Consider the following 41,101-nt stretch of genomic DNA (forward strand, 5'->3'; position numbering starts at 1 on the left):
GCCGAACAGCAGCCGGTCACCCGCGGTCGAACCGTCCTCTGTATTCGCTGACAGCGCACCCAGCGCGGCGGTCGCGTGCGCCGCGGCATCCTTGCGATGCTCCGGGTTGAAGTAGACCTGCCTGAACGAGAGTTTTCCGGGCGTCTCGAATTGTGCAGAGTTGGCGGCATGGAACTGCCGCAGTTCCGCTTCGGCCGGCTCGGCAAGCTGGGCCGTGTCCTCGACAAGGAATTTCAGCTTTTGCGCCAGGCGGCGGCGGATTATGGTGTCGTCCTGCTCAAGGCCCATCTCCTGCGCTTCGCGCGCCATCACTTTCTCACTCAGCAGATCGTCGACAAGACCCTTGAGCTCATCGGCGGTTGGCTCACGCAGCCATTGGCTCGACCAGGTCTGCTTGAGCCAGCGCACGTCGCCTTCACCGATCCGGATCGGCTCGGCGGCTGTGGCTTCGATACGCCTGTCGTTGAGCCAGGAATAGCCGCCAAACAGGATCGCACCGATGACAGCAAAATGCAGCAGAGGCTCCCTGAGCAATATCATACGCTTTCCTGCGCCCCCTGCTGTCGCATACATGGTTCGGTCCAAGACGACAGCATCTCGCATCAGAGCCATTCGAGTGTGATACTTCGAAGACTACTTCTTTCGCTCCTGCATGGATGGTAGGCCCCCAAGATCCGGGGCGGAATGTAATTTACGTGGGCAAGCACGTAACAGGGCAACAACAAAGCCGCTGCTGAGCGTGTGAGGAGTCGTGCCAAAATTACGGTGAGCATCGATTGCGAGCCGATCACGTCGCACGACGATGCTCTCGCTCCGGCGAATTCATCAAAACATCCGGCACCAAAGGGACCGTGGAGAAGATTTCGATACGATCAGTGACACTGTGCAATTCGAGCGGTTCGTAGCACAGTTTTGCCGAGCCACTTAGGGCCGGAGACAAACCTCGAAATTACTCCGCGCAGGCCAACCGAGGGGCTACCTCTTGCAATCTTTTGTGGCGGAACCAACGCATTTCTTGCCAGCACCCGATTTCTGGCTGGCCTGGGAACCCGTCAAGGCGCCGATGTGATTGCCCAAATTTTCTCTGCTGTTTTGATCGACCGCTGCAACGGGTGCGGCAATCACCAACCCTGCCGCGCTGCCCGCCGCTGCCGCCACACCGGTCGTTGCGTGAATGATCGTGTCGCCCAGGCCTATCCTGTTGTCGGTCAACGTCTGGCCGCCGGCCATACGCGCCCCGATCAGTTGCACGACCTGCGGTGACGAGGCGAACTTACCGTGATGCAAAGGATCGCCGGATTTGACTTTCGTCAGATCGATGACGGTTATGTTGTTGCTGGCGAGATCTTCCCTGTATGGAGCTTGTTCCGGATCAATCGATCCGAGCCGGGGGATATCGCCCCAGACGCGTCGCGAAACTTTGAGCGCGCGATCGTCCTGCGAGACAAAGAGGGTGAACTGCGGGTGCTGTTTGCCCATGTCGGCAATCTGAGTGCGAAACACATCGACGTCGACGTCTGGCGCGGCCAGCATGACGTTCTTGAACTTCTTCGGAAGGCCGCCATTGCGGATGGCCATCTGGCGCAAGCCTTCCAGCGCAAGCCAGTTGCCCATCGAATGGGCGAGGATCGAAACTTCCTTTATCTGGGGATCGCGTGCAAGGTATTGGAACAGCAGTTCAAGCGCATTTCGCGTGTAGTTGGTGCTTTCACGATCGTAGCCATACGCCAGCGCACTGCCTCGGGAGGGCCAGGTGACCAGGATCGGGACGCTTTGCGTGTCCGTGTCCTTTGCGATCTGCGCAAAACGATAAACCGCGTCTTCAAAGCGATTGTTGAATCCGTGAATAAAGACGAGGACACTGTGATCCGGGCTCTTCCTGACCGAGGCGCTAAGCCACCCCTTCGCTGTCTCGAGCGTCAATTCCTGGGCCTGTACGACGGCGAAATCAGTCGCCGGGTTTGATGGCAGCTTCTTGGGCCATGCAACCTCTCCAACCTTGCGGACGGATGGCGGAGGGATCGAAACCGTAATTTCGGCGAACGAGGGGGCCAGTCCGCGCTCGCCCGTATACATTTGTGCCGGATTGGAGGAACGACTGCGTGTCGTTGCGACCAGCATTTCCACCTTGCTGGAGGACGGCGAGGTATCGGCCACGGGCAGCAGCACATTCGTCGGACGGGACGCGCACCCCCACAGCAGGCCAACCAACGCCGATGCCAACAAGACGTTGCTGATACGTCTGACTTTGGACGGGCTCACGAAACAGTTCCCCAAACTCTTCTCCCGTTCGAAGCCGTCCCAGGCTCAGATATAATCAGAACCGGAACCTGGCGCCGATGATTGGTCCCTGCATTGCTATGTCAAACACAAATCGGTCGTCGTCGTAGTCTACCGCAAGGTAGCGATAGCCCGCTTCCAGCGTGACCCAATCACTGTACCGGTATTGAAGCGTGCCCTGCACTTGCCAATCGAGGTCGGCGCCAAGGCCGAAGCCACCGACATCCGCCTCGCCATGGAGTCCGAATCCGTTGCCGAGAGCAACGTCGCCGGCCACGCCAATAATGGGGTCGACCCAGGTCTTGCTGCCGCTGGCCTCCCTTACGGCGAGAGGGCCAGTAACGGTCAGATCAGCATCGAGGTGCCAGAGCCGCCCGCCGGCCAGAACGTCCAGGGTCGCGGTGCCGATGTCGAAGACCCGATAGGAGCCGCCGAAGGTCCACACCACCGTGTCCATGTTCGCTTCGGCCGAGAAAAGAGCCAACGGGCCGGGCGATGTGCCATCGGCCTCGAGTCCCAGGTAGATGAAGTCGGTGAACAGTGCGTAGCGGCCATTGCGCGCCTCACCGGCAAGCATGACCGGCGGGGGAGACCAATCGATGTGGTCAAAGATCTGGCCGAAATCGACGTCGATATCTACCGGCGACAGGCCCCTGACGCCGACCCTGCCCTTCATGCCTGCCATCCAGAAATAGGGTTCTGCGGTGAAGGTCCAGGCCGGCACGGCTTCAGCAGGCACGGGCGCGGCTTCAGGAAGTTGCGTCGCAGCGTCAGCAGCGATCGCCGGCACCGCAAACAACGCTGCCGCTGTTCCCGCCGAAGCCAACACGAGAGCTCGGATGGTTCCCATATCGAAGTCCCCTCTAATTCCGTCTTTTACTTCATGTCCGATGCGATCGCGCCCGCAGCGACAACATATATCTATTCGCGCCGCTCAGCTAATGGATATCGGTTTCCGATCGTCTCTCATGTCGACAGCGGTTCATTTTGTTGCTGTCACGGACGAACAGTGCCGGGCCTACTTCGGGAACAGCAGTCCCGTGCGCAATCGAGCCCGTCGGGTCCGCTATCGGGGCTTACCGTGACGACAAGCAGGGCCGGGAGCACGGCTGCTATAATTTGTCGAGGTCGATTGCCAGACAGAAATTCCAAGCCAGCCTCCGCTTAATTCTGGCGTGGCGGCCAAGGAATGACGTGCGGTTTCCGGGCGGCATCCGCGCGCAGCACGGCTCCGACCTCCCCAACCAACCGATCCACCAGTTCCTGCCATTCGGCTCGTCTGGACTCGCGCAATGCCGGCGGGACCTTGTCGATCCTCAAGAGTGCCAGCTCCGCTTCTGCAAGTTCCTCGCACATATCCTGAAAGCCCTCACTTCGGCCCAACAGCCGATGGATCGCCAATTCAAATTGCGGGAACCGACGAACCGCCGCCGAGACCGCTCTTTGTCTATCAGCCGGTTCGTCGTCCATCCTCATGGCGCAAATTCGTGTTTTTCCGAAACCATCGTAGCCTATCGCAGGGAGGCGGCTGCGGAATGTAAGTTACGTGGGCGACAGGGTAATTTCTGAACATCCATAGCGGTCGGCACCAAGCCTAAAATCGCAAATTCAAATTGCGCTGCCGGCGAGGCCGCCTAACTCTTTGATCCGTTGTCATCCGCCGGTGCATTGCGCGAACCGTCGCCGTCGTCCCAGCGTTATCCGTTCAGACTACTGGGAGTATTGCAAGAACAGGCTCGCGGTTATAAATTGCGCAGCGAGGGTAACCGGCGAAAAAAGAAATATAACTGGGAGTGGTCACCCCCAGAACGTCAGGTGAGGGAACCAAGGTGATCCGGGCGGAACCAGCCATAGGGAGGGAGCATGGGCTCGCCCCAGAGGAATGTCGTGCCCAGCTTGCCCTGATCCTCAACAGCGCGGACTTCGATGCAACCGGTCGCGAGCGCCGCTTCCTCAGCCATGTCGTGGAGGAGACGCTGGCGGGTCGCGGTGATCGTATCAAGGCCTATTCGATCGCGGTCGAAGTGTTCGGCCGTGACATGTCCTTCGACCCGCAGACGGATCCGATTGTCCGGATCGAGGCTGGCCACCTCCGGCGCGGGCTCGAACGATACTACCTGACTGCCGGACACGACGATCCTATTCTCATCACGATCCCGAAAGGCGGTTACGTTCCAACGTTCTCGGTGCGATCGCCCCTCGAGACCATAGAGCCGGACTTGCCTGTCGACCGAGCAGAGAAAGTCTCGCCCCCTGCTCGATGGATGAAGGCATCATGGCTGACGGTGGCTCTTGCGGCAATCGTCGCGGCATTGGCTGTTCTGGCATTGGGATTGGCGAGGAGCGATGTTCGCCCGACTTCGCCTGAGATCCCGCGACTGCTGGTCGAGACGTTTGACGACCTTTCAGGAACGGAAGCCTCCAGGGCGATTGCGAGCGGATTGAGGCAGGAAGTCGTCAGCCAGCTTTCCAAGTTCAAGGATATCGTGGTCGTGGAGTCGGCCGCAAAGGGGGAGGATCCATCGATCTCGCCGGCAAGATTTGTCCTGGCCGGAAGCGTGAACCTGTCGACCGATGCCTTCCGGCTTCGGGTCCGGCTGCTCAACCGGGCGGACAACTCGGTTCTGTGGGCAGAAAGCTATGATGGCGGGCTGAAAGTGGCGCAGCTTGTGGAAGTCCAGACGGACATCGCGCGTAATGTGTCATCGAGCCTGGCCCAGGCATATGGCGTCATCTTCCAGGCCGACGCCAATCTCCACGTCGTCAATCCGCCCGACGATTGGGCCGCCTACTCTTGCACGCTTTCTTTCTACGCATATCGGGTCGGTGTCGATGCAGAAAGCCGGTCATCGGTGCGCGGGTGCCTTGAGAAGGCAGTGGATCGCTTTCCGACCTACGCCACCGCCTGGGGTCTTCTCTCGCTAATCTACATAGATGACTACCGATTCGAGTTTTCAGCCGACCCCGAGGAGTCCGCCGCTGCGCTCGATCGCGCCTTGGCGGCGGCACGGCGATCTGTGGGGCTTGATCCTGTCAACATCCGGGGACGCCAGGCCGAAATGGTTGCGCTCTATTTCCACAAGGAGATCGATGCCGCATTGAAAGTGGGCAAGCAGACTTTGACCATCAACCCGAACGACACCGAGTTTATGGGCGAGTATGGAGAGCGCCTGGCGGTTTCTGGAAATTGGCATGACGGATGCCAGTTGATAGCGGAGGCGCATCAGAAGAACCCGGGGTCAGGCTACTATGACGTGGATCTGGCTCTTTGCTCGTATTTCAGCGGGGATTATACGCAGGCAGCCATGTGGATCAACAAATCGCCATTTCCGTCGAATCCGATCTATCATCTGCTTGCCGCTGCTGTTTTCGGCGAGGGAGGATACAAAATCGCGGCTGATCGCGAGGTCGCTTGGCTGAACCAAAATCAACCTGATTTGGTGAACAACATGCGCCAGGTGGTTTCGGCGCGGTTGGCCCGTTCGCAAGATGTCGAGTTTTTCCTCGGCTCGCTAAGGAAAGCGGGCCTTGGCATCGCAGGCGACTAAAAAGCTCAAGGCGCCCGCCCCTCACCTGCCCGGCGGCGAAGCCGGCATCAAAAACATCGAGATCTGGATGGACGAAAGTGTTCGTTCGAATGATGCTATTGCGTTGGCTTGAGCGCAGGTTTTGCTCAGCCAGCACAGCGCCTCCTCTTAAGCACGCTGGCGGTCTTGGCCCGGCGGCCTGCTGATAGTCCCCCAATAGAGCTGTCGGGCCACTCGAACTTGCTCAATGGAAGGCGCGGACTTCCAGGATTAGAACCAACAGGCACATCAGAGGCATCATCTTTGGCGAGGTGCTGCGTCATTGAGCATTTGCCAATGAAGGATAATGGCTGAAAACGCAAAAAAACCCCGCCGCTCCATTTGCGAAGCGGCGGAGGCCCCCCACTCGCCCCCCATTGATGCCCACGCAATTGCGGTGCCAGACGTGTTGACCCATTGCGGCGCACCTTTGATGCCACGACGGCCTGTCGCAGTTGCGAGGGCTGTATCGAGCCGGTCGATGGAGTATCGACTTTTTTGCCGCAAACGGTTTCGCGCCGGAACGCTTGCTCGTCTGGATGGTTGGTTGGGATGCAGGAGATGCGAGGCGTGGCCAAGAAGCTGTCAATCGCGCAAACGTTGCGACGAACCTCTGATCAACTGAAGAGGATCCGGAAACACGTCGCCAATGGCGGTCATGTGGACCAGATGCAAGAGGTCGACGCCTTGGTAGGCCTCGCCAAAGAAGTGGCCGATCGGCAGTTGGCCGGGTATGAAGGCCCGGCAGATGAAAACGACGGCTCAGTGCAGGACAATGACGATGCAAAGGACTGAGCGTTGTCGACCGGCTCCTGACATTCCGCGATAACGGAATTACTTGATTTGCCAAGATCGATACTATCCAGCGGTGGCGGACCCCCCAATCCGCCTGGCCGGCGCCGTCAAGCGTTCTTACCCCACGCCCCCCAAGCGGCGCCGGCCGCTCGGCTGCGCACCCTCGTGTCAGGCCCGAGAGCATGCTTTTGCACAACGTGCATTGGACCAGCAGACGCGCCGGTTTGACGGGTTTTTTCTGCGACTTGCGGCGATCTGTACACGCGCCACGCAATCGGGAGATTCCCATCGCTCTCGGCGGCCTTTAATACCCGATCTGCGATATCGCAGCGGATAATGGGATCGTCTGTTAGATGATCCATTGGATTCTGTGGATTCTGTTTGAAAAACATCTCCGCCCCCGCGCTTGGCGCTGAGAATGCTCAACGGATACCGCTTTGAACAGTCGTCAAATGACGACCACAGACGAATTTATACGTCATCCCACGAAGGCCACTTTGGCGTAATCGCAAGGAGCCGAGACGCGGATCCTGCCGTTGGTCGGCGTAACAAAAGCTTGTAGCCGGGAACGACCACTCGACGACTCGCGTTTGTTGTGAAGGCCCGCTTCTTTGCACAGGCAGCGAGCCTCGAAGGTTCGCAATGCCGCACCGGCGTTTCAATCGCACCCGCCTCAGCCCTCACGATCTGGCTATTTGTGAACGCGTGTATGATCAGGTTTGTGCAGATGAACACATCGACCCTTTGAGCCGGGATGCCGAAGCCTTGGCGGTGATGATTGTCGCAATCTTCCGAAACATTACGACCAGTGAGCGCGAACTGCTGGAGGAGGTCAGGTCGCTTCGTCGTCCAAAGGGCGCAGAACAGGCGCGCTAGCTTGGCGGCTTTCCCTGACGAATCGTTCTTGTCCCGCTTTGGCACAGCCGGATTGGCATCGTAATTGCTTTTTGAGTCTCGCCAGAGTGTAGCCACAGCGCTTGCGAAGGAGATGGAAATGGGTTTGGCCGAAGACCTGTCTGATGTTGCCCTCACATTCGCTTGTCCGGATTGCTCGCATCCGGCGGTAAGGAAGGGCTCTGCGCTGAAAACGATCGCCCACTTCAGATGCGACGGGTGCAACGCCAAGGTGCGGATCACTTATCCGCAGAAACTGGCGATCTTCGAAAAGCACAAGCTATTGACTGCGCATGGGGCATGGCAATAACTCAACGCTGCTTATGCGGTTAAGAGCCAGGTTCGACTTCCCTGTGATTCCAAAGGGTTTTGGCGAATTGATGAATTGATTTGTAAGATGATAGGATCCCCGATCGCCCGGAAACAACTTGGCCGAGCATGGCTGCGCCATGAACTTATTTGACGGAGGCCGAACGCCATGGTTGAACCGCAGCTCCCATCGCCTGCAAGGGCCTCCGATCGTATTCAACTCCAGGTGGTTTGAATTTGACCACGGCAATTGAGGACATTTTTCGGCCGCTTGCATTAACCGCGCGGTTGCTTGTCCAGTGCTGGCCGCAGCTATTGCTTGTCGGCTGCCTGGGCATGATCGCTCGTGGTCTGCTGCTTCAGGGCGCCGTGACGATCGGCCTGCAATTCCCGCTGGGCGGAATGGTCATGCTGTCGCTGGTGGTCCTCGCCAAGCTGACGGTGCTGGTCATGATGTTCGTGGTGCTCCGGCCGCATATGCCGGCGGTGGCGGCACTGAGGCAAAAAGCCAAAAAGACAGTGGACGAAACGAAACGGGAGCCGGTCCTGGCGATTACCGCCGCTGCGATCCTGCCTTTCTTCGCCTATTACGCCGCCTGGGGTTTTCTTGGCGATACGGTTCGCGAATATTCGCGCATGGCGCTCGCCCAGGCCGAGTTCGGCAAGAGCGTCGACATCTTCGCCATTCTTCAGTCAAGCGGCGTGGCACTGTCGATCGTCATATGCTGGCTGGTGCGTTTTGCCGCCAAGCGACTGGATGCGCGCGCGTCTCACCCCTACTGGCGGCTGCTGATCGTGGCGACGGACGCAACCTGGGTCTTCATCGGCCTTTATGCGCTCGGCGTATGGAAGGACCAGTTCATCCGCTGGCTTGGCGCAGGCGCCGCTTTGCAACAACTCAGCCTCGATTTGCTTGCGCCGATAAGTCAGGCGGCCGCGGCCGGCCAGTTCGTTCCCGTGGAGTTCCGGCCGCTTCCCTTCGGCGAGCAGCTTCAGAATCTGTTCTTTTTCGCGTTGCTGCCGATTGTCTGGCTGGTGATGGCAGCGATCATCAACGGCTATGAGCTTTCCGCGCCGGCCGCTTCCGGTCCTGCGCCATCCCAAGCGACCTCCTGGCAGAAGTGGCTGAAGGATTTCGCGTCTCACTTCGTTGGCGGTTACCGCAGCCGCTATTCGCCGGTCTGGACCTGCGTCAAGCTGACGCTCAGTGCCGGCCTGGCCACGCTTGTCACCTTCGTCATTGCCTATCAGGCCATCTCCTGGGCCGGCGCCTGGACATGGTATGGACTGACGAGGCTGATCGGAGCGCACGATCTCGCGACCTGGCAGATCTTCGCCGATGCCATCAGCCTGTTCATCGGCAGCCCAAGCGAACTCGACGGCGGAATCCTGCTCGACGCGATCCGGGTCGCGCTGCTTGCAGCCGTGCTCGAGACCGCGGTCGCCATGGCTGGCGCAGACAATGGCGTCAGGTCCGCGGCTCGCCGACGCTGAGATAACTCGGCAGCGCCGAGTAGAGGGCGATCGACAGCCTGAGGCCGCTCGCCGCAGGTGGGATCGAAAAACTGGCAGCCATCCGTGCCGGTTTGCCGGGCTCCGTCGCCGCGAATGCCATGCCGCCGCACTGGGACCGTTGCTCGGCCTCCGGATACTGCTTCCTGACCACCGGATCGGCAAACAGGGTTGGCCGCCATTCGCGACCGCTCCCATCGGAAAGCCGCACCTCGCAAGGTACCGAGCCGAGCGCTTTCGGGTCGGCAGCGAGAGCTTCGAATTCGGCAAGCACGACGGCGCTTCCCGCGCTGCCTGCCAGTCTGGTGAAGCGTGTCACGGTCCAGCTGGCGCCGGCATAGTCGATCGGCTGTCCCAGGCTCGCAGATAGCGGCTGGCGCAGATGTTGAGAGCGCCAGTCCTTGATGCTTCCCCACGTCTGCACGGCCAACGCGGCAGGCAGTGCGACCACCAGCGCCATCATGCTCAGCCAGTAGCCTCGCCGCGTTGACCTCACCTTTGCGGGAGAACTGTCCATGGCGGCCTTTCTTCGTTGCGGCGTAAGGTGATCGCCGGCTCGATGTCCTTGCCGGAAATAGTCGTGGCGATGCGGATCTCGTCGTCGAGCGGCAGCAATTTTGTAGGTGCGATCACGACGGTCCCGCCGGCGACAGCATCCTCCGGCACTTCGAACACCAGAAGGACCCGGCGTGGCAGCCCGGGCTGGTAGACATCGCCCGGCATCATTTCGATCGTCGCCCACAAGCGGTCGGTCAGGACATAACGGATGCCGCTGCGGCTCAGCCACTCGCCCGATGTGAGACCCAGGGACTTGAATTTCGCTTCGGCCTCGCATTCGACCACAACCCATACGCCGGAGCTCGTGTAGGTCTTTGACTTGCCGAAGGTCTCGACGTTGAGAACACGCGCCACCCTGGCGCTGTCCAGCGAAAGCGCGAAGGCGCGGGCCTCCACACGCTTGTTCATGCCGCCCGAAGCGACTATCGGCGATGTAATGTCGCTGTACAGCGGACGCGTATGCTGCATGCCGTAGAGCACGGCGGCAGCCAACAGCAGCGCCAGCGCCGAACGCACCATGCGTATCATGGCGCCTTCTCCACCGGCAGATCGACCGTCGCAACAGGATCACGTTCGAACCACCCGCTTGCACCGTATACATTGTCGCGCAACTTGTAGATCTGGCCGGTGACGGTGATCGTCACCTTGTCGGGCACGGGCACACCGGCCGGCCACTCCCAGGCCATGGTCAGGCGTTCCGGCATGTTGGGATTGAAATATCCCGCCAGGTACTTGTCACGCTCGAGATAAACCGTTGGCATCGGCAGCTTTTGCGCCGGCGCGCTGAGCGTGACGACGCGATGGAGCACGTTGTTGGGAGTGGCGGAACGGTTCACCACATCCATATCCACCATCACGAGCTGCACGGGCAGCGATGGGGGAACGCCTGTCGGCGGCACGGTTCCGACACGTGCCGTTCGCAAGGTCACAAACCAGCGACCGGCATCGATTTGCTGGCCCGCCTGCACAACCGGCGTCCTTGGCGGGTGGGCAGCTTCGTAGAGCGTCATTGAAAACGAGATTGCCGATGCGGCCAGCCCGCCCAGGCCTGCAATCAGAAAAGCATGCAGCCGTTGCCGTATTGTCGTTCGTGTCGGTTCCGTCATGCGCCGTGCGGTATGCGATGGTCCTCGGGCCAGCCTTATACGATGCGAAAATGATTTGTTACAACAGCAGTGGCAGGCATCTCCAAAGGGGTTCAGCGCAGTCCACCAGCCGCGCAATCGGATCGTGGCCCGCCCGGCCAGTGTTCAATCTCCGCGGCTGACGCCAAGAGCGGCATTAAGTCCGATGGGCTCGCCTAAACCATTCGGCCCCACACCATGCGAAGAGGCGCCGGGCTCGGCTCGGCGCCCCCTCACCTCTTCACTTATCCGACCACACCGCCAGCTCGTAGCCGTCGGGATCGGAGAAGTGGAAGCGGCGGCCGCCCGGGAAGGAATAGGCGGGCTTGACGATCTTTCCGCCGGCTTCCTCGACATGGCGCTGGGTCTCGTCGAGCTTGTCAGCATAAAGGATCACCAGCGGCCCGCCTGCCGCCTTGCCCTGGCCGCCCAGAGCGAAGCCGCCGGTCAGGCGGCCGTCGTTGAACTCGCAATAGCTCGGCCCGTAGTCCTTGAAGGACCAGCCGAAGGCCTTTCCATAGAAGTCGCGCGAGCGCGCGATGTCGCCGACGGAAAACTCGACATAATCGATGCGCTTGTCGTTGCTGGATTTGGCCATGATCTTCTCCTTTCGCGGATGCTCAGCGTTCGAACATTGCCTTCATGGTGTTGAGGTCGCGCTGCACGGCCTCGGCGTCGGCAGCGAATATCTCCTGCGTCATGTCCGGCGTCCTCAACAGCACGAACATGACCTCCGCGCCGGTCCCATTAGGAACCACGCGCACCCATTGCGGGTTTCCTTGTCATCGGCAAAGACGATGTGATCGAGGACGCCGTATTCGTTCGGCCGGGAGAAGCGGATGCGGATGGGCCGGCCGTCGGGGTCCTCCGCGGTCCATTCCTCGCCCGATCTTTCGAAGCGCCTGCCGAGGCCTGCCGCCCAGCGCTGGAAATTCTCAGGGATGGAGGCGAAGTCATAGACTTCGCGCCAGTCCCGGTCGATGGACACGGTGATGATGCGGGATTTGTAGATCGTCATATCTGCCTCCTTTCAACGAAGGCAGACTAGGCGGAGTTGGCGGTGGCGTATTGAACGAAACGGCCAGCTCAGGCGCCGAGCTGCCGCAGAACCGTCGCCGGCGAGAAGCCCGACAGGCGCCGCACCTCGCGCGTCAGATGCGCCTGGTCGGAATAACCCGCCTCGAACGCAAGATCGGCCAGGCGCGGCTCGGCGGACTGCCGCGCCAGGTATAGGAACCGCTGGAAGCGGAGAATGCGGTCGAGCGTCTTCGGGCCATAGCCGAAAGCCTCCTGGCAGCGGCGGCGAAGCGTTCGCGGGCTGACGTCGAGCCGGTCGAGGATCACCGCCATGCCCGGACCGGCGGATTCGGTTTTCAGCGCGTTGAAGGCAAATCCCATGTCCGCAGGCGGCGGCTCGACATCCGGCGCAAGCCTGCACAGTGCCGCTTGCATCGCCCGCATCCCCTCTATCGTCGAGGGCGCCTCGCCAATTTTTTCGGCGATTTCGCGCGCCAGCGCTCCCCAGAAGTGGATGAGCGCCACCCGGCCGCCGACGATTTCCGACATCGGCAGGCCGAGCCACCGGCTTGCCGCACCCGGTCGGAAGCGGGCGCCGATCACCGTAGAGCCAGGTGTCAGCGCAGAGAGGGCAACCGCCACGTCGGGGCCTGCCACGACCAGATCGCCGTCGATCCAGGTGATGTCGACGCAGCCGTCGGGGACGACGGCCGACAGGCTCGCCGCGTCCGGTCGCAATGCCGCGTCCGCTCGCAATGAATTGGACCAGGCACACTGGAAATGCCCTTCGAGTGCGGCCGCAGGATCGAACTCGCGGTATTCCCCGATTGCCCCGGAAAGGATTGGTGCCCCGGAAAGGACGGGTGTGTTGTCGTCAGACATCACGAGCCTCTCCTGTGAGGAACACTTCAGGCATCGTACTCTTCGGTCCCCGAAATCTATTGCGGTGGCGGTGCGCTTCAACCCTCCTCTGTGCTTCAATCCCTCGTTTGAGGCCTGCACTGTGAGCTGGCGTCTGTGGTGCAATGCGTCCTGACGACCGGGGCGTCGTTCGATTGGCAGCTTTCACCGGCTGCTGGCGATGTCGCCCGCGATAGGCAGTTTGCCGTCTTTATCGCCATGGAGCCTTGACGCACGGGAACCATACACGTTAGGGCGTCCGGGCACGAACGATTGGCGACCAAGCAAGGAAATTCCAGCTGATGGAAATTTTTACCGCCGCCGGCCTCGCGGCCCTGCTCCAGGTCATTGCCATCGACCTTGTGCTTGCCGGCGACAATGCCATCGTCATCGGCCTTGCTGCGGCGGGCCTGCCGTCGGATCAGCGCAAGAAGGCGATTCTCGTCGGCATTGCGGCGGCCACCGTGCTTCGCATCTTCTTCGCTCTGATCACCCAGTGGCTCCTCACCATCGGCCCCATTCTCCTCATAGCCGGCGGCCTGCTGCTGCTTTGGGTGTGCTGGAAGATGTGGCGCGAGTTGCGTGTCAGCTACGAGCAGGAACATGACGCAACGGAAGCGTTGTCGAATGTCGATTACGACAAAAGCGGGACGATTGGCGGCAAGGGGCCCCGCAAGACCTTCGCTCAGGCAGCCTTGCAGATCGTCATTGCCGACGTTTCGATGTCTCTCGACAACGTCCTTGCAGTCGCCGGCGCGGCGATGGACCATCCGACGGTCCTGATCATCGGCTTGGCGCTGTCGATTGCGCTGATGGGTTTCGCCGCCTCGTTTGTCGCTCGCCTCCTGCATAAGTACCGCTGGATCGCCTATATCGGCCTGGTGATCATTTTCTACGTCGCCGTGAAGATGCTTCTGGATGGTGCTGTGCAGCAGTGGCCCGAACAGTTCGCGTTCCTGGCGCCCTGGTTCGGGCCGGGCGGTCATTGAAACCTGAGCAGTGCCGGTCTTAGCAGTGCAGGTCCGCCCGAGGCGCCAAGCCATTCGTCGGTTTGCCTGATTGAGGAACTATGCTATTGCGCCGTGCAAATTGAGCTTCTGCGAAAGTTCAAAAGATCAACACGCATCGAGACTTCCGGGCCGGGCCTAAGGGTTTCCGGCCCGCGTCCATTGGAAACCGCAAATGTCCGCCCCTCGCGTCAGTTTCGTCAGCCTTGGATGCCCCAAAGCCCTCGTGGACTCGGAGCGCATCATCACGCGCCTGCGCGCCGAGGGCTATGAGATCGCGCGCAAGCATGACGGCGCCGATCTGGTCGTCGTCAACACCTGCGGCTTTCTCGATTCGGCTCGCGATGAATCGCTCAATGCCATCGGCTCCGCCCTTTCGGAGAACGGCAGGGTCATCGTCACCGGCTGTCTCGGCGCCGAACCGGACGTCATCCGCGAAAAACATCCCAACGTTCTCGCCATCACCGGTCCGCAGGCCTACGAGAGCGTGATGGCTGCGGTGCATGAGGCCGCGCCGCCGAGCCACGATCCCTATGTCGACCTTTTGCCGCCGCAAGGCGTCAAGCTCACGCCGCGCCACTATGCCTATCTCAAGATTTCGGAGGGCTGCAACAACCGCTGCACCTTCTGCATCATCCCGGCGCTGCGCGGCGATCTCGTCTCGCGGCCGGCGGCCGACGTGCTGCGCGAGGCCGAGAAACTGGCCAAGGCCGGCGTCAAGGAAATCCTGGTCATCTCGCAGGACACCAGCGCCTACGGCATCGACATCAAATACCAGACCAGCATGTTCGGCGATCGCGAAGTGCGGGCCAAATTCCTCGATCTGTCGGAGGAACTCGGCAAGCTCGGCGTCTGGGTACGCATGCACTATGTCTACCCCTACCCGCATGTCGCCGATGTCATCCCGCTGATGGCCGAAGGAAAGATCCTTCCCTATTTGGACATCCCGTTCCAGCACGCCTCGCCGCGAGTGCTGAAGAACATGCGCCGGCCCGCCCACGGCGAAAAGACGCTCGACCGCATTCGCGGCTGGCGCGAAATCTGTCCGGATCTGGCGATCCGCTCCACCTTCATCGTCGGCTTCCCCGGCGAGACGGACGACGATTTCGAGATGCTGCTCGACTGGCTGGACGAAGCCAGGATCGACCGCGCCGGCTGCTTCAAATACGAGCCGGTCAGGGGCGCCCGCTCCAACGACCTCGGCCTCGAACAGGTTCCGCAGGAAATCAAGGAGGCGCGCTGGCACCGTTTCATGCAGCGCCAGCAGAAGATCTCGGCGACGCAACTCGCCAGGAAGGTCGGCAAGCGTCTGCCAGTGCTGATCGACGAGGCGCATGGCACCTCGGCGAAGGGCCGCACCAAATACGACGCACCCGAAATCGACGGCTCCGTGCATATCCAGTCGCGGCGTCCGTTGCGCGCCGGCGATGTCGTCACCGTCAAGATCGACCGTGCCGACGCTTACGATCTTTACGGCTCGGCGGTCTGATCGCATCTCGCACTACGGCGCCGCGTCCTTTCGGGCGGCAAAGGACGCCGCATAACACCTGATTTTGCGCATGGCCCTTCCGGAAATCGATCCCGATTTCGGGCTCTTGCTAAACGAAAGGGCGCCGCACGGCGCCCTTCCTGTCAAGATTTTGGCCCAGCTTGCGCTTACTGCGGCAGCTTGTCGTCCACGCCCTTGACGTAGAAGTTCATGCCGAGCAGCGTCGGGTCGTCGGCGACTTCGCCTTCCTTCAGCCACGGCGTGCCGTCCTGCTTGGCGATCGGCCCGGTGAACGGGTTCCATCCTTCGACGATCTTCTTCTCGGTGGCTTCCGCCATCGCCTTCACGTCGTCGGGCATGTTGGTGTAAGGGGCCATTTTAACGGCGCCGTCCTTGATGCCCAGCCAGACATTGCCGGGTTTCCATGTGCCGTCGAGCGCGGCCTTCACCCGGCCGATATAGTACGGGCCCCAATCGTCGACGATCGAGGTCAACTGGGCCTTGGGGGCGAACTTGATCATGTCCGAAGACTGGCCGAAGCCCTGCAGTCCGCGCTCTTCGGCGACTTGCAGGGCAGCGGTCGAGTCGGTGTGCTGGACGATGATGTCGGCGCCCTGGTCGAACAGAGCCTTGGCGGCATCGGCTTCCTTGCCCGGATCGAACCATGAATTGATCCAGACGATCTTCGCCTTGAAATCCGGCTTGATCGACTGGGCGCCGAGCATGAAGGAATTGATACCCATCACCACTTCGGGAATCGGGAACGAAACGATGTAGCCGGCGACGCCCGACTTCGATTGCTTGGCGGCGATCTGGCCGAGGATGTAGCGGCCTTCGTAGAAGCGTGCGTTGTAGATGCCGAGATTTTCTGATGTCTTGTAGCCGGTCGCGTGTTCGAACATCACGTCGGGGAATTTCTTGGCGACCTTCACTTCGGGGTCCATGAAGCCGAAGGACGTACCGAAAATGATCTTGCATCCTTCGCGCGCCAGGCGCTCGAAGGCACGATCGGCATCGGGACCCTCGGAGACGTTCTCCAGATAAGCGGTCTCGACCTTGTCGCCGAGCGCCTTCTCCACGTCCAGGCGGCCCTGGTCATGCTGGTACGAATAGCCGAAATCACCGATCGGGCCGGTATAGACCCAGCAGGCTTTCAGCTTTTCCTGCGCTTCGGCGGTCGCCGCCAGCGACAATGCCGCCGCCGCGGTCATCAGCGCAATAAGCAGTTTTTTCATCGTGTTACCTCTCTGAGTTAAGCCTTGGAGCTTCCCGTTTGTCTTTTTATCGTCAGCGATCCGGAACGAATGGCTGCCCCAAGGAAGCCGGTGTGTTCATCATCGTCAAACGCTTGTTGCGCGAGATTAGAACGAGAACCACGATGGTTGCCAGATAGGGCAACGAAGAAAGCAGCTGCGAGGGAACCGGAATGCCAAAAGCCTGTGCATGAAGCTGGCCGATCCAGACCGCGCCGAAGATATAGGCGCCCGCCAGCACCCGCCATGGCCGCCATGATGCGAACACGACCAGCGCCAGCGCGATCCAGCCGCGTCCGGCGGTCATGTTCTCCACCCATTGCGGCGTATAGACCAGCGACAGGTGCCCTCCGGCAAGGCCCGCACAGGCGCCGCCGAAGATCACCGCCAGGTAGCGGTAGCGGATCACCTCGATGCCAAGCGCATGGGCCGATGTGTGGCTGTCGCCGATCGAGCGCAGCGTCAGCCCGGTGCGGGTCTTGAACAGGAACCACATGACGGCGGCGGTCAATGCAATCGAGATGTAGAAGATCGGGTCCTGGCCGAACAACAACCTGCCGATGACGGGCATCGCCGTCAGGCCGGGAATGTCGAGGTTTGGCAGCCTCGCGCCGGGCTGGCCGACAAAGCTGGTGCCCATCATGCCGGAAAGCCCCAGGCCGAGCAGTGTCAGCGACAGGCCGGTCGCCACCTGGTTGGTGGCCAGCGACAACGTCATGACGGCGAACAGCAGTGAAAACACCGCACCCAGGGCGATCGCCGCCAACAACCCGATCCATGGCGATCCGGTGAGATAGCCGGCGCCGAAACCGCCGACCGCCCCCATGATCATCATGCCTTCGACGCCGAGATTGAGCACCCCGGAACGTTCGACCACCAGCTCGCCAATCGCCGCGATCAGCAAAGGCGTCGCCGCGGTTGCGATGGTCAAAAGAATGTTGACGGTGATGTCCATCAGCGGGCCTCCTCCAGCTTCGGCGCGGCTTCAAGCGTCGGCGCAGCCAGGCCGATCAGACGAATGCGGTAGTGAATGAGCGTGTCGCAGCCGAGCACGAAGAACAGGAGCATGCCCTGGAACACGCGCGCCACCTTGTCGGAGATGCCGAGCGCGCTTTGCACCGCCTCGCCGCCAAGATAGGTCAGCGCCAGCACCAGGCCCGCCGCGACAATGCCTAATGGATTGAGCCGGCCGAGGAACGCCACGATGATGGCGGCAAAGCCGTAGCCGGGCGAAATCACCGGCTGCAGCTGGCCGATGGCGCCGGAGACTTCCGAGATGCCGGCAAGTCCGGCAAGCGCCCCCGACAGCATGAAGGCGAAGAACACCATCCGCTTGATGCCGAAGCCGGCGAAGCGCCCTGCCCTGGGGCTTGCGCCGAGGACGCGGACCTCAAAGCCTTTCAGCATGCGGCTCATCAGGATCCAGACCAGCACCGCCGCGACCAGCGCGAACACGAAACCCCAATTGGCACGGCCGGAGGCCGGCATCAGTTCCGGGAGAATGGCTGAGTCGTTGAACTGTATCGTCTGCGGGAAGTTGAAACCCTTCGGATCGCGCCACGGTCCGCGCACCAGCCAGTCGAGGAACAGCTGCGCGACATAGACCAGCATCAGGCTGGTCAGGATCTCGTTGGTGTTGAAGCGCGCCTTGAGCAAGGCGGGAATGGCGGCGTAGGCGGCACCGCCGGCCATGCCGAACAGCAGCATCAGCGGCAGCACAAGCGGCCCTTCAAACTGCGGAAACAGCACCGGAATGCTCGAGCCGACGATGCCGCCCAGGATGAACTGGCCTTCCGCGCCGATGTTCCAGATGTTGGCTCTGTAGCAAACCGACAGGCCGACCCCGATCAGGATGAGCGGTGCCGCCTTGATCGCCAGCTCATGCAGCTGCCAGACCTGACTGACAGGCTCGAGGAAGTAGATCTGGAACGCCTTCAAGGGATTGACGCCAAGCAGCGCGAACAGGATGGCGCCGGCAATGATCGTCAGCACGAATGCAATGAAGGGCGACAGCGCCGAGAACAGCATCGAGCGCTGCGGCCGTTTGACGAGTTCGAGGCGCATCATGACGTCTCCAGAGCGTGTTCGGCGTGGCCCGGCTCGGCCCCGCCCATTAGCAGTCCGATCTTTTCGAACGTGGCCTCGGCGATCGGCAAAGGCTTCGACAATTCGCCATTGTGCATCACCGCGATCGCGTCGGATATCTCGAACAATTCGTCGAGATCCTGGCTGATGACCAGCACTGCCGAGCCGCTGCGCGCCAATTCGATCAGCGTCTGCCTGATATGGGCGGCCGCACCGGCGTCGACGCCCCACGTCGGCTGATTGACGACCATGACGCTTGGCCTGCGGTCGAGTTCGCGGCCGACGATGAATTTCTGCAGATTGCCGCCTGAAAGCGCTGCCGCCTCCGGGTCCGCAGCGCTCTTGCGCACATCCATCGCCTTGATGATGCGTTGGGCAGCGGCATAGATCGCATCGCTTTTGACCATTCCGCCGGCGCCGACAAACACCTTGCCGTCCGTGGCATGGCGCGACAGCAGCAGGTTTTCCGAAAGCTTCATGCGCGGTGCTGCACCGTGGCCGAGCCGCTCTTCCGGCACGAAGGCAGCGCCCATCAGCCGCCTGCCGGTGATGCTGAGGCCGCCGGCGTCCTTGCCGCGGATGCGTACCGAGGCGGCATCCTGCTGCGGCACCTCGCCGGAAACGGATTCGAAGAACTCGCCCTGGCCGTTGCCGGCGACGCCTGCAATTCCGATCACTTCGCCGGCGCGTACGGTCAGGTTGATGTTTCTGAGCGGGATCGAGAACGGCGTTGCCGGCTTGCGGCTGAGCGCGCGGATTTCAAGCAGCGGCTGCGCGGTCTCGATACCCTGGGCCGGCGCGCGCACGACGGCCTGCACGTCGTTGCCGACCATCATGCGGGCCAGCGATGCCGCGGTTTCCTTGCGCGGATTGCAATGGCCAACCACCTTGCCGTGGCGCAGCACGGTGGCGCGGTCGCAGATACGCTTGACCTCTTCCAGCCGGTGCGAAATGTAGAGGATGGACTTTCCTTCCGAGCGCAGCCGTTCGAGCGTCTCGAACAGCTTGTCGGCTTCCTGCGGCGTCAGCACCGAGGTCGGCTCGTCGAGGATGATGAGTTGCGGCGTCTGCAGCAGACAGCGGATGATCTCGATACGCTGGCGCTCACCGACCGAGAGGTCGCCGACCAGCGATTGCGGATCGAGCGGCAGGCCGTAGCTATAGGAAAGCGCCCTCGCCTTCGCGGCAATCGTGCTGATCGGCGAACCGTCGTCCAGCGACAGCGCGATGTTCTCGGCCGCAGTCAGTGCCTCGAACAGCGAAAAATGCTGGAACACCATGCCGATGCCAAGCTTCTTCGCAAAGCCGGGATTGGTGATCGTGACCGCCTGGCCGTTCCAGAAAATCTCGCCCGAATTGGGCTCCAGCGTTCCGAACAGCATTTTGACGAGCGTCGACTTGCCGGCGCCGTTCTCGCCGAGCAACGCATGGATTTCGCCTTTTGCGACGGTGAGATCGATATCGTCGCACGCTGTCAGTGTGCCGAACGTCTTGGTAAGGCCACGAACCTCAAGCAGGTTGGCGTCGTCCTGATTTGCACTCACAGTGCCTCCCATCTGGTTTGCCAGATATGTTCTGTGTTCCCGCAGGCATGGTATGCGCGGCCTGCTGTCGTCGCAAAGCGGCACCCATCTTGAAAGAGCTTCAAGAATTTCAGCGGAAACCTAACGCATCGGCCCGAAAATCGAAATCGATTTTCGGAAAGCACGATGCGTGGATTCAAAATGTCAGAGCGTGCTTTTGTGCGTCCAAGTGGACGCACATCGCTCAAAGCGATGGCAAGGCTCAGGGGACAAGAATGGTTGTCCCGGTCGTCCTGCGGCCTTCGAGGTCGGAATGCGCCCTGCCGGCATCCTGGAGCGCGTAACGCTGATTGATCTTGATCTTGACCGCGCCGCTGAGCACGATTTCGAACAGCGCGGCGGCGGACGCCTCCAGGTCTTCGCGCCTGGCGTTGTAGACGAACAGCGTCGGACGGGTTGCAAACAGCGAACCTTTCTGCGCCAGCAATGACATGCTGAACGGCGGGACCGGTCCCGACGATTGACCGAAGCTGGCGAACATGCCGAGCGGCTTCAGGCAGTCGAGCGAGGCCGGAAAGGTGTCGTTGCCGACCGAATCATAGACGACGTCGCACTTCTTGCCGCCGGTGATGGCGAGGACGCCGGCGACGAAGTCCTGCTCGCGGTAGTTGATGACGTGGTCGAAGCCATGCGCCCTGGCGAGCTCGATCTTGTCGGCGGAGCTGGCGGTGCCGATCACGGTTGCGCCAAGATGCTTGGCCCATTGGCCGAGGATCAGCCCGACACCGCCGGCCGCCGCGTGAAACAGGATCGTGTCGCCCGCCTTCACCTTGAAGGTACGGCGCAGCAGATATTCCGCCGTCATCCCTTTCAGCATCATGGCGGCCGCCTGTTCGTCGCTGATACCGTCCGGCACCTTGACGACGCGATCGGCCGCGATCACGCGCTGCTCGGCATAGGCGCCAGTCGTCACGGCGTAGGCGATGCGATCGCCCGGCTTCAGCCAGTCGATATCCGCGCCCACTTCCACGACCACCCCGGCCGCCTCGCTGCCGGGTATCAGCGGGAAACCGCCTGGCGGCGGGTAAAGGCCGGAGCGATGATAGACGTCGATGAAATTGAGGCCGATCGCCGTGTGCCTGACCAGGATTTGCCCCGAGCCGGGTTGGCCCGGATCGGCGTCCTCATAGGTCAGGACCTCCGGACCGCCATGGGCGTGGATGCGTATTGCTTTGGACATTGATGAGGCTCTCTTGGGACCAGACTCTATGGGATCAGGTTTTCTTGGCGCCGAGCGTTGGAAAGAGCTGCATGATACCGCCGATACATGCGAGGTAAAGTCCGGTGACCGTGATGCCTATCTTGGTGAAGACACTCACCTGCTCGCCCAGGACGCCGATCTGGTCGTAGAAGGCGGCAAGAGCTGCCTGCGCCAGCGCCAGCGCTCCGAAAGCGCACCATAGCAGCGTCATGCCAAGGTTGATCGGCCGTAGCCGCGCCACCCGCACCGGGTGGATGAAATTGATCGGCACAAAGGTCAGGATGCCGGCCACCACGACCACGGCGAAGGAAACCCATTGTCCCGGCTCGATGACGAACAGCGTGAACACCACCATGTTCCAGACCACGGGAAACCCCTTGAAGAAATTTTCCTTGGTCTTCATCCCGGTGTCGGCATAGTAGATCGCGCTCGACACGACGATGATCGCCGCCGACAGGAACGACAGGCCCTCACCCATGAAGCCGCGCTGGTAAAGCGCGAAGGCCGGTATCAGCACATAGGTGACGTAATCGATGATGTTGTCGAGGAGTTCGCCCGACCACGTCGGCAGGATTTCCTTGACCTCGAGCTTCCTGGCGATCGGCCCGTCGATGCCGTCGACGAACAGCGCCAGCCCCAGCCACCAGAACATCGCCGTCCAGCGCTGCTCGCTCGCCGCAACCAGCGACAGGAACGCCAGGAACGAGCCCGATGCGGTCAGCAGATGGACCGAAAATGCGCGCGCCTGCGGCCATGTGACTTTCTTCTTCGGCCTCGGAATCTTGTCGGCGATTTTCCTGGCCGTGATTTTTCCGGCCGTAATTTTTCTGGCCGTTGTTTTTTTGCTCACGGGCCCCGCCAGTCCAGCTTGCAGATTTCGGCCGAGCGACCGGCAAAATTCCAGTTGCGACCGAAGGCCCGCATCTTGCTCTTGTCGGACCTGGCGACGATGATTTCCGGTGCGATCCAGTACTCCGAATTGCTGATCACCGTATCCTTGTCGCGGTCCTTGCCGGAAATCGGCGTCACCGCTCCATCGATGATCTTCGGGATCTGGAAGATCCGCGTCCTGTCGCGCGTCTCATAGGTGATCGGCGCCTGCTCGACGCCGAGGAACTTTCCGACCAGGATGGAGAGCAGCGAGGTGGTCCCGCCAGCCTTGCCGGTGAAAATCCTGGTCAGCGCCTTTACCGCGTAGACTGAGGCGCGCTTGTCGATGAACAGTCCGGCGGTCCAGTTGCCGCGGCTCATATAGCCGGGGATTTCCATGACCAGCCCAAGATTGAGGCCGGACAGCTCGACCTCGCCGAAATGGCCGGCATCGATGCGGAACCCCGCCCAGGTCTGGCAATAGCCCTCGGTCGGCGGATGACTGCCGAGAGACAGCACGCAAGGACAAAAAACCGTGCAATTGCAGGAGAGCACCAACTCTCCTTTCATTGCCCAGCCTTGATCCGCCATAGAATTCTCTCCCTATGCCGAGACTACTAGCAGGGCGGTTGCCCAGACAAGCAGTATCGCACCGGCGATCCGGGTTGGCAGCCTGCCCGCCGTCTGTTTTTCGATCAGGGTGAAGAGGCCGATCAACGCCAACCAGAACACGTTCATCACACCGACGGCGAACATCACCAGCATCAGCGCCCAGCAGCAGCCGAGGCACCAGACACCCTGCTCGATGCCGAGCCGGAAAATGCGGCCGGGCCTCGCGCTCCAGTTCGAAAACAGGATCGAGAACGGGCTTTTGCATCTTGTCAGGCAGGCTTCCTTCAGGCCGCTGAACTGGTAGAGGCCAGCAACCAGAAGCGCAGCCGCTCCTGTCGCTCCGACCACCGGATCGAGCATCTGCACAGATGAGGCGAAGGCGTGAACGATGAGCGTCAGCGCCGCAAACACTGCCGACGCAGCCAACCAAACGCTGAGGTAACCGGCGACCAGGATCAGCGGATGGACGACCGCTTCGCCCTTGATCCGCGCGGTATCGGCAATCTCGCAATAGGTGCGGATCATCGGCCCCGCCGAAGGCAGCATGGTGGCGACCGCCATCAGGAACCACATGACGATGAGCGCTCCGGCCTGCGCGCCGACGCCCCCGTCGAGCGGCGCAGGTGCAAGACAAAGACTGAAGAAGCGCTCGAGAAGATCCGGCAGCGGCAGCCCCGGCAGGTACCTGAGCATCGTGTCGCCGGGTGCATCGATACCCGGAACCCGGCTTTCGGCGCCACGTATGGCCACGGCGCCAAGCAGCAGCCATGCCAGGACGTCGGCTGCGCCCAAAACGATGTTCACCGCCAGTCGAGGATTGCGCGAGACGCTCGCCGCGGCGCGGCCGAAACGGTCGAGATGACTGAAATCATGGTCTTCGGCGGTCATGGCAATCGAATGGGCCGAATCGCCGCGTTGATCAAGCCGCATGATCTGATCTATATGCTCATCAGGTCTGACCGACCGCCTCGCATCGCAACCGGGAAGCCGAATTGGACCGTCGGGAAAAAGCACGGATACTGGTTGCCGGCAGTGGCCCGGCAGGGCTGATTGCAGCGCTGGGTTTCGCAGACGCCGGCTTTCCCGTGACGCTCGTCGGTCCCGAGGCAAATGGCCAGGACGGCCGCACGACGGCCCTGATGAACCCGGCCCTGAAGATCCTCGAACGGTTGGGCGTCCTCGATGCGGTGAGGTCCCAGGCCGCACCGCTGAAGATGATGCGCATCGTCGATGCAACCAGCCGGCTGATCCGCAGCCCGGTGGTCATTTTCCGCGCCAGCGAAATTGGCGAGGAGCAGTTTGGGCTGAACTTACCCAACAGTGCGCTCAACCACGCACTTGCCAGTGTTGTTGCCGCCCATTCCGGCATCGAATGGCGAAAAGCGATGGTGGAGACCTGGCGCCTCGAGGGCGACCATGCGCATGCGATCCTGTCTGACGGCAGCGAGATCACGGCATCGCTGGCCGTCGCTGCCGATGGCCGTCTATCGCCGGCCCGCGAGGCTGCCGGCATCTCGACGTCGGCGCGGTCCTATCCGCAGGCGGCATTGGTTCTCAATTTCGGCCACCGCAGCGACCACGCGTTCACTTCGACCGAGTTCCACACCGAGACCGGCCCGTTCACCCAGGTTCCCCTGCCCGGCAACCGGTCGAGCCTTGTCTGGGTGGTAGAGCCGGAAACGGCGAAGGAACTCGCCGCACTGGACGACGCGGCGCTTTCGATGCGGGTCGAACAGCGGATGCAATCGATGCTGGGCCGGGTTTCCGTCGAACCCGGGCGGCAGGTCTACCAGCTTTCCGGCGTGACGCCGCGGTGCTTCGCGCGCAACCGGGTGGCACTTGTCAGCGAAGCCGCCCATGTGTTTCCGCCGATCGGCGCGCAAGGTCTCAACCTTGGTATCAGGGATATCGATGATCTGATTGGAATTACTTGCAAAAACAGGGACGACCCGGGCACCGTCAAGGCCCTCGCAGCCTATGATTTCAAGCGCCGGCCCGACATCCTGGCGCGCAGCAATGCGGTCAACCTGCTCAACAAATCGCTGCTCTCGCAGATGCTGCCGGCACAGATGGCGCGCAGTGCTGGCCTTGGCGTGCTCGGCGGATTCGCGCCGCTCCGCGCCTTTTTCATGCGCGAGGGGCTGCGGCCCGGCAGTGGTTTTGCAGCGCTCGCCGGCGGCTTAAGGAAACAGATCCGGCGCTAGCACAGGGCGGGCTGGCCCGTAGCTTGGCGGGGCGTCAAGCGTTCGGCATTGAAATCATGCGGCGTCTGCGTCAAATAGGTCAGGTATCAGCCATAAGTCGGGCTCGATTTTTTGAAGCGTAACGCGTAAATTCAAGGTCTTAGGGAGTCTTTGCGCATTCCAAGGACGCGGCACTCTAGGACTTAGTGGTGAGTACCATGATGAAAACAGCCAAATTTTCGATCGGACAGGTGGTCCGCCACCGGCTGTTTCCGTTCCGCGGCATCATTTTCGATGTCGACCCGCAATTCGCCAACACCGACGAATGGTACGAGGCGATCCCGGCGGATGTGCGGCCGCGCAAGGACCAGCCCTTCTACCACTTGCTCGCCGAGAATTCGGAAACGGAATACATCGCCTATGTGTCTGAGCAGAACCTGCTCGAGGACCGGTCTGGCGAACCGGTGCGGCATCCGGAGATCGGCGAGATGTTCGACAAGAGGCCGGATGGACGCTACGAGCCGAGACGCCAGTCAAGACATTGACCTGATAAAAATTGCGGGGACCTGACGAAAATCGCGGGGACCTGACGCGATTGCGGGCCTCGTGGGATCAAGAAATGGCCGGACGGAACAAAAAAAGCGGGGCATGACCCCGCTTTTTGTTGCCTTGAGAAATTGTCTTGTTTGCCTCAGGAATCAGTTGGCGGTCTTCGCCTTGTCCTGCTCTTCCTTGAGCTTCTTGGCGAAGTCCTGGTTGTTCTTGGCAACGAAATCCTGAAGCTTCTTCTGCCGATCCTCGATGTCCGACTGCTGCAGCGGCGGCCCGTCGAAGGCGCCGCTGAAGCCAGTCAGAGCGACCTTGATCGGGTTCGGCTGGTTCTGGAAATTGACTGAGGTCAGCGTCAGGTTCGAACCCTTCTTGAAGGAATTGATGAGCTGATCGGTCAGCGGCACTTCCGCCACGCAGCGGTCGGGGAAGCAGATCACATAGTCGAGCTTCTGCGCCTTCGCGGTGTCGATCTGGAGGCCAATGCCGGGAGGAATCAGGCGACCGCTCGGAACCGTCACCTGGAACACCTTGCGGTTTACCTTGCCCTTCAATTCGATCAGGCTGATGCCGGTGACGAGCTGGCCGTTGCCGGCGGTGGTGATGTTCTGGACATTGCAGATGTCGACGTCTTCCTGCTTGGTGCAGGCTTTGAACCAGCCCTGCGGAATCTGCTGTTGCTGCTGCGCAAGAGCAGCGGGAAGCTGTGCGCCCAAAAAGCCGACCACTCCAGCGGCCATGACCGACAGGCGGTACGCGTTGCTGTTCAGGCTCGTCATATCGTGCACTTCCTCTCAAATGATCCCGGGACCGGCTTCTTCGCGCCGTGTGGTCCAGCTAACTGTTGCCGAAATGAGGCAACAGAATGACTTCGAACGGCGTGTTACACTGCAAGCGGTGCCGAATCCAGCCTGATGTCAGCAATTCTTGAGCTCGCGATTAGCCGGGAGGCGGTCGGCTCATGTTAGGGTGCGCTCCGAATCATCAAGCCGACCCGGTAAGGAGACGGTCATGGGCCGCGTTCTTGTTTGGCTGATCGCCGCGATTATCACCCTTTCGCCCCAGCCGGCCTTGTCGGAGCCAAAACACGCGATCGCCATGCAGGGCGAGCCGGCGCTGCCGGCCGACTATGCGCATTTCAACTACGTCAATCCCGATGCGCCGAAGGGCGGCAGCATCACCTATTGCGTCGTTGGCAGCTTCGACAATCTAAACCCTTTCATCCTGAAAAGCCTGCGCACGACGGCACGCGGCATGATCGACAGGATCTTCGGCAATCTCGTCTTCGAGCCGTTGATGCAGCGCAATGACGATGAGTCCTTCAGTCTTTACGGCCTGCTTGCCGACACTGCCGACATGGATCCGGAGCGCAAGAGCATCGAATTCCACCTCGATCCGAGGGCCAAATGGTCTGATGGCCAACCGGTGACTGCGGAAGACGTGCTGTTCACCTACGAGGTCTTTACCGAGAAAGGCCGGCCACCCTACAGCGCCCGCATGAGCATGGTCGCCAAACTGGAAAAGACCGGCGACCGCAGCGTGCGCTTTACATTCAACGACCAGGCTAATCGGGAGACTCCGTTGGTTATCGCGATGACGCCGATCGTGCCGAAGCACGCTTTCGACAAGGCGACCTTCGACAGGACCACGCTGAAACCGGTGATCGGCAGCGGCCCCTACACCGTGGCGCACGTGGCGCCTGGCCAGCGCATCGTGTTCAAGCGCAACCCGAATTATTGGGGCAAGGACATCCCCGCCAAGCGCGGTTTCGACAATTACGACCAGATCACCATCGAATATTTCCTCAACGCCAACGCCAAGCTGGAAGCTTTCAAGAAAGGCATCTGCGCTATCGCTGACGACAGCGATCCGGTCAAGCGCGAGCGCGATCTCGACTTCCCGGCCTTCCACAAGGGCGACGTGATCGCCGAAAATTTCGACACCGGCATCCCGCCAGTGGTGACGGGGTTCCTGTTCAACACGCGGCTGCAGAAGTTCTCCAATCCGGTGGTTCGACGCGCACTCGGCATGCTCTACGACTTCGAATGGGCCAACAAGAACCTGTTTGGCGGCAAGTACATGCGCACCATGAGCTATTGGCAGAATTCCGAGCTGTCGGCACTCGGCCATCCGGCCGACGACAGGGAAAAGGCGCTCCTGGCACCCTACCCGGGTCGTGTGCCGGCCGATGTCATGGACGGCACCTGGCGGCCACCTGTCACCGACGGCTCGGGCCAGGACCGCAGGGTGCTGAAAGCTGCCTTCGACATATTCAAGGGCGCGGGCTATGCCCTGCACGATGGAGTGATGCTCGATCCCGAGGGGAAACCCTTCGGCTTCGAGATCCTGACCGCCTCCCAGAACGAAGAGCGCCTTGCCGCCATCTACCAGCGCACGCTTGCGAAGATCGGCATCGATGTCACCATCCGCAGCCTTGACGGCGACCAGATCCAGTCACGCAAGCAACGTTTCAATTTCGAGGTGCTGATCGGCGCCAGCGGTTTCGAGAACTCGCTGTCGCCGGGCATCGAGCAGTTCGGGCGCTGGGGATCAGCTGCCGCCAATGCCGAAGGGTCGTTCAACCTTGCCGGCGTCGCCGATCCGGCGATAGATGCAGCACTTGAGGCGATGGTCGACGCCCGCAGCCGCGAAGATTATGTTGCCGCCGTCCGGGTCCTCGACAGGTTGTTGATCTCCGGCCACTACATGGTTCCGATGCAGCACAACACGCAGCAATGGCTCGCCTACTGGAGCTATCTGGAACATCCGCGAAAGACCCCCATATCCGGTTATCGACTGCCGACATGGTGGCGCAAGCCGAAGTGACCACTTCGGAACAGGAGATCAAGATGAGCGACGAGAAGTCGATTACCGTCGATGTGGTCTCCGACGTCGTCTGCCCCTGGTGCTTCATCGGCCAGAAGCGGCTCGACAAGGCGATCGCCGCGGCAAACGAGGTCGAGGTGCATATTCGCTGGCGGCCGTTCCAGCTCGACCCAACCATCCCGCCCGAAGGCAAGGATCGCCGCGAATACATGATGGCCAAGTTCGGCAGCGACGAACGCATTCGCGAGATCCACGCCCGCATCGAGCCATTGGGGGAGGTCGAGGGCATCAACTTCGCCTTCGCCGCCATCAAGGTTGCGCCCAACACGCTGGACGCGCACCGCGTCATCCGCTGGGCTGGTGCCGCCGGCGAGGTCATGCAGAACCGGCTGGTGCGACGTCTGTTCCAGTTGAATTTCGAGGAAGGCGCCAATCTCGGCGATCATGTCGTGCTGATCAACGCCGCCCGCGAGGCCGGCATGGATGCGTCCGTCGTCGAGACGCTTTTGCCGACGGACGCCGATGTCGAGGCGGTGCGCACCGAAATCGCCACTGCTTCGCGCATGGGTATCACGGGCGTGCCGTGCTTTCTGCTTGAGGGCAAGTATGCGGTGATGGGCGCGCAAGACGTTGACACGCTCAGCGACGCCATTCGCCAGGTTGCGGCGAAGGCGCGGGGCGAGTTGGAGAAAGCGAACTGATGGACGTCATTCCCTAGGCGCGTTTGGCGACATCGCCACAGCAGCCAACGCGCTCCCGACCAACGCCCTCCGGTCACTTTCCCGGTCGATAAGGCAACAAGGATGACGGCGTATCTTTGCGTCGATTCGTCTTCCGCAGCATAAAAATCGGCCGATCGACCACGATCTTGCCTCACAAAACTGTGCAAAAAGCTTTCCCTTGGGGAAGATGCTGACGCTTGCCTACGTGAACCAGCAACTCATTGAAATTATAGTGATAGTTTGAGTCGAGAGCGGCATCGCATCGCGTTGCCGCTGTTGCTTAATGGCAACGGCCAGGGGTTCAATCCTCCACAAGCCCGAGAAAAGATAATTGAAAATGATCAATTGGTGTTACTGTCTGTAACAAAACTAAAAGAGGTTTGGGCGGGATTGTGATTCGGGTCGGTAGACCAGAGCGACATTCAATATCGGAAAAATGGCTCCGCGGTGCCGCAAGGCCGCCGCTCCTGACACCAGTTTCCTCGATGCGCAGCTTCTGGGGACTGATGCGGGCCTACTGGTTCTCGGACCGCTGGGTGGAGGCCTGGACGCTGACGCTGGTCATCGCCCTGTTTACCGCGCTCTCCAGCAAGGCTGGCGTCTGGTTCGCCGAAGCATCCGGAGAACTGGTCAACTCGATTGCCTTCTACCACGATGCCGCGAACACCACGCCGCTCGCATCGCTGCTCACCAACGCCGGCGTGCTCATCCTTCTGGTCGTGCTCAAGGACGCGGGCTTTACCGGCATCCGCACTTTTGTCTCCGCGACGCTGCATCGCAAATGGCGCGGTTGGCTGGATAGCCGTTTCAACGCAGCGCTTCTCGACACCAATCACACCCATTTCCATGCTCAGCACGGTTCCTCCGGCGCTGCTGCTCCCGACAACATCGACCAGCGCGTCCAGGAATCGATCAAGGACATGACCGGCGGAGCCATCGGCCTCGCCATGGGGGTCATGGCTGTCGCCACATCGCTTTTTTTCGTCGGCCAGAAACTGCTTGAAACCTCGGCAGAGGTGAAAGGGCTGGAGTTCCTCGGCAGCTATGGCAGCGCGGTCCTGGCTTTCCTGGCGGTCGCCATTTACGTGCCGCTGAACACCTGGATCGCGGTGAAGCTCGGCAGGTTGCTGGAACGGCTCAACATCCGGATGCAGCAATCCGAAGGCAGTTATCGCGGCGAACTGACCACGTTCCTGCGCCGCAGTTTCCACGTCGCCGCCTCCCAGGGCGAGAATGTGCAAAAGACGATGCACGACCGGCTTTATGTCGACATCGACCGTACCTGGGCAAGGCTGAACATCGTCAACACCAGCTATCGTTCTTTCGAGTTGGTCTACACTTTCATCGGCGCCCGCATTGTCGCCTATGCGCCGGGCCTGGTGCCCTACATCCACAACCGTTTCGACCTCAAGGGCTACATAACCGGCTCCGAGATGGTCAACTCGCTCATCGGTCAATGTTCGTGGTTCATCCATGTCATGCCTTCCATTGCGGCGCTGCGCGCCAACAGCCAACGCGTGACCGAACTCGCCAACGCGATCGAAAACGTCCAACACCCGCAGGAATTCTACAGTCTCACCGGCTGTTCCGATTTCCGCTACGACCGTCAGAACCCGGTTTTCGGCTTGACCATCCAGAAACTCGAGCTGACCCACCAGGGCGAGGACGCCACCCCCTTCCTGAGTGCTGCGAATTTGCGCTTCCGGCGTGGCGAGTGGACGTTCCTGAAGGGCGAATCCGGCTGCGGCAAGACATCGCTGATCAAGGCGATCAACGGCCTGTGGCCCTATGGCCGCGGCTCCATCGTCTTCCCGGAAGGGGTCGAAAGTTTCTATGCCGCCCAGGAGGTCAAGCTGCAGCAGGTCTCGCTGAAGCAACTGGTCTGCCTGCCCGGTTCAGAGCGCGATCACACCGACGCCCAGGTTGCATCGGCGATGCACAAGGCCGGCCTTGGCGATTTCATCGAACACATGGCCGATGAAAGCCGTGACGGAATGAGCTGGGACCAGGTGCTTTCGGGCGGCCAGAAACAGAAGCTGGTTGTCGCTCGTATCGTGCTGCAGCAGCCGGGGCTTCTGTTCCTTGACGAGGCGACCGGGGCGCTCGATCCGGAAGGGAAGATCGCTTTCCATCAGGCGATCAAGGACAATTGTCCAGACGTCACGGTGATCTCGATCATGCACGAGGCCGTGCCGCCAAGGTCGCTTTCGGGCGCCGAATTCTACCACAGCATCGTTGCCATCGCGGATGGCGTCGCCATCAAGAAGCCGCTGGCGCCGAGCCTGCCGGTCGAGCTCACCACCATCCTCGCGCACCCCAGGCCAGTCGCGGAACCAAGGCCGGTCGAGGAAAGATGGCTGCGCTTCCCTCGCCGCATCAGGCAGAAATAGCGGCGAACAGAATATCGTTGCACAGTGTCGCATCGGATTGGTGATCTGTGGTCGGGTGGTGCGGCGCCATTGCTTGCGAGCATCGAGTGCTCCGTTGGCGAAGGTGTGGGAAAAACGTCAGGCGCGCTCGCCGTCCCTCACCCGGTAGGTCGGCTTGTACATGGTGACGAGTTCTTCCGCCGCGGTCGGGTGCACGGCCATCGTGCGATCGAAGTCATCCTTGGTCAGCCCGGCCTTCAGCGGAATGCCGAGAAGCTGCGCCATCTCGCCGGCATCAGGCCCGAGGATATGCGCGCCGAGCACCTTTTTCGAGGCGCCGTCGACCACCAGCTTCATCAGCATCTTTTCGTCGCGGCCCGACAGCGTGTTGCGCATCGGCCGGAAGCTGGCGCGGTAGACCTCGACGTCGGAAAACCGCTTTATGGCCTCGTCTTCCGACAGGCCGACCGTGCCGATCTCGGGCTGCGAGAACACCGCGGTGGCGATCGTGTCATGGTCGGGCGCGGTCGGGTTGTCCTTGAAGGCGGTCTCGACGAAACACATCGCCTCATGGATCGCCACCGGCGTCAATTGTACGCGGTTGGTGACGTCGCCGATGGCCCAGATGTTGTCGATGCTGGTGCGCGAATATTGGTCGACATGGATAGCGCCTGTCCTGGTCATCTCGATGCCGACGCCCTCAAGCCCCATGTTTTCGGTGTTGGGGAGACGCCCGATGGCGAGCATGACCTGATCGACCGTCAGCACCTTGCCACCTGTGACGACAGCGTCGAGGCGCCCGTCCGGACGCTTCCTGACCCATTCGGATACGGCATGGCAGAGGATTTTTATCCCCTTCTTTTCCATCGTCTCGTGCAGCATGCGCCTGAGATCCATGTCGAAGCGGGAGAGGATCTCCTTGCCGCGATAGACCAGCGTGGTGTCGACGCCGAGGCCGTGAAAGATGTTGGCGAATTCGACGGCAATATAACCGCCGCCCTCGATCATGATCGCGTCAGGCAATTCCTTGAGATCGAAGGCCTCGTTGGAAAAGATACAATGCTCATGGCCGGGCAGAGCCGGGTGCGGTGCCGGGCGGCCGCCGGTGGCGATGAGAATCTGGTCGGCGGTGACGGTGCGGTCCTCGCCGAGAAGATGCACCGCATGCGGATCGACCAGCATGGCGCGTGACTGAAACGTCTCGCCGCCGGCGCCTTGGACATTTTTCCTGTAGATGGCTTCCAGCCGGCTGATCTCGCGATCCTTGTTGGCAACCAATTTCTGCCAGTCGAAGCTCGCCTGCGGCACGGTCCAGCCGTAACCGGCGGCGTCGGCAAAGTGCTCGGGAAATTGCGAGGCATAGACATAGAGCTTCTTCGGCACGCAGCCGCGGATGACGCAGGTGCCGCCATAGCGGTATTCCTCGGCAATGCCGACGCGCTTGCCGAGTGCCGCCGCCATGCGCGCCGCCCTCACCCCGCCGGAGCCGCCGCCGATGACGAAAAGATCGTAGTCATAGACGGCCATGGCGCGGCTCCTTGCCCTTCAAAAATGTCTGAGACAGGTAGGCTGCAAACCAGCAAAAGAAAAGCCCGGACGCAGCCCATCCTGTCGGACGCGCAACGGAGGCGGGCTTTCCGGTCCAGCGGCGATAACGCCGCCGGAAACTATCCTCAGTTCTTCGGTGCTTCCGGCTGCGTGCCATCAGCAGGAGCCGCGGCATTTGCCGGTGCTGTGGCCTTTGCCGCCGCGGCCAGCGTTTCGCCGACCTGCTGGGCGAGATCGCGAGCGAGGCCGTTCTGCCATATCTCGGCGGCCTTGAGCAGCTCACGCGTCACCGCCTGGCCGCTGTCGAGCAGTTTCTTGCCGGTATCGGAATTGTAGAAAGCGGCGATTTCGGTAAGCTCTTTTTCGGAAAATACCTTGGCATAGGCCAGGGCCGCTTCCTTCTCGAGATCGGCGCGGCGCGAGGCCAGCGTCAGAGCCTTTTCGCTAACCGTTCTGCCGATCAGCTCCTGCATGTCCGGGTTCTTTTGGATAAGCTGCTGCTGAAGCGCGGCGGCGGCCTGCGGCAGGATGTTGTCGAACGGGTCCGTCGCGTCGATCGCCGCGACTGCGGCGCGGGCCGCCTTCAGGTGCCCTTCGCTGACGTCCTGCGAGAACGCCGGCGATGAAAACGCAAAGACGGCCGAAGCTGCCAGAATTGCAGAAAAACGGCGAACCCGGTTATGCAACGTCATGATCGGTAGAACTCCCTGGTTTTCGGGCGGCATGGACGGTTTGGACGCCGTCGCCGGCTATGACGGCCGCTGATGCCAGCCCGATGAAAAGACCATGCTCGACCACGCCCGGAATGGCATGGAGAGCATTCGAAAGCGCTCTTGTATCCGGAATGCGGCCAAAAGATGCATCGAGGATAAAATGGCCGCCGTCTGTAACAAAAGGCTGGCTTCCCGTCATCCTCAATGTGACGGGGCCGGAAAGGCCGAGCCTTCCGGCTGCCGCGGCGACCGCGATTTCAGTGGCACGCAGGCCGAACGGGTTGACCTCGATCGGCAGTGGAAAACGGCCGAGCGTCTCGACCATCTTCGAACGGTCGGCGATGACGATCATGCGGGCGGAAGCCGCCGCCACGATCTTTTCACGCAGCAGCGCACCGCCGCCGCCCTTGATCAATGTCAGCTCCGGATCGATCTCGTCGGCGCCGTCGATGGTAAGGTCGAGCTCGGGCGTTTCTTCCAGCGTCGACAGCGGCACGCCAAGCTCGCCGCAGAGGATAGCGGTGCGCTCCGAGGTCGGCACGCCGATAATGGTAAGTCCGGTGGCGACCTTTTCGGCGAGCAGCCGCACGAACTCGTCGGCCGTCGAGCCGGTGCCGATGCCAAGCCGCATGCCATCGCTGACATGGGCAAGTGCCGCCCGCGCGGCCTCGACCTTCAATTGTCTCGCATCCATGCCGTGTGTCTAGCCCCAAAATTTGTTTCGGCGCTCCTAGCATCTTTGCCCGTCCGGTCAAAGACTTTGCCCTGTGGATTGACGCCCTGTGGATTGAGCCGGCACGGCTTGCCTGGATGGGCTGCAGCGGCTATCGCCTGCAGGCAGCGTAATCGTCACAGGACAGGCCATGACCCGACCGATCATCGTGTTCGACCTCGACGGGACGCTAATCGACACAGCGCCGGACCTGCTCGACAGCCTTAACCACAGCCTTGCCGCCAGCGAACTCGCAGCCGTCGATGAGGCCGGGTTCAAGCGCTTCGTCGGCCATGGCGGCCGGGTGATGATCGAGCGCGCGCACGCCGCGCAGCAGAGATCGCTGGTGGTGGAGGAACACGACCGATTGCTAAAACTCTTCCTCGATCATTACACCGATAACATCCCGGGCAAATCGCGCCCCTACCCCGGCGTCGTCGAGACGATCGAGCGATTCGAGGCGGCTGGCTATCTCCTGGCCGTCTGCACGAACAAATACGAAGCCAACTCGGTGGCGCTGATCGAGGCGCTCGGCCTGGCGAAGCATTTCGCGGCGATTTGCGGTCAGGACACGTTTGCGTTCCGCAAGCCCGACCCGCGCCATCTGACCGAAACCATTTTGCTCGCCGGCGGCGATCCGCACCGCGCGCTGATGGTCGGTGATTCGCAGACCGACATTGATACGGCCAAGGCGGCCGGCATTCCCGTGGTGGCGGTCGATTTCGGCTACACCGACCGCCATGTGCGCGAATTCGAACCGTCGGCGGTGATCTCGCATTTCGATGCGCTGACGCTTGGTCTGACCGAACGCCTGATTACCGCTGCCGGGCACTGAGCGCGACGGCGACCGGGCCGCTGCCGGCGGGCCTGCATTCGGTCTTCGTCGGAACGCCAGCACATCGCCTTGACTTCCCCGGCCGGCCTCCCTTATATCGCGGCGCGCTTGGCCTTCGGGCAACGAGCGGGCGATTAGCTCAGCGGGAGAGCACACCCTTCACACGGGTGGGGTCGCAGGTTCAATCCCTGCATCGCCCACCAATACCCGCTTCCCGTACAAAGTGCCGTCCGCTTCGGAGCCGCCTACGCTTCGAACTTCCGCCTCATCGCAAGGTCTGCCAAGACCCGGTTCATGCGATTCGCCAGGCAGCCGGGGACACATCACAAGGCGCTGTCTACCCTTGGAATCGCTCAAGCTGCACATTGAACGCGGCCGGGAGAAAGTTGACGCAGGACAAAATCGTCCTAGGTGAACTGCTATCTCAGTGGCCCGCGAACTGACGAGGGGAAATCGCCGTCGACCTCCTGCTCCGATTAGGTGAAACTGCGCAATTGCAAATGCGTCCGGCTTCCGCGAACATTGCTGGACCCCATCAAGGGCCCGTAGCGGCCGACCCGAAACTGAGCGCTGGCTTCCCGGCCCGCTGTCCTGGCGGCCTCGACCTTGGATCCAGCCGGCGACCTTAAAGTCGAAAGGGAGGAATAACCGATGAACCTGACAAAACACCTTGCCGGTGTGGTGATCGCGTCGACCTGTCTGTGTGCGCCCGCGCTGGCGCAGACCAGGTTGACCATGTGGTATCACGGCGCCGGCAATGAGGTGGAGTCGCGAATCCTCAACCAGATTATTTCCGACTTCAACACCAGCCAGTCCGACTGGACGGTGACCATCGAGAGCTTCCCCGAGAAGAGCTACAACGATTCCGTCGCGGCGGCGGCCCTGGCGGGCAACCTGCCCGACATCCTGGATGTGGACGGGCCCGTCATGCCCAATTGGGCCTGGGCCGGCTATCTGCAGCCGCTGCCGATCGACGAGAGCGAGTTCGCCGACTTCCTGCCCGGCGCCAAAGGCGTGTGGGATGGCAAGCTCTATTCGGTCGGTCTGTGGGAGGCGGCGGTGGCGCTTTTTGCACGCCAATCGACGCTGGATGAATTGGGCTTGCGCACCCCGACCCTCGACAAGCCTTGGTCGCGCGAGGAATTCATGGCCGCGCTCGATGCCGCCAAGGCCTCCGGCAAGTATGAATTCGCCCTTGATCTCGGCATGAACGACCAGGCCGAGTGGTATTCCTACGCCTTCTCGCCGTTCCTGCAGAGCTCCGGCGGCGACATTGTCGACCGTTCGACCTACAAGACCGCGGAAGGCGCGCTGAACGGCGAGGCTGCGCAGGCGTTCGGCAAGTGGTGGCAAGCGCTGTTTACCGGAGGCTATGCGCCTGGCACCAGCGAGGACCCGGCCGATCAGCAGACCGGTTTCATCGGCGGCAAGTTCGCCTTCCAGTGGAACGGCAACTGGCGCGCGGTGGCAACGATGGAAGCCGTGGATGACGTTGTCTTCCTTCCAGCCCCCGATTTCGGCGCCGGCAACAAGATCGGCGCGGGATCTTGGCAATTCGGCGTGTCGGCCAAGTCGAAACATCCGGAAGGCGCTGCCGAGTTCATCAAGTTCGCCGCGCAGGACAAGTACCTGGCCGCCTTCTCCGACGGCATCGGCCTGATCCCGCCGACGCCCTCGGCGGCGCAGATGACGAAGAACTACAAGGATGGCGGCCCGCTCGCGGTGTTTTTCGACCTCTCCAAGGCACAAGCCCTGGTGCGCCCGGTCACCCCGGGCTACGTGGTCCAGGCCAAGGTCTTCACCAAGGCACTGGCCGATATCGCCAATGGCGCCGACGTGGCCGACACGCTTGACGCGGCGGTCGACGAGATCGACGCTGACATCGAAAGCAATGGTGGCTACGGTCACCGCTAGTTCTGTCGCGCCGGGGTCCTCGCCAGCCGCGGACTCCACCCTCTGTGGCTTGCTGGGCGGATACCGCAAATGGCGTCGAAGCTAACCCTGTCGAACCGGGCGGGCTGGACATTCGCCCTGCCGGGCTTCGCACTCATCTTCACATTCATCGTGCTGCCGTTTTTCTTCGCGATCGGTCTGTCATTGACAAATCAGCGGCTGCTGTCGCCGAATCCCACCCAGTTCGTCGGGTTGGAAAACTATCAGCAGCTGCTGGGCCTTGCGGTGGTGACCCTTGAGCCAGAGCGCAACGATGCTGGCGAAACGATCCGAAACGAGGCCGGCGAAATCCAGTATCCGCGCCTGCGCGAGATCACCCGTAGCGAGGCCTATCCTCAGTATCGCGGCATGCGCGAGTGGTTTCGCTGGCAGTCCGGCGAAAACGTCATGATCGTCATCGCCAGCGACGTTGTGTTCATGAAGGCGCTGGTAAACACCTTCCTGTTCGTCCTGGTCGTGGCGCCGGTACAGGGCAGCCTCGCTCTGATGCTTGCTTTGCTGATCAACCACAAGGTCAGGGGCATCAACCTGTTCCGGACCATCTACTTCATGCCGGTGGTGGTCTCCATCGTCGTGGTCTCGCTCCTCTGGCGGTTCATCTATGACGGCCAGAACGGGCTGTTGAACAGCATCCTCCAGGCCCTCACCTTCGGCCTCTTCCAGCCCGTCGACTGGCTCGGCAATCCCTCGACGGCGCTGCCCGCAGTCATGGCCATGTCGATCTGGCAGGCCGTCGGCTTCCACATGGTCATCTGGCTGGCGGGGTTGCAGACGATCAGCCCCACGCTCTACGAGGCCGCCGCCATCGAGGGGGCTTCAAGATGGCAGACCTTCCGCTATGTCACCTGGCCGGGCCTGCGCAACACCGCCGTGCTTGTGCTTGTCGTGATCACCATGCAGGGCTTCGCGCTTTTCGCCCAGATCGACGTGATGACCAATGGCGGTCCGCTCGACAGCACCCAGACCCTCGTCTTCCAGGCGGTCGAGCGCGGCTACGGCAAGCAGGACATCTCCGGCGGCTCGACCATCTCGGTCATCCTGTTCGTGATCGTGCTGGCGATCTCACTCATCCAGCGCTGGCTGACACGGGAGCGTTAGGATGGCCTTCGATCCCGACAATTACGGCCTCAGGCTGTTCGTCCGCTATCTGGTGCTGTGCCTGATCGCGCTGATCTTCGTCTTTCCGCTCGTGTTCATGATCAACTCGAGCTTCAAGCCGGACAGTCAGCTTCTCGCGGACACTTCCAGCCTGCGTGCCTTCCTGCCCGTCGGCGACATCAGCCTCAACAATTATTTCGGAGCGTTCCGGCGGGCGCCGGTCGGCCTGTTCGTGTTAAACTCGGTTCTGGTCACCGGGGCGACCGTCCTTCTCTCGTTGCTGATCTGTTCGCTGGCCGCATTCTCGTTTGCTTTCCTGCGGTGGAAGGGGCGCGATGTCCTGCTCTCGATCGTCATCGCGACGCTGATCATCCCTTTCGAGACCATCGCTATCCCGCTCCTGCTGCTGGTCTCGAAACTGCCCTGGATCGGGCTTGATGGGCTGCATTGGGGCTGGCTCAATAGCTACCGGGTGCAGATTGTCCCGTGGATCGCCGACGGGCTGACGATCTTCCTGTTCGTGCAGTATTTCAAAGGGCTGCCGGGCGAACTGATCGAGGCGAGCCGGGTGGAGGGCGCCAATTGGTGGCAGGTCTACTATCGCGTCGTCATGCCGCTTTCAGGGCCGGTTCTGGCGACTGCCGCCATCCTGAAATTCCTCGTCATGTACAACCAATATCTCTGGCCGCTCATCGTGGTGCAGCAGGAAAGCTATCGCCCGGTCATGGTCGGCCTCGGCTACTTCTTTCAACTCAACGTCGCCTGGGGCGAAGTCATGGCTTATCTCACCCTTATCACCGTCCCGGTGCTGATCTTCTACCTGTTGCTGCAGCGCGCCTTCATCGCGTCGATCGCCTCGACCGGCGTGAAGGGCTGACGCCGCACATGAATCAGGAAACGGGAGCCATCGCTCATGGCTGAGGTCTCACTCAAGGGCGTCAAGAAATCCTTCGGTCGCGTCGAAATCATCAAAGGCGTCGATATCCACATCAACGATGGCGAGTTCGTCGTCTTTGTCGGACCGTCGGGCTGCGGAAAATCCACCTTGCTGCGCATGATCGCCGGACTCGAGGACATAACCGAAGGCACCCTCGAGATCGGAGGCCGGGTGGTCAACCAGCTGCAGCCCCAGCAACGCGGTGTTGCGATGGTGTTCCAGAGCTATGCCATCTTTCCGCACATGACCGTGCGCGAGAACATCGCGTTCGGCCTTACGATCGCGGGCGCTTCCAGGCAGGAAAAGCAGCAGAAGGTGGCCGAGGCCGCACGCATCCTGCAAATGGAACATTTGCTCGACCGCCGGCCAAGTCAGCTTTCGGGCGGCCAGCGCCAGCGCGTCGCCATCGGGCGCGCAATCACCCGGAAACCGGCTGTTTTCCTGTTTGACGAGCCGCTCTCCAACCTCGACGCCGCACTGCGCATGGACATGCGCATGGAAATCGGCCGGCTGCGCAGGCAACTGGGCACAACGATGATCTACGTCACCCACGACCAGGTCGAGGCGATGACGCTGGCTGACAGGATCGTCGTGCTGAAGGACGGTCAAGTCATGCAGATCGGAGCACCGATGGAGCTCTATCACGAGCCGGCCAACAGGTTCGTAGCCGGCTTTCTCGGAGCCCCGTCGATGAATTTCCTGAACGTCGACGTCCTCGCCCTCGATGGCGAAGCGGCAATGGTTGGCAACCAATCCCTGGAGCCGATCAGGGTAGCGACCAGAAGGCGCGCCTTCCGGAAAGACGGCAAGGCCATCCTGGGTATCCGTCCGCAGTACCTGCGGCCGGTGCAATCTGGAAAAGGCTTGCTGCATGGCATCGTGGCCCATGCCGAGCGATTGGGCAGCGAGACGGTCGTGGACCTGACACTTCGCGATAACAGCGAGCTCATTGCCGCCTTCAATGAAGACAAGGTCTTTCAACCGGGTGACGCTCTGGAGCTCACCTTCGACGCGGCCTTGGCCCACCTCTTCCCCGACGAGTTGCAGACGCATTAGCGTGAGCAACGACAACAGGATGCGTCGGCGCAATTCGCTTGTGTCCATTCCGGAACCCGGAACAAACCTGCCCGGAACAAACCTGCATGGCCGCGAGTTTCTACTTTCGCGAGAAGCGAGGGAAAGCCATGTTCAGACTTGTTTTGGCGACAGGCGTCGTAGTTCTCTTTTTCGGTGAACCGGCCCTTGCCGCAGACGGAAGTCCGTTGCCGCCGCAGAATGCCAGGAAACTGTCGGAGATAATCGCCAAGGTCGAGCAACGCGACGACTTTCGCTACGTCGACGAGGTCGCTTGGGACAGCGGCGCCTACACCGTTACTTATTACACGACCGACAAGGCGAAGGTCGAAATCACCTACGATCCGGTGACAGCCGAACCCAAATAGATCGGCCCTCCAGGCAATACGTGCCCAGCTCGGCGACGCTCATGGCGGCGCGGCCGGGTTCCGGCGCCCGCTCTCCCTGCGTTAGAGCGCGATGATTTTAGGTTGGGACATAGCCGGCCTCGGTGAAGTAGTTGGCGCATTCCTTTGATGTGACGGTGT

General features: G+C 61.3%; 43 protein-coding genes and 1 tRNA gene (1 of these 44 only partly in view). 21 read left to right on the forward strand and 23 right to left on the reverse strand.

All coding sequences use genetic code 11. The features are described from left to right. Positions 1–540, reverse strand: partial view of a peptidyl-prolyl cis-trans isomerase gene (locus AC0L2R_RS03170; RefSeq protein ID WP_473507694.1) — the 5' portion only. It extends 336 nt beyond the left edge of the window; the window shows 540 of its 876 coding nt (coding positions 1–540); the start codon lies at positions 538–540; its stop codon lies beyond the left edge, outside the window. 236 nt (positions 541–776) lie between these two features. Between AC0L2R_RS03170 and AC0L2R_RS03175 the strand changes: the two genes are divergently transcribed. After that, positions 777–905 (forward strand): mechanosensitive ion channel domain-containing protein, encoded by a 129-nt coding sequence (locus AC0L2R_RS03175; protein WP_473507695.1) that lies wholly within the window; start codon positions 777–779, stop codon positions 903–905. 70 nt (positions 906–975) lie between these two features. Here the strand turns inward: AC0L2R_RS03175 and AC0L2R_RS03180 are convergent, their stop codons facing one another. The 4 genes from AC0L2R_RS03180 to AC0L2R_RS03195 all read right to left on the reverse strand — a co-directional run bounded on the left by AC0L2R_RS03180 (position 976) and on the right by AC0L2R_RS03195 (position 4,412). Beyond that, the gene (locus AC0L2R_RS03180) at positions 976–2,238 is read right to left on the reverse strand and encodes an alpha/beta hydrolase (protein ID WP_473507742.1); all 1,263 of its coding nucleotides are present in this window, start codon (positions 2,236–2,238) and stop codon (positions 976–978) included. Between the two features lie 79 nt (positions 2,239–2,317). Further along, the gene (locus AC0L2R_RS03185; protein ID WP_473507696.1) at positions 2,318–3,130 is read right to left on the reverse strand and encodes a porin family protein; all 813 of its coding nucleotides are present in this window, start codon (positions 3,128–3,130) and stop codon (positions 2,318–2,320) included. A gap of 314 nt (positions 3,131–3,444) precedes the next feature. After that, complete coding sequence (locus tag AC0L2R_RS03190; protein ID WP_292548255.1) at positions 3,445–3,750, reverse strand: hypothetical protein; 306 nt, start codon at positions 3,748–3,750, stop codon at positions 3,445–3,447. A gap of 341 nt (positions 3,751–4,091) precedes the next feature. Next, positions 4,092–4,412: a hypothetical protein gene (locus AC0L2R_RS03195; RefSeq protein WP_473507697.1), complete on the reverse strand. Its 321-nt coding sequence runs from the start codon at positions 4,410–4,412 to the stop codon at positions 4,092–4,094. 309 nt (positions 4,413–4,721) lie between these two features. Between AC0L2R_RS03195 and AC0L2R_RS03200 the strand changes: the two genes are divergently transcribed. The 6 genes from AC0L2R_RS03200 (at position 4,722) to AC0L2R_RS03225 (ending at position 9,338) form a co-directional block, all read left to right on the forward strand. Further along, the gene (locus AC0L2R_RS03200; protein ID WP_473507698.1) at positions 4,722–5,828 is read left to right on the forward strand and encodes a hypothetical protein; all 1,107 of its coding nucleotides are present in this window, start codon (positions 4,722–4,724) and stop codon (positions 5,826–5,828) included. Next, complete coding sequence (locus AC0L2R_RS03205; RefSeq protein WP_473507699.1) at positions 5,809–5,940, forward strand: hypothetical protein; 132 nt, start codon at positions 5,809–5,811, stop codon at positions 5,938–5,940. The genes AC0L2R_RS03200 and AC0L2R_RS03205 overlap by 20 nt, the downstream gene beginning before the upstream one ends. Positions 5,941–6,416: 476 nt before the next feature. Beyond that, positions 6,417–6,641, forward strand: a complete 225-nt coding sequence (locus AC0L2R_RS03210) for a hypothetical protein (RefSeq protein WP_473507700.1) — start codon at positions 6,417–6,419, stop codon at positions 6,639–6,641. A 642-nt stretch (positions 6,642–7,283) separates the two neighbouring features. Further along, a complete protein-coding gene (locus AC0L2R_RS03215; RefSeq protein WP_027151722.1) occupies positions 7,284–7,517 on the forward strand; it encodes a hypothetical protein in 234 nt (77 codons plus the stop codon). Positions 7,518–7,635: 118 nt separating this feature from the next. Continuing rightward, positions 7,636–7,845 carry a hypothetical protein gene (locus tag AC0L2R_RS03220; protein ID WP_023801824.1) on the forward strand — a complete coding sequence of 70 codons (210 nt, stop codon included), beginning with the start codon at positions 7,636–7,638 and terminating at the stop codon, positions 7,843–7,845. Positions 7,846–8,180: 335 nt separating this feature from the next. Then, positions 8,181–9,338, forward strand: a complete 1,158-nt coding sequence (locus tag AC0L2R_RS03225) for a hypothetical protein (RefSeq protein ID WP_473507701.1) — start codon at positions 8,181–8,183, stop codon at positions 9,336–9,338. On the opposite strand, the gene AC0L2R_RS03230 is transcribed toward AC0L2R_RS03225, so the two are convergent. The 6 genes from AC0L2R_RS03230 to AC0L2R_RS03255 all read right to left on the reverse strand — a co-directional run bounded on the left by AC0L2R_RS03230 (position 9,313) and on the right by AC0L2R_RS03255 (position 12,937). After that, positions 9,313–9,873: a hypothetical protein gene (locus AC0L2R_RS03230; RefSeq protein WP_473507702.1), complete on the reverse strand. Its 561-nt coding sequence runs from the start codon at positions 9,871–9,873 to the stop codon at positions 9,313–9,315. The two genes, AC0L2R_RS03225 and AC0L2R_RS03230, sit on opposite strands and share 26 nt — an antisense overlap. Continuing rightward, positions 9,849–10,442: a hypothetical protein gene (locus AC0L2R_RS03235; protein ID WP_473507703.1), complete on the reverse strand. Its 594-nt coding sequence runs from the start codon at positions 10,440–10,442 to the stop codon at positions 9,849–9,851. The genes AC0L2R_RS03230 and AC0L2R_RS03235 overlap by 25 nt, the downstream gene beginning before the upstream one ends. After that, a complete protein-coding gene (locus AC0L2R_RS03240; protein ID WP_473507704.1) occupies positions 10,439–11,020 on the reverse strand; it encodes a hypothetical protein in 582 nt (193 codons plus the stop codon). Before AC0L2R_RS03240 ends, AC0L2R_RS03235 begins: the two co-directional genes overlap by 4 nt. 259 nt (positions 11,021–11,279) lie before the next feature. Further along, positions 11,280–11,636 carry a VOC family protein gene (locus tag AC0L2R_RS03245; RefSeq protein ID WP_023801829.1) on the reverse strand — a complete coding sequence of 119 codons (357 nt, stop codon included), beginning with the start codon at positions 11,634–11,636 and terminating at the stop codon, positions 11,280–11,282. Positions 11,637–11,750: 114 nt separating this feature from the next. Continuing rightward, positions 11,751–12,056: a hypothetical protein gene (locus AC0L2R_RS03250; protein ID WP_473507705.1), complete on the reverse strand. Its 306-nt coding sequence runs from the start codon at positions 12,054–12,056 to the stop codon at positions 11,751–11,753. Positions 12,057–12,124: 68 nt separating this feature from the next. Beyond that, a complete protein-coding gene (locus tag AC0L2R_RS03255) occupies positions 12,125–12,937 on the reverse strand; it encodes a helix-turn-helix domain-containing protein (protein WP_473507706.1) in 813 nt (270 codons plus the stop codon). A gap of 320 nt (positions 12,938–13,257) precedes the next feature. Here AC0L2R_RS03255 and AC0L2R_RS03260 point away from each other — a divergent pair, with 320 nt between their 5' ends. Beyond that, positions 13,258–13,944, forward strand: a complete 687-nt coding sequence (locus AC0L2R_RS03260; protein ID WP_473507707.1) for a TerC family protein — start codon at positions 13,258–13,260, stop codon at positions 13,942–13,944. 193 nt (positions 13,945–14,137) lie between these two features. Beyond that, complete coding sequence (rimO, locus tag AC0L2R_RS03265) at positions 14,138–15,451, forward strand: 30S ribosomal protein S12 methylthiotransferase RimO (protein ID WP_287248779.1); 1,314 nt, start codon at positions 14,138–14,140, stop codon at positions 15,449–15,451. A 167-nt stretch (positions 15,452–15,618) separates the two neighbouring features. Here the strand turns inward: rimO and AC0L2R_RS03270 are convergent, their stop codons facing one another. From AC0L2R_RS03270 to AC0L2R_RS03305, 8 genes are all read right to left on the reverse strand, one after another. Then, the gene (locus AC0L2R_RS03270; protein WP_023801834.1) at positions 15,619–16,686 is read right to left on the reverse strand and encodes a BMP family ABC transporter substrate-binding protein; all 1,068 of its coding nucleotides are present in this window, start codon (positions 16,684–16,686) and stop codon (positions 15,619–15,621) included. 52 nt (positions 16,687–16,738) lie between these two features. Beyond that, positions 16,739–17,659 carry an ABC transporter permease gene (locus tag AC0L2R_RS03275; protein WP_027151731.1) on the reverse strand — a complete coding sequence of 307 codons (921 nt, stop codon included), beginning with the start codon at positions 17,657–17,659 and terminating at the stop codon, positions 16,739–16,741. After that, the gene (locus AC0L2R_RS03280; RefSeq protein ID WP_473507708.1) at positions 17,659–18,771 is read right to left on the reverse strand and encodes an ABC transporter permease; all 1,113 of its coding nucleotides are present in this window, start codon (positions 18,769–18,771) and stop codon (positions 17,659–17,661) included. Before AC0L2R_RS03280 ends, AC0L2R_RS03275 begins: the two co-directional genes overlap by 1 nt. Beyond that, positions 18,768–20,345 carry an ABC transporter ATP-binding protein gene (locus AC0L2R_RS03285; protein ID WP_473493206.1) on the reverse strand — a complete coding sequence of 526 codons (1,578 nt, stop codon included), beginning with the start codon at positions 20,343–20,345 and terminating at the stop codon, positions 18,768–18,770. The genes AC0L2R_RS03280 and AC0L2R_RS03285 overlap by 4 nt, the downstream gene beginning before the upstream one ends. 229 nt (positions 20,346–20,574) lie before the next feature. After that, positions 20,575–21,552: a quinone oxidoreductase family protein gene (locus tag AC0L2R_RS03290; RefSeq protein ID WP_473507709.1), complete on the reverse strand. Its 978-nt coding sequence runs from the start codon at positions 21,550–21,552 to the stop codon at positions 20,575–20,577. A 34-nt stretch (positions 21,553–21,586) separates the two neighbouring features. Further along, entirely contained in the window at positions 21,587–22,423 is an 837-nt protein-coding gene (gene pcsA / locus AC0L2R_RS03295) for a phosphatidylcholine synthase (protein ID WP_023801839.1), read from the reverse strand. Then, a complete protein-coding gene (locus AC0L2R_RS03300; RefSeq protein WP_023801840.1) occupies positions 22,420–23,034 on the reverse strand; it encodes a DUF1326 domain-containing protein in 615 nt (204 codons plus the stop codon). Before AC0L2R_RS03300 ends, pcsA begins: the two co-directional genes overlap by 4 nt. A gap of 12 nt (positions 23,035–23,046) precedes the next feature. Next, positions 23,047–23,985: a DUF2182 domain-containing protein gene (locus AC0L2R_RS03305; RefSeq protein WP_473507710.1), complete on the reverse strand. Its 939-nt coding sequence runs from the start codon at positions 23,983–23,985 to the stop codon at positions 23,047–23,049. Between the two features lie 62 nt (positions 23,986–24,047). On the opposite strand from AC0L2R_RS03305, the gene AC0L2R_RS03310 reads away from it, so the two are divergent. Both AC0L2R_RS03310 and hspQ read left to right on the forward strand, forming a co-directional pair. Next, positions 24,048–25,259, forward strand: coding sequence for a UbiH/UbiF family hydroxylase (locus AC0L2R_RS03310; RefSeq protein ID WP_473507711.1), 1,212 nt, complete (start codon positions 24,048–24,050; stop codon positions 25,257–25,259). 200 nt (positions 25,260–25,459) lie between these two features. After that, positions 25,460–25,783, forward strand: coding sequence for a heat shock protein HspQ (hspQ, locus tag AC0L2R_RS03315; protein WP_023801843.1), 324 nt, complete (start codon positions 25,460–25,462; stop codon positions 25,781–25,783). A gap of 153 nt (positions 25,784–25,936) precedes the next feature. On the opposite strand, the gene AC0L2R_RS03320 is transcribed toward hspQ, so the two are convergent. Beyond that, a complete protein-coding gene (locus AC0L2R_RS03320; protein ID WP_091590984.1) occupies positions 25,937–26,566 on the reverse strand; it encodes an invasion associated locus B family protein in 630 nt (209 codons plus the stop codon). Positions 26,567–26,798: 232 nt separating this feature from the next. Between AC0L2R_RS03320 and AC0L2R_RS03325 the strand changes: the two genes are divergently transcribed. The 3 genes from AC0L2R_RS03325 (at position 26,799) to AC0L2R_RS03335 (ending at position 31,725) form a co-directional block, all read left to right on the forward strand. Then, complete coding sequence (locus AC0L2R_RS03325; RefSeq protein ID WP_473507712.1) at positions 26,799–28,613, forward strand: extracellular solute-binding protein; 1,815 nt, start codon at positions 26,799–26,801, stop codon at positions 28,611–28,613. Positions 28,614–28,636: 23 nt separating this feature from the next. Further along, on the forward strand, positions 28,637–29,314 hold the full coding sequence (locus AC0L2R_RS03330) for a DsbA family oxidoreductase (RefSeq protein ID WP_473507713.1): 678 nt from the start codon (positions 28,637–28,639) through the stop codon (positions 29,312–29,314). A gap of 506 nt (positions 29,315–29,820) precedes the next feature. Continuing rightward, entirely contained in the window at positions 29,821–31,725 is a 1,905-nt protein-coding gene (locus AC0L2R_RS03335; protein WP_473507714.1) for an ABC transporter ATP-binding protein/permease, read from the forward strand. 117 nt (positions 31,726–31,842) lie between these two features. Here the strand turns inward: AC0L2R_RS03335 and gor are convergent, their stop codons facing one another. The 3 genes from gor to rpiA form a co-directional block, all read right to left on the reverse strand. Next, a complete protein-coding gene (gene gor, locus AC0L2R_RS03340) occupies positions 31,843–33,231 on the reverse strand; it encodes a glutathione-disulfide reductase (protein ID WP_473507715.1) in 1,389 nt (462 codons plus the stop codon). A 146-nt stretch (positions 33,232–33,377) separates the two neighbouring features. Beyond that, entirely contained in the window at positions 33,378–33,944 is a 567-nt protein-coding gene (locus AC0L2R_RS03345; RefSeq protein WP_473507716.1) for a DUF2059 domain-containing protein, read from the reverse strand. Next, entirely contained in the window at positions 33,931–34,659 is a 729-nt protein-coding gene (gene rpiA / locus AC0L2R_RS03350) for a ribose-5-phosphate isomerase RpiA (RefSeq protein WP_473507717.1), read from the reverse strand. Before rpiA ends, AC0L2R_RS03345 begins: the two co-directional genes overlap by 14 nt. A 169-nt stretch (positions 34,660–34,828) precedes the next feature. On the opposite strand from rpiA, the gene AC0L2R_RS03355 reads away from it, so the two are divergent. The 7 genes from AC0L2R_RS03355 to AC0L2R_RS03385 all read left to right on the forward strand — a co-directional run bounded on the left by AC0L2R_RS03355 (position 34,829) and on the right by AC0L2R_RS03385 (position 40,942). Further along, positions 34,829–35,512, forward strand: coding sequence for a phosphoglycolate phosphatase (locus tag AC0L2R_RS03355; RefSeq protein ID WP_473507718.1), 684 nt, complete (start codon positions 34,829–34,831; stop codon positions 35,510–35,512). A 128-nt stretch (positions 35,513–35,640) separates the two neighbouring features. Then, positions 35,641–35,715 (forward strand) — tRNA-Val (locus AC0L2R_RS03360). A gap of 448 nt (positions 35,716–36,163) precedes the next feature. Continuing rightward, on the forward strand, positions 36,164–37,426 hold the full coding sequence (locus tag AC0L2R_RS03365) for an ABC transporter substrate-binding protein (protein WP_473507719.1): 1,263 nt from the start codon (positions 36,164–36,166) through the stop codon (positions 37,424–37,426). Between the two features lie 69 nt (positions 37,427–37,495). Continuing rightward, positions 37,496–38,563, forward strand: coding sequence for a carbohydrate ABC transporter permease (locus tag AC0L2R_RS03370; protein ID WP_473507720.1), 1,068 nt, complete (start codon positions 37,496–37,498; stop codon positions 38,561–38,563). A gap of 1 nt (position 38,564) precedes the next feature. Beyond that, positions 38,565–39,440 (forward strand): carbohydrate ABC transporter permease, encoded by an 876-nt coding sequence (locus tag AC0L2R_RS03375; RefSeq protein WP_473507721.1) that lies wholly within the window; start codon positions 38,565–38,567, stop codon positions 39,438–39,440. 36 nt (positions 39,441–39,476) lie between these two features. Further along, positions 39,477–40,556 carry an ABC transporter ATP-binding protein gene (locus AC0L2R_RS03380; RefSeq protein WP_473507722.1) on the forward strand — a complete coding sequence of 360 codons (1,080 nt, stop codon included), beginning with the start codon at positions 39,477–39,479 and terminating at the stop codon, positions 40,554–40,556. Positions 40,557–40,684: 128 nt separating this feature from the next. After that, the gene (locus tag AC0L2R_RS03385) at positions 40,685–40,942 is read left to right on the forward strand and encodes a PepSY domain-containing protein (RefSeq protein WP_027151749.1); all 258 of its coding nucleotides are present in this window, start codon (positions 40,685–40,687) and stop codon (positions 40,940–40,942) included. Positions 40,943–41,101 lie beyond the last annotated feature (159 nt).

The organism is Mesorhizobium sp. WSM4820 (assembly GCF_055811075.1).

What these genes read in the sequence shown, in the direction of transcription:
- AC0L2R_RS03275 (WP_027151731.1), bottom strand. Translation starts at nt 17,659, where the DNA reads ATGGACATCACCGTCAACATTCTTTTGACCATCGCAACCGCGGCGACG.
- AC0L2R_RS03345 (WP_473507716.1), bottom strand. Translation starts at nt 33,944, where the DNA reads ATGACGTTGCATAACCGGGTTCGCCGTTTTTCTGCAATTCTGGCAGCT.
- AC0L2R_RS03330 (WP_473507713.1), top strand. Translation starts at nt 28,637, where the DNA reads ATGAGCGACGAGAAGTCGATTACCGTCGATGTGGTCTCCGACGTCGTC.
- AC0L2R_RS03290 (WP_473507709.1), bottom strand. Translation starts at nt 21,552, where the DNA reads ATGTCCAAAGCAATACGCATCCACGCCCATGGCGGTCCGGAGGTCCTG.
- AC0L2R_RS03220 (WP_023801824.1), top strand. Translation starts at nt 7,636, where the DNA reads ATGGGTTTGGCCGAAGACCTGTCTGATGTTGCCCTCACATTCGCTTGT.
- AC0L2R_RS03365 (WP_473507719.1), top strand. Translation starts at nt 36,164, where the DNA reads ATGAACCTGACAAAACACCTTGCCGGTGTGGTGATCGCGTCGACCTGT.
- AC0L2R_RS03320 (WP_091590984.1), bottom strand. Translation starts at nt 26,566, where the DNA reads ATGACGAGCCTGAACAGCAACGCGTACCGCCTGTCGGTCATGGCCGCT.
- rimO (WP_287248779.1), top strand. Translation starts at nt 14,138, where the DNA reads ATGTCCGCCCCTCGCGTCAGTTTCGTCAGCCTTGGATGCCCCAAAGCC.
- AC0L2R_RS03375 (WP_473507721.1), top strand. Translation starts at nt 38,565, where the DNA reads ATGGCCTTCGATCCCGACAATTACGGCCTCAGGCTGTTCGTCCGCTAT.
- AC0L2R_RS03380 (WP_473507722.1), top strand. Translation starts at nt 39,477, where the DNA reads ATGGCTGAGGTCTCACTCAAGGGCGTCAAGAAATCCTTCGGTCGCGTC.
- AC0L2R_RS03240 (WP_473507704.1), bottom strand. Translation starts at nt 11,020, where the DNA reads ATGACGGAACCGACACGAACGACAATACGGCAACGGCTGCATGCTTTT.
- rpiA (WP_473507717.1), bottom strand. Translation starts at nt 34,659, where the DNA reads ATGGATGCGAGACAATTGAAGGTCGAGGCCGCGCGGGCGGCACTTGCC.
- AC0L2R_RS03305 (WP_473507710.1), bottom strand. Translation starts at nt 23,985, where the DNA reads ATGCGGCTTGATCAACGCGGCGATTCGGCCCATTCGATTGCCATGACC.
- AC0L2R_RS03215 (WP_027151722.1), top strand. Translation starts at nt 7,284, where the DNA reads ATGCCGCACCGGCGTTTCAATCGCACCCGCCTCAGCCCTCACGATCTG.
- AC0L2R_RS03255 (WP_473507706.1), bottom strand. Translation starts at nt 12,937, where the DNA reads ATGTCTGACGACAACACACCCGTCCTTTCCGGGGCACCAATCCTTTCC.
- AC0L2R_RS03370 (WP_473507720.1), top strand. Translation starts at nt 37,496, where the DNA reads ATGGCGTCGAAGCTAACCCTGTCGAACCGGGCGGGCTGGACATTCGCC.
- AC0L2R_RS03325 (WP_473507712.1), top strand. Translation starts at nt 26,799, where the DNA reads ATGGGCCGCGTTCTTGTTTGGCTGATCGCCGCGATTATCACCCTTTCG.
- AC0L2R_RS03285 (WP_473493206.1), bottom strand. Translation starts at nt 20,345, where the DNA reads ATGGGAGGCACTGTGAGTGCAAATCAGGACGACGCCAACCTGCTTGAG.
- AC0L2R_RS03185 (WP_473507696.1), bottom strand. Translation starts at nt 3,130, where the DNA reads ATGGGAACCATCCGAGCTCTCGTGTTGGCTTCGGCGGGAACAGCGGCA.
- AC0L2R_RS03260 (WP_473507707.1), top strand. Translation starts at nt 13,258, where the DNA reads ATGGAAATTTTTACCGCCGCCGGCCTCGCGGCCCTGCTCCAGGTCATT.
- AC0L2R_RS03235 (WP_473507703.1), bottom strand. Translation starts at nt 10,442, where the DNA reads ATGATACGCATGGTGCGTTCGGCGCTGGCGCTGCTGTTGGCTGCCGCC.
- AC0L2R_RS03225 (WP_473507701.1), top strand. Translation starts at nt 8,181, where the DNA reads ATGATCGCTCGTGGTCTGCTGCTTCAGGGCGCCGTGACGATCGGCCTG.
- AC0L2R_RS03190 (WP_292548255.1), bottom strand. Translation starts at nt 3,750, where the DNA reads ATGGACGACGAACCGGCTGATAGACAAAGAGCGGTCTCGGCGGCGGTT.
- gor (WP_473507715.1), bottom strand. Translation starts at nt 33,231, where the DNA reads ATGGCCGTCTATGACTACGATCTTTTCGTCATCGGCGGCGGCTCCGGC.
- AC0L2R_RS03355 (WP_473507718.1), top strand. Translation starts at nt 34,829, where the DNA reads ATGACCCGACCGATCATCGTGTTCGACCTCGACGGGACGCTAATCGAC.
- hspQ (WP_023801843.1), top strand. Translation starts at nt 25,460, where the DNA reads ATGAAAACAGCCAAATTTTCGATCGGACAGGTGGTCCGCCACCGGCTG.
- AC0L2R_RS03245 (WP_023801829.1), bottom strand. Translation starts at nt 11,636, where the DNA reads ATGGCCAAATCCAGCAACGACAAGCGCATCGATTATGTCGAGTTTTCC.
- AC0L2R_RS03385 (WP_027151749.1), top strand. Translation starts at nt 40,685, where the DNA reads ATGTTCAGACTTGTTTTGGCGACAGGCGTCGTAGTTCTCTTTTTCGGT.
- AC0L2R_RS03280 (WP_473507708.1), bottom strand. Translation starts at nt 18,771, where the DNA reads ATGATGCGCCTCGAACTCGTCAAACGGCCGCAGCGCTCGATGCTGTTC.
- AC0L2R_RS03250 (WP_473507705.1), bottom strand. Translation starts at nt 12,056, where the DNA reads ATGACGATCTACAAATCCCGCATCATCACCGTGTCCATCGACCGGGAC.
- AC0L2R_RS03335 (WP_473507714.1), top strand. Translation starts at nt 29,821, where the DNA reads ATGCGCAGCTTCTGGGGACTGATGCGGGCCTACTGGTTCTCGGACCGC.
- AC0L2R_RS03300 (WP_023801840.1), bottom strand. Translation starts at nt 23,034, where the DNA reads ATGGCGGATCAAGGCTGGGCAATGAAAGGAGAGTTGGTGCTCTCCTGC.
- AC0L2R_RS03230 (WP_473507702.1), bottom strand. Translation starts at nt 9,873, where the DNA reads ATGGACAGTTCTCCCGCAAAGGTGAGGTCAACGCGGCGAGGCTACTGG.
- AC0L2R_RS03270 (WP_023801834.1), bottom strand. Translation starts at nt 16,686, where the DNA reads ATGAAAAAACTGCTTATTGCGCTGATGACCGCGGCGGCGGCATTGTCG.